This is a genomic window from Mycobacterium sp. WUMAC-067 (assembly GCF_020217485.1).
In the GTDB taxonomy this organism is placed as follows: Bacteria; Actinomycetota; Actinomycetes; order Mycobacteriales; family Mycobacteriaceae; genus Mycobacterium.
Genome location: NZ_JAEKMI010000034.1, coordinates 1 through 51,673 on the forward strand (window position 1 = coordinate 1; position 51,673 = coordinate 51,673).

A 51,673-nucleotide genomic window follows, 5' to 3' on the forward strand; every position below is an offset into this window, starting at 1 on the left:
GAAATGCGTCGTGGAATACAGTTTCGCGGCGCTGGCTCAGCCGGTCACCATGTCGACGAACATGTGGTGGATCCGCCGGTCGCCGGTCACCTCGGGGTGAAACGCCGTCGCCAGCTTGCGGCCCTGGCGCACCGCGACGACGTGCCCGGCGGCGCTGGCCAGCACCTCCACGCCGTCGCCCACGCGCTCGACCCACGGCGCGCGGATGAACACCGCCCGCACCGGATCGTCGAGGCCCGCGAAATCGATGTCCCCTTCGAACGAGTCGACCTGACGCCCAAAAGCGTTGCGCCGCACGGTCATATCGATCGCGTGCAGAGGCAGCGCCTCCCGCCCGCCCGTCCCGGCGTCCAGGATCTCGCTGGCCAGCAGGATCATGCCGGCGCACGCGCCGTAGGCGGGCAGCCCGTCGGCCAGCAGCCCGCGCAGGGGCTCCAGCAGGCCGAGATCGAGCAGCAGGTGGCTCATGGTCGTCGATTCGCCACCGGGGATGACCAGCCCGTCGACCGCCTCCAGCTCGCCGCGCCGGCGCACCGGCATCGCCTCGGCCCCGGCTTCGCGCAGGGCCGCCAGGTGCTCGCGGGTATCGCCCTGCAGCGCGAGGACCCCGATCCGGGGGCTGCTCACGGGTTGGTCGGCCCGTGGCCGCGCTTGAAGCGGGTCAGCCCCTCCTGCATGACCGCCGCGACCATCTCGCCGGATTGGGTGAAGATCTTGCCCTGGCACAGCGCGCGGCCGCCGTTGGCCGACGGCGAAGACTGGTCATACAGCAGCCACTCGTCGGCCCGGAACGCCCGCATGAACCACATGGCGTGGTCCAGCGACGCCACCTGCAGGTGCTCCCGCACGTCGAGGTGGGTGACCTGCGCCGATCCCAGCAGCGTCAGGTCGCTCATGTAGGCCAGCGCGCAGATGTGCAGCACCGGGTCGTCGGGCAGCGGGTCACGGTGGCGGAACCAAACCTGCTGCTGGGCGGCCTTGCCCGGCGAGAGCTGCAGGAGCTCGCGGGGCACGATGCAGACGTCCCACTCCTCGAACTGCTTGAACCCGGCGTCGTCGAAGACCTTGACCGAGTCCAGCCCGGGCAGCCCGTCGGGCGGCGGCGCGGGCGGCATGGGGTCCTGGTGGTGGATGCCTTCCTGGTCGGTCTGGAAGGACGCGCCCATGCTGAAGATGATCTCGCCGTGCTGGATGGCGTTGACGCGACGGGTCGCGAACGAGCCGCCGTCGCGGGTGCGCTCCACGATGAACACCGTGCGCTCCTTGGCATCCCCGGGCCGCAGGAAGTATCCGTGCAGCGAGTGGACCTGGTAGCGCGGGTCGACGGTGCGCACCGCCGACACCAGCGACTGGCCGGCCACATGACCGCCGAAGGTGCGCTGTAGGAATCCCGATTCCGGGCTGAAGATGCTGCCGCGGTAGATGTTGACCTCGAGCTGCTCGAGATCGAGGATCTCTTCGATCGCCACAGACTGTTCTTACCAGCCGCGTTCGGCCAGCCGATGGGGCTGCGCGATCTGCTCGACATTGATGCCGACCATCGCCTCGCCCAGCCCGCGCGACACCTTGGCCAGCACGTCGGGATCGTCGTAGAAGGTGGTGGCCTTCACGATCGCCGCGGCGCGCTGGGCGGGGTCGCCGGACTTGAAGATGCCCGAGCCCACGAAGACGCCCTCGGCGCCGAGCTGCATCATCATCGCCGCGTCGGCGGGGGTGGCGATACCGCCCGCCGTGAACATGGTGACCGGCAGCTTGCCCGCCCGGGCCACCTCGACGACGAGTTCGTAGGGCGCCTGCAATTCCTTTGCGGCGACGTACAATTCGTCTTCGGACAACGACGTCAGGCGGCGGATCTCGCCACCGATCGCCCGCATGTGCGTGGTCGCGTTGGAGACGTCTCCGGTGCCTGCTTCACCCTTGGAGCGGATCATGGCCGCGCCCTCGTTGATGCGGCGCAGCGCCTCACCGAGGTTGGTCGCCCCGCACACGAACGGCACGGTGAACTTCCACTTGTCGATGTGGTGGGTGTAGTCGGCGGGGGTGAGCACCTCGGACTCGTCGACGTAGTCGACGCCGAGGCTCTGCAAGATCTGCGCCTCGACGAAGTGGCCGATGCGGGCCTTGGCCATGACCGGGATGGTCACCGCGGCGATGATGCCCTCGATCATGTCCGGGTCGCTCATCCGCGACACCCCGCCCTGGGCGCGGATGTCGGCGGGCACCCGCTCCAGCGCCATCACGGCGACGGCGCCGGCGCCCTCGGCGATCTTGGCCTGCTCGGGCGTGACGACGTCCATGATGACGCCGCCCTTGAGCATCTCGGCCATGCCGCGCTTGACGCGCGCGGTTCCGGTTCGCCCGTTGCCGTCCGGGGGGTGGGCGGTAGTCACTGCTTGATCTCCTTCAACGTTGTCGACCCAGTCTAATGAGGCGCTTTGGCCCGCGTTGACCGGCGGAGTCAGCGGATGGACAGCAGCGGGCCGGGGGCGCGGCCGCCGGCGAGCGCGGCCGCGTCGGTGAGCAGTCCGGATAGTTGCATGGGGTACACCGTCTCCCCCGCGGCGACGAGTTGGGCGATGTCGGCAGCGTCACACCAGCGGTGGCCGTGGATGTAGCTGCGTTCCAGTTCGGTGTGGCCGGTGCGGGACGGCTCGAATCGGCGGGTGCGGTAGACGAAGTAGAACTCCTCGCTGTCGATCAGCGAGCCGTTGAACTCGAAGACCTGGTCGCGCCGCCAGACGGGCCCGACCATGTCGGCGGGCGCGACCCGCAGGCCGGTCTCCTCGGCGAGCTCCCGCGCGGCGGCCTCGGCCAGCCGCTCCCCCTGCTGCACTTCGCCGCCCACCGTGAACCACCACTTGGGCGCGGGCTGGCCGGCCAGCGCCGGATCCGACCCGCGCAGCAGCAGCACCGCCCCGGTCTCGTCGAGCAGCACGACGCGCGCCGAGGTGCGGTGGTTGAGCACGCCGTGATCGCCGTGGGCCAGCGCGTGCGGCCGCTCGACGATCTCGAAATAGCTGGGCAGCCCGGCGGTCCCGCCCAGGTGAAAGAGCCGCACCAGGGGCCGCTCGGCCAGCGCCAGCGTGTCGCGGACCGCGTCGTTGTGGAAGCGACGGGCCAACACCACCCGGGCCTCGGCGTCGGCCAGCTCGGCGATCAGCCCGGCCGGCAGCGACGCCGGGTCCACGGCGGCCAGCGCGGCCGACAGCTCGTTTTCGCACGTCTCCCGCGCGGGCCGGGGCGCCCCCTCGGCCGCGTCGGCCAGCGCCGCCAGCCGCCGCCCCTCGGACGCGCCGCCGTAGGCGTCGATGGCCACGGCGCGCGCCACCACCGCGCGCCGCGCCAGCGCACCGTCGAGCGCCTGCCACGACAGGTCGTAGCGGACGTGCAGGCGGTCCAGCCGGTTGGCCGTCCGGTACGCCCAGGCGCCGAAGACGGCCAGCACCGCGACCAACACCGCGACGGCGACGATCAGCCATGTCATCAACCGGCCACCTCAACCTTGGCGCCTGTCGCGGCGACCGTCTCGTAAACCCGCAGGATCTGGCTGGCCACCACCGACCAGTCGTAGCGCTGGACGGCGGCCGTGCCGGCCGCCACATAGCGCTCGGCGAGCACATCATCCTCCAGCACCGCGATCAACGCATCGGCGAGCGCGGCGCCGTCGCCCACGGGCACCAGGCGGCCCACGTCGCCGCCGGCCAGCACGCGCCGGAAGGCGTCCAGGTCGCTGGCCACCACCGGGGTGCCGGCGGCCATGGCCTCGACCAACACGATGCCGAAGCTTTCCCCGCCGAGGTTGGGTGCGCAGTAGACGTCGGCGCTGCGCATGGCCGACGCCTTCCCGGGATCGTCGACCTGACCGAGGAAGCGAATATGACTCACGAATTCGCCCGCCTGCGTGCGCAATTCGTCCTCGTCACCGCGCCCGACAACCAGCAGCTGCACGTCGGGGAACCGCGCCACCAGCCGCGGCAGCGCGTCGAGCAACACCCCGATGCCCTTGCGCGGCTCGTCGTAGCGCCCCAGGAACAGCACCGTCTTGCCCGGCCGCGGGTACCCGTCTAGGAGCGGCGCGCAGGCGAACGAGCCGACGTCGACGCCGTTGGGGATCTCCACCGCGTCGGTTCCCAGCGCCTCCATCTGCCAGCGCCGGGCCAGGTCGGAGACCGCGATCCGGCCGACGATCTTTTCGTGCATCGGGCGCAGGATGCCCTGAAAGACCGTCAGTGTCAGCGATTTGGTGGTTGACGTGTGAAACGTCGCCACGATGGGACCCTCGGCGATGTTGAGGGCCAGCATGGACAGGCTCGGCGCGTTGGGCTCGTGCAGGTGCAGCACGTCGAAATCGCCTTCGGCGAGCCACTTTTTGACCTTGCGGTGGGTGGCCGGGCCGAACCGCAGCCGGGCCACCGACCCGTTGTAGGGAATCGGGACGGCCTTGCCCGCCGAGACGACGTAGTCGGGCAACACGGCGTGCGGCGAGGCCGGTGCGAGCACGCTGACGTCATGCCCGCGGGCCCGCACCACCTCGGCGAGCTGCAGGACGTGCGACTGCACCCCGCCCGGAACGTCGAACGAGTAGGGACAGATCATCCCGATGCGCATCAGGCGTCCCTTAGCCGGGCCTGCTTGTTCTCGGAGAGGTCGGCCAGCCACTGCGGCTGCATCATGTGCCAATCCTCGGGGCGGGCGGCAATGTTCTTCTCGAAGTGATCGGCCAACAGCTGGGTGATCGCGCCGACGTCGCCGCCGGTGCAGTCCAGCGCCGGGTGGATGGCGACGCCCCAGCCCTGGCCCTCGAACCAGCAGTGGGCCGGTAGCAGGGCCGCCCCCGTCGCGATCGCGAGCTTCGCCGGCCCGGCCGGCATCCGGGTGGGTTCGCCGAAGAAGTCGACCTGGACACCGGTGCGGGTGAGGTCGCGCTCGGCCATCAGGCACACCACCCGGTTGTCCCGCAGCCGGTCGCACAACACGTCGAAGGGTGGCCGCTCGCCCCCGGACAAGGGCAGCACCTCGAAGCCGAGGCCTTCGCGGTAGGCGATGAACCGCCGGTAGAGTGACTCGGGTTTGAGTCGCTCCGCGACGGTGGTGAAGGTGCCGTGTGTCTGCGCCAGCCACACCCCTGCCATGTCCCAATTGCCGCTGTGCGGCAACGCGATCACTGCGCCGCGGCCGCCGGACAATGCCGCTTCGATATGGTCGCGGCCCTGAACCGAGTCGTGCAGCTGGCGGCCGACCGCGGCGAGGTCCATGCCCGGCAGGCGGAACGCCTCGCGCCAATAACGGGCGTAGGAGGCCACGGACGCCCGCATCAGTGAATCCGGAACGTCTGAGGGCGGCACCCGCAAGACGCGGGCCAGGTTCTTGCGCAACTGATCTGGGCCGCCGCCGCGGGCCGCGTAGCGCGCCGCGGCGCCAAATGCGTTGCGCGCGGCGAACTCCGGCATCGCCCGCACGGCCAACCAGCCTGACGCGTACGCCCAGTCGGCCCCGACGCCGCTCAACCGGCCCGCGACGCGGCTCGCCAGGCGGCTCGGTGCCGTGATCGCGTTCATGCCCGGCGGAGTGGGAATCACGGCGCGACCGATCCGCGGTCGGTCGCACCCGGCGAGGTGCGCACCGTGTGCAACCGCTGCGCGCAGGTGACCAGGCTGGCCGCCGCCAACAGCCACATCGCCACCGGCAACGCGGGCGGCCACGCGACGAACGGAAAGTCCGAGATGCCGGCGCCGACCAGCACGATGATCAGCCGCTCGGGCCGTTCGATGATGCCGCCGTCGCCGCGCAGGCCGCTGGCCTCGGCCCGGGCCTTGATGTAGGAGATCACCTGCGAGGTGACCAGGCAGATCAGGGTGGCCGCCGCCAGCAGCTTGTCGTGCAGTCCGAAGGCGATCCACCACAGCAGCCCGCAGAACACCGCACCGTCGCTGACGCGGTCACAGGTGGCGTCCAGCACCGCGCCGAACCGGGTGCCGCCGCCCCTTTCCCGGGCCATCGCCCCGTCGAGCATGTCGAAGAGGACGAAGAACCAGACCACCAGCGTGCCGATGAACAGCTTGCCCATCGGGAAGAAGACCAGCGCCCCCGCCACGGCCACGACGGTGCCCAGGATCGTGACGGCGTCGGGAGTCAATCCCAACCGCAGGCACGCTTTTGCGGTCGGGGTGGTCAGCCGCGCGAACGCCGCCCGCGACAGGAACGGCACCTTACTCATCGGCGCCGCTCTCCCCCGCAAGCGGGAGGTGCCCCCGCCTCATCGCCACGCTCTGCATCGCCGCCACCGCGACTCATCGCTGTTTCGTCCACTCCGTCGCCAGCAGCTGACGAGTTTCTCGCAGCAACTGCGGGATCACCTTCGCCCCGCCGATGATGGTGATGAAGTTGGCGTCGCCGCCCCAGCGCGGCACGACGTGCACGTGCAGGTGCTCGGCCAGCGACCCGCCGGCCGAGGTCCCCAGGTTGAGGCCGACGTTGAAGCCGTGCGGCCGCGACACGTTCTTGATGACGCGAATCGCCTTCTGGATGAAGGACATCAGCTCCGCGCTTTCCGGATCGGTCAGATCCTCCAGCTCGGAGATGCGGCGGTAGGGCACCACCATCAGGTGCCCGGGGTTGTACGGGTAGAGGTTGAGCACGGCGTAGACGAGTTCGCCGCGCGCGACCACCAGCCCCTCTTCGTCGGTCAGGTGCGGGATGTCGGTGAACGGCTGCTCGGTTTTGCCGTTGTCGCGCTTCATCGGCGCCTCGGCCAGGTAGGTCATCCGGTACGGCGTCCACAACCGTTGCAGATGATCTTCCTCGCCGACGCCCCGGTCCAGGATGGCGTCGTCGGTCTTCGGCTCGGCCCGTTCGCGATCACTCACCGGCCGCCACCTTCACGAGTTCTGCGGTGGGAGCGGCATTCTCGCGATCGGCGATCCACTTCACGATGGCGTCGACGGCGCCGTCGCGGGGCACGCCGTTGATCTGCGTGCGGTCACCGAAGCGGAAGCTCACCGCGCCCGCCGCAACGTCGCGGTCACCGGCCAGCAGCATGAACGGCACCCGCTGGTTGGTGTGGTTGACGATCTTCTTGGCCATCCGGTCGTCGCTGCCGTCGACCTCGACCCGCACCCCGTGCGAACGCAGTTGCGCCGCAACATCGTTCAGGTAGTCGAGGTGGTCGTCGGCCACCGGGATGCCGACCGCCTGCACCGGCGCCAGCCACGCCGGGAAGACGCCGGCATAGTGCTCGGTGAGGATGCCGAAGAACCGCTCGATGGACCCGAACAGCGCCCGGTGGATCATCACCGGCCGCTGCCGGCTGCCGTCGGCGGCGGTGTACTCCAGCTCGAACCGCTCCGGGAAGTTGAAGTCCACCTGGATGGTCGACATCTGCCAACTACGCCCCAGGGCGTCGCGGGCCTGCACGGAGATCTTGGGGCCGTAGAACGCCGCGCCGCCCGGGTCGGGCACCAACTGCAGGCCGGATTCGGCCGCCACCTCGGCCAGCGCGTTGGTGGATTCCTCCCACATGGCATCGGAGCCGACGAACTTCTCCGGGTCCTTGGTGGACAGCTCGAGATAGAAGTCCTCCAGCCCGTAATCGCCGAGCAGTTCGAGGATGAACCGCAGCAGCGACGCCAGCTCGGCGTGCAGCTGCTCGCGGGTGCAGAAGATGTGCGCGTCGTCCATGGTGAAACCGCGCGCCCGGGTCAACCCGTGCACCACGCCGGACTTCTCGTAGCGGTAGACGGTGCCGAATTCGAAGAGCCGCAACGGAAGTTCGCGATAGGAGCGCCCACGCGACCGGAAGATCAGCGTGTGCATCGGGCAGTTCATCGGCTTCAGGTAATAGTCCTGGCCCGGCTTGCGCACGGTCCCGTCGTCGTCATATTCGGCGTCGAGATGCATCGGCGGGTACATGCCTTCGGCGTACCAGTCCAGATGGCCGGAGGTGTGGAACAGGTCCGCCTTGGTGATGTGCGGGGTGTTGACGAACTCGTAGCCGGCCGCGATGTGCTTGCGCCGCGAGTACTCTTCCAGCTCGCGACGCACGATGCCGCCCTTGGGATGGAAAACGGCCAAGCCGGAACCGATTTCGTCGGGGAAGCTGAACAGGTCGAGCTCGGTGCCCAGCTTGCGGTGATCGCGGCGCTGGGCCTCCTCGATCAGCGTCAGGTGGCGCTCGAGGGCGTCCTGCGACTCCCAGGCGGTGCCGTAGATGCGTTGCAGGCTGGCGTTGTTCTGGTCGCCGCGCCAGTAGGCGGCCGAGCTGCGGGTCAGCTTGAACGCGGGGATGTGTCTGGTGGTCGGGATGTGCGGGCCCCGGCACAGGTCACCCCAAACCCGTTCCCGCGTCCGGGGATTGAGGTTGTCGTAGGCCGTCAGCTCGTCGCCGCCGACTTCCATGACCGCGGGATCACCGGACTTGTCGTCGACGAGTTCGAGCTTGTAGGGCTCCCCCGCCAGCTCCGCGCGCGCCTGGTCCTTGGACTCGTAGACGCGGCGCTCGAACAGCTGGCCCTCTTTGACGATCTGGCGCATCCGCTTTTCCAGCGCCGCCAGATCCTCGGGCGTGAACGGTTCCGGCACGTCGAAGTCGTAGTAGAAGCCGTCGGTGATGGGCGGGCCGATGCCCAGCTTGGCTTGCGGGAACAGCTCCTGGACGGCCTGGGCCAACACGTGGGCGGCCGAATGCCGGATCACGCTGCGGCCGTCGTCGGTGTTGGCCGCCACCGGGATCACCTCGGCGTCGGCGGCGGGCACCCAGCTCAGGTCGCGCAGCTTCCCGTCGGCGTCGCGCACCACCACGATGCCGTCGGGCGCCCCGCGGCCCGGCAGCCCGGCCTCCCGCACCGCGGCGGCCGCGGTGGTCCCGGCAGGCACCCGGATCGGGGCTTGCGGGTCGCCGCCAACGGCTCCCGAGGCGGGGTGTGCGGGGACGGTCATTGTGGCGGTCTCCAAGGCTCGATGGGTCGACGACCATGCTATCGGGGCCGTTCGACGCCGAGCAGGGCCGTCGAGGCGCCGCCCCCAAGTCCGGCAAGATGGGCTCGATGGGGGCGCAGACTGCTTTGACGTTGCTGCTCGGCGCCGTCGTGGTCATCGTGCTGGTCAACTGGATCAGCGAGCGCACCGGCCTGCCCAGTGCGCCGCTGCTGGTTCTCGTCGGCATCGGCTATGCGCTGGTCCCGGGGCCGAACATCAGCCTCGAGCCCGAGGTCGTGATGACCTGCATTCTGCCGCCGCTGCTCTTCAACGCCGCGCTGGAATCGTCGCTGGTCGGCATCCGCCGCAATCTGCGCACCGTCATCAGCCTCTCGGTGGTCCTCGTCCTGCTGACCGCGACGTCGGTCGGCGTCGCGTTCGGGCTGCTCGTCAGTGGTGCGACGCTCGCGGTCGGCATGGTGCTGGGCGCCGCGGTGGCGCCGACCGATCCGGTGGCCGCGCTCGCCGTGGCCCGCAAGGAAGGCCTCCCGCTCAACATCGTCACCCTGATCGAGGGCGAGGGGCTGCTCAACGACGCGACCGCGCTGACCACACTGTCGGTGGCCATCACGGTCGCGCGCGGCGCGGCGTTCTCCGCGCCGTCGGCGATCCGGGAGTTCGCGCTGGCGGCTCTGGGCGGCCTGGCGGTGGGGCTGGTGTTCGCGTACCTCCGGCGGCTGCTTCGCCGGTGGCGACACGACGTGCTGACGGCCAACGCGATCTCGCTCGCCACGCCGTTCGTGACCTATCTGGTGGCCGAGGAGCTTTCCGCCTCGGGCGTCTTGGCGGTCGTGGTGTGTGGATTGATCGTCGGTCACGACTCGCCGCGGCTGGAGTCGGGGGCGAGCCGGTTGCAGACCCGCGCCGTGTGGCGGCTGGTCAACTTCCTGCTCGAGGGCCTGGTGTTCTTGCTGATCGGGCATCAGCTGCCGGCCATCCTCGACGATCTGGGCGGCTACGAGCTGTCGACGATCGTCGTGGCGGTCGCCGTCACCGTCGCGGTGGTGCTCGTGGTGCGGCCGCTGTGGTTGCTGCTCACCCAGTCGCTGCCGCGGCCGCTGCACACCCGGCTCGGCAACGTCTCGGGCTCCGCCGAAGCCGACGAACCCGACGGACCCGACGAATCCGACGGCGGCGGACCCGACGAATCCGACGGACCCGGCACCGGCCGTCGGCCGAACCGCCACTCCGAGCGCCTCAGCGGCCGCGAAGTCCTGGTGCTGAGCTGGGCCGGCACCCGCGGCGTGGTCAGCCTCGCGGCGATTTTCGCGGTTCCGTTCGTGACCGACAGCCACGCACCGTTTCCCGACCGGGACCTGCTGCTGTTCTGCACGCTGGTCGTCGTGCTGGTGACGCTGATCGGACAGGGCATCACGTTCGGCCCGCTGGTGCGCGCGCTGGGCCTGCGGGCGAACGCCGCCGACGAACTGCGGCTGCGCAACCGGGCCCGGGCCGCGGCCGTGCGGGCCGCGCTGGACCGGCTCGACGCGCTGGGCCAACAGGACGATGCGGACGTGGATCCTCGGGTGATCGACGGTGTGCGCCAACAGTTGTCGGCACGGCTCGAGCGATATCAGCATCGGCTCGATCTGTTGTCGGACGCCGGCGAGACCCCCGCCGCGCCCCGCTACGAGGCCGCGGTCGCCATCCGCCGGGTCGCCATCGACGCCCAGCGCGACGAGCTCGTGCGCTGGCGCGACGCGGGCATGCTGCCCGACCAGAGCCTTCGCGCGATCGAACGCGAACTCGATCACGAAGAGAGCACGCTGCCGATCATGCCGCGGGCGCGGCGGCGCAACGAAAGACCTTGATTCCCAAGGTGCTAAGTTGACGCCAGCCAGGCCAGCGCGGCGACCGTCAACGCCTGTGTGCCGGTGTCGAGGGTCGGCTGGATGACCGGGGCGAACCGCGGGGAATGGTTGACGGGAATGTCCTCGGCGACGCGGCCCGCCGCATCGGCGTTGCGATAGACGTCGGGATCGATTCCGCCTATGCCCCAATAGCTGTAGGGGGCGTTGAGCGCATTGGGGATGTCGCTGAAGTCCTCGCTCGCGGTCTGCGCCGCAAGCTCGCACGCCCGGTCGCCGAAAAAGCCGTCGAACGCGGCACGCACCCGTTCGGTGACCGTGGGATCGTTGTCGGTGGTCGGAAAGTGGTCCACCAGTTGGAATTCGGGCTCCTTCGGGGATCCGGATGCCTGGCATTCGGCGGTGACGATGCGCCGGATCGCGTCGAGCATTCTGGTGCGGGTCCGGTCGCTGTAGGTGCGCAGGTTCAGTTCCAGCAGCGCGCGGTCGCCGATCACATTGCTCTTGGCGCCGGCCTCGATCCTGCCGATCGTCAACACCGCGGCGTCGGTGGGCGCGACCTCCCGCGAAACGACGGCCTGCAACCGGATCACTATCATGGCGGCGAGCACGACGGGGTCGACGGCCGCCTGCGGCATCGACCCGTGCCCACCACGTCCGTAGACGGTGATCCGCATGCTGTCGGCGGTCGTCAGGACGGGTCCGGATCGCGTCGCCACCTTTCCGGCCGGTACCGGCAGGACATGCTGGGCCAGGGCGACGTCGACATGACCGACCAACTTCGCCAACCCGTCGTCGACCATGCGCCGCGCGCCGTCGCCGACTTCCTCGGCGGGTTGGAACAGCGCGATCACCGTGCCGCGCCAGTGCGCACGCGCCCCGGCGAGCAGCGAGGCCGCGCCGAGCAGACAGGTCACATGAACGTCGTGCCCGCAGGCGTGCATCACCGGCCGTTCGTGGCCGTCCGCATCGGTGGCGGTGACGGCGCTCGCGTACGGGAGACCGGTGTCCTCGGCCACCGGCAGCGCGTCCATGTCGGCGCGCAGCAGCACGGCGGGTCCGTCGCCGTTGCGTAGGATCCCGACGACGCCCGTTCCGCCGATGCCCTCGTGGACCTCATAGCCGAAGTCGCGCAGCCGTTGCGCCGCCGCTGCCGCGGTCTCGTGTTCTCGGTGCGACAGCTCCGGATGCCGGTGCAGATCGCGATACAGGTCCTCCTGCCAGCCACGGACGTCGTCCAGACCGGCGAGCACCGCCGATTCGCTGTTCATCGTTTCGGTCCTCCCTGTGTGCGGCGACGCTTCATGAAAAGCCTTGCGGGCAAACGACTCTCAGGGCTGTCCGGGTTTGAGCCGCACAAACAGCGCGTCGGCTTCGGTCAGCAGGCGCTCGCCGTCGGTCAACCGGCCCGACACGAAGATCTTGCGCCCCTCCACGCGGTCGACCCCCGCTTCGAACTGCAGTTCCTTCTCCACCGGGACGATGTGACGGTAGTCGATCTTCAGATAGGCGGTGCGCTGCCGCGGGTTGCCGGTGAGCACCGCGGCGCTCAACCCCAGAATGGAATCGAACAGCATCCCCAGCGCGCCGCCGTGCACGGCGCCGTTGCGCCCGAGATGGAACCGGGCGAAGCGGGCCTCGCCATGGACGCGGCCGTCGTCGCCCTTGCGGGCCTGCATCGGGATCGTCAGGATGTTGCCGCGCATCGGCAGGTCCATCCGGCGGCCCGACGGGGAGGCCCACTCGTCGGCGTCGTACGGCGCCAACAATGCCGACACCTTCTCCAGCAGGTCGGCCGCCTCGGTGATCACCTCGTCGGGGGCGTCGGCGGCGCGGGCGTGATCCTGCAACGTGCGCACGGCGTCGATGAACCTGCCGTAGTCGGGCCCACCCTTGGTGGTGGGTTCGGGCGGGTTGAATCCCCCGCCGGGGTGTCGCAGATGTTCGGCCACCACCACACCGTATTGCCCGCCGGGCGCGCGCAGCCGCGTGGTGGCTAGCCGGTCTACTGGGCGCCGGCGGCCGACAAGGTTTCGAACTCGTCGTCGGACAACGTGATCTCGGCGGCGGCGACGTTCTCCTCCAGGTGCGCCACCTTCGACGTCCCCGGAATCGGCAGCATCACCGGTGACCGCTTCAGCAACCACGCCAGCGCCAACTGTGACGGCGTCGCGTCGTGCTCGGCGGCGATGCGCTGCAGCGGCCCGTCGGGGGCGGCCAGCGGCCCGGCGGCCAGCGGGAACCACGGGATGAAACCGATGCCCTGTTCGGTCACCGCGTCCAGCAGCGGCTCGGCGTCGCGGGCCGACAGGTTGTACATGTTCTGCACCGAGACGATTTCGGTGATTTTCTGAGCCGCACCGAGCTGGTCGACGTTGATCTCGGACAGGCCGATGTGGCGGATCTTGCCCTCGTTCTTCAGGGTCAGCAGCTCGCCGACCTGATCCTCGAGCGGGAAGTTCTTGTCGATGCGGTGCAGCTGGAACAGGTCGATGGTCTCCACGCCCAGCCGACGCAGGCTCAGCTCGCATTCCTGACGCAGATAACTGGGATTGCCCAACGGGATCCAGATGTCCGGGCCGGTGCGCAGCAGCCCCGCCTTGGTCGCGATCACCAGGCCGTCATAGGGATGCAGCGCCTCGTGGATGATCTCCTCGGAGAAGTACGGGCCGTAGGAGTCGGCGGTGTCGATGAAGTTCACCCCGAGCTCGACGGCGCGGCGCAGGACCCGGACGCATTCGTCGCGGTCGTCGGGCGGGCCCCACACGCCCTTCGCGGTCAGACGCATCGCCCCGAAGCCGAGTCGGTTGATGGTCAGATCGCCACCGAGGGTGAATGTTCCGGACGCCCCGGCAAGGGTTTTCGAGTTTTGTGCGGTCACTTCTACGACCGTACTCGCCGAACGCCGCCCCGCACCTCGGCATGGCAAGCTGAACATGTGGACCTACGAGCGCTCGAGGAACTCCCGCTGACCTATCCGGAAGTGGGTGCGACGGCGGGCGGCGAGCTGCCCGCGGGATACGACCATCAACACGCCGCGCGCCAAATCGGCACGGGCCGGCAGCGTTTCGAGCAGGCCGCCGACGCCGTCATGCGCTGGGGCATGCAGACCGGCTCGGGGCTGCGTGTGCAGGCCAGCTCCGAGGTCGCCGTCGTCGACGCGGTGGTGGTGGTGCGAATGGGTTTCCTGCCGGCGCCCTGCCGCGTCGTGTACGTCGTCGACGAACCCGACATTCGCGGCTTCGGCTACGGCACCCTGCCGGGTCACCCGGAGTCCGGCGAGGAACGTTTCGTGGTGCGCCACGACCCGATCACCTCCGCGGTGTACGCGGAGGTGTCGGCGTTCTCCCGCCCCGCGACCTGGTGGAGCAAGGCCGGCGGGCCCGTGGTGCGGGTGACCCAGCGCCTCATCGCCAAGCGCTACCTGCGGGCGGTGTGACGGCTACCGGGCCGTGATGCCGCCTCCGATGCTGCCGCTGTGCACGCCCTGCGCCAGGCGGGCCAGCGCGACGGCGCCGACGAACAACCCGAAGTCGCGCAGCGCGACGTCGTAGAAGCCGGGCCCGGTGACCAGGTCGATGATGATCCCGGCCAGCCAGGCCGCAACCACCCAGGCGCCCAAGCGTGGGGCCACCGCCACCACCACGCCGGCCACGATCTCGATGATCCCGACGAGGTACATGCACTGATCGGCCGTTCCGGGTACCAGGTCGTCGATCCAGCCGGCCAGATACATGCTCCAGTGATGCGGGTGGGTCAGCAGGTTGAAGAACTTGTCCAACCCGAACACGATCGGCGCGATCGTGAACACGGTGCGTAGCACGAGGTAGGCCGAATAGGCCGGATCCCGCAGCTGCTCGGCGAGGGTCGGGGTCGTCGCGCCGACTTGTTTGGTGCTCATGGTGCCTCCGTTTCTAACGAATAATATTTTGAACGGTAGAACCGGACAGACTGTACCGTCAAGAGTTTTGTCTGTTAGAAATGGCGAGGGAGCCGCTGATCAGCGGCGCGGGCACCGCACGGCCCGGACGCCCACCTCTGCCCGGGGCGGGACCGATGCGTCGTGCTGGCGGCGGGGCGTGGATAGCCCGCGGCTATGCCCGGTCTATGGCCCCCAGCCGGACAACAACTTCGCCGCGCCCGTGCACATCTCGGCGATGACCTCGGCCACCGAGGCGTCGTCGCGGATCATCCCGACGCCCTGACCGGCGTCCACGGGCGCGATCCGGCAGTCCCCGGCGGCGATCGCCGTGGCCAGCTCCTCACAGGCGCCCGGGCCCAGCGCTTCCTCGTGGCCCGTCCAGTGCTCGACGAAGTCGTTCGCCAGCACCCGCGACGGGAATCGCGCCGGCCAGGGCAACCCCTTGGCGACGTCGAAGACCCGGGTGACCGCGGTGTCGGTCTCGCTGGCGGCGACCAGGGCCCGTCGGCCGGCGTCGCCGATCAGCGCCTCCGGGCAGGCCGACAACCGAGTGCCCACCCACGCGCCGCTGGCGCCGGCGGCCAGCACGGCGGCCAGGCTGCGCGCCGAGGCGACACCGCCGGCGGCCAGCACCGGCACCGTGACGGCGTCGAGGACGGCGTCCAGCAGCGGCAGCAGGCCCAGCTTGACCTCGCCGTGCCCGCCGCCCTCGGAGCCGCGAGCGACCAGGACGTCGACGCCGGCGTCGACCGCCTTCCGCGCCCCGTCGCTGTCGTAAACCTGTGTGACGGTGGGGATTCCGGCGTCATGCGCCTTGGCGACCCAGGACCAGTCGGTTCCGAAACTGACCGACAACAGGGCGGGCCGCGCGGCGAGCGCATCCTCGAGCAGCCCGGCCTCGTTGCGCATCACCCAGTCGACCAGGCCGATGCCGAACCGGCCGTCGACGTGCTGTAACTGCTCGGCCAGCAGCTCGCGGGTCGCGACGCTGCCCATGCCGACCATGCCCAGACCACCGGCCGCGGTGACCGCCGCGGCCAGCCGGCCGCCGGCGACCCCGCCCATCGGGGCGTTGACGATGGGCGCCCGCAGACCGAAGCTCGTTGCCCAGGGCGTCGAGACCATCGGCGGCTAGTGTGCCGAGGGGATCGTCTTCAGCACGGTCAGCAGGACCACCGAGTCCTCGATCGCGTGCAGGGCATGGCGTTCGGGCGGAATCGCCAGGTATCCGCCGGCCTTGCCCTCCCAGGCGTCGCCGCCGGTGGTCAGGCGCACGTGTCCGTGCAGCACCTGCAGCGTGGCCTCGCCGGGGCTGTCGTGTTCGGAGAGATCGTGGTCGGCCAGCAGGGCGAGCACCGTTTGCCGAAGCTCGTGGTTGTGTCCGCCGTGGATGGTGTGCGCGGCGCGGCCGCTGTGCGACTGTTTGGCCTCGGCGAGCTTTTCGGACGCGAGGTCGGTCAACGAAATGGAATCCATCGTGAGTCCTTCGTAGTTGCAAGGCCTTTCACCAACGGCCTTGGGGGTTGGTGGTTAACCGCTCAGTAGCAGTATCCCCGCCGCGATCAGGGCGGCCACCTTGACCGCCTCCAGCGCGACGTAGCCGTAGTGGGCACGGGAGCGCGGTCCGTCCGATCCGGCCAGCACCCGGTCGGAACGGCGGGTCAATGCGGGCCGCACGACGACCAGCTGGACCGCCAACGCGGCGACGGCGACGGCGATCGCCGCGATGACGCCCCCCGGGGTGGGGCCCGCGATAACGATCGCCCCGATGACGAGCGCGAAGGCCACCTCGACGGTGTTGAGCGCGCGGAAGACCAGCCGGCCGATGCTGAGCCCGATCTGCAACGTCACGTTGGGCGCCCGGAACTTCAGCGGGGCTTCCAGGAACGAGATGGCCAGCACCATGCCGAGCCAGACGAAGGTGAGCGCGACGGCGATCGCCGTTCCGGTGCTCATTTGGCCGCCCCCTGCAGCGTCAGGTGAGCCAGGCACAGATCCGGCTCGACGAACGAGTCGAGCCGGTCCACCGAGACCGGCGCCCCCCACGTCTCCACCGCTCCCTGCATGAGGCCGAGGTGCACCGGACACACGACACTGGACCGGTTTTCGGCCAATTCCAGAAACGGGCAGTGCCGCAGTCCGACCTGTTGCTCTCCGTCGACCACCCGGCGCTCGGGCGCGAAGCCGAGTTCGTCGAGCACCTCGATCAGACGGGCGATGACCTCTTCGGTGGTGGCGGGGGCGTCGGCCGGCGCATGCAGCTCGGCGTCGACCTTCCGCCCCCAGGCACGGCCCGCGGCGAGGGCCTTGGGCCCGGGATCACGCTCGGTGGCGAAGGCCATGGTCAGGATCTCGGCCAGCAGCCGGTAATGCCGCGTGCCGCCGCGATCCATCTGCCGGACCGCGCGGAACATCAGCGGTGGGCGCCCCGGTCCTTTGCGGTCCAGCTCGACGTGTTCGACCTGCCCGTCGGTGACCAGGCTGTCGAGGTGGAAGCGCACGGTGTTGGGGTGCACCCCGAGTTCGTCGGCGATCCCGGCGATGCTCATCGGTTGCGGCGAGGCGCGGAGCAGCCGCATCACCGCGCGCCGCCGGCCGGCCGACTCGCCCGGGACCGAGCCCTGGAGCTCCGGGAGTTTCTCGACCTGCCGGGCCTTCTGGGGCTTCTGCGTCTTCTGGGTCTTCACCGGATCCCTCACACTGCTCGTCCTTCACGCCCCATCCGAATGAACGGTACTGGGCTGGCCCGCCACCAGCGGTGTGTCAACGCCGAGCGGACCGATCTTGGCCGCCCCGCCCGGGGACCCCAGGGGTTCGTCGCGGCCCGGCAGCGTCTCAGCGAAGAATGCGTCGTTATCGGCGAGGTGCGGCTTGAGGTCCTCAGGCAGGTCATCTTCGTAGTAAATCGCCTCCACCGGACAAACCGGCTCGCACGCACCGCAGTCGACACACTCGTCTGGATGAATGTAGAGCGCCCGGCCGCCCTCGTAAATGCAATCCACGGGACATTCGTCGACGCACGCGCGATCCATCACATCGATGCATGGCTTCCCGATCACGTAGGTCATGGGCTAGAGTTTACACAACATATCTTGTAATAATTAGCTTTGAGCTCGGAGAACGGTGAAAGCCAACGCTAAGCTCGTCGACACCCCACCCCCGGTGCGCCATGGACACCTCGAGCTGGTCCCGGAGTCACCGCAAAGCGCTGCCCCACAGGAGATCTGATGCCAGGACAACGAGCAGGTTCCGAACTCCCGCTGCCGGCATCGCGCCGTGATGACAGCGCGGTCGCCGGCCACTGGCTGCTGGCGCGGCTCGGCAAACGCGTGTTGCGCCCCGGCGGGGTCGAGCTGACCCGCACCCTGCTGTCCCGCGCGGAGCTGAGCGGCGCCGACGTCGTCGAGCTGGCGCCGGGCCTGGGCCGTACCGCCACCGAGATCGTCGCCCGCGGGCCACGGTCCTACGTCGGCGCCGAGGGCGACCCGGACGCGGCCAACATGGTCCGCGGCGTGCTTTCCGATCTCGGTGCACAAAATGCCGCCGTGCGGGTGGCGGACGCGGCCGAGACCGGATTGCCGGACGCCAGCAGCGATGTCGTCATCGGAGAGGCGATGCTGACCATGCAGGGCGACGCGGCCAAGCACGCCATCGTCGCCGAGGCCGCCCGCGTGCTGCGCCCGGGGGGCCGCTACGCGATCCACGAACTCGCCCTCACCCCGGACACGGTGTCGGAGGAGATCAGCACCGACATCCGGCAGGCGCTCGCGCGTTCGATCAAGGTGAACGCGCGCCCGTTGACGATTGCCGAGTGGTCGAAACTGCTCGCCGAGCACGGACTGGTGGTCGACAACGTCACCACCGCTCCGATGGCCCTGCTGCAGCCCCGCAGGCTGGTCTCCGACGAGGGTCTTGTCGGGGCGCTGCGCTTCGCCAGGAACGTGCTTTTGCACCCCGATGCCCGCAAGCGGGTGCTGGCGATGCGCCGCACGTTCCGCAAGCATCGCAAGCAACTGGCCGCCGTCGCGATCGTCGCCCACAAGCCGGCGGCATCGGCCACCGGCTAACCCCGCAGGGCTTGAGGACGGCCTCCCCCGTTCGCCGTTGCGCCGCTTCTGACAGCGGGTTCCGACTTTGGGCCCGTTCCGCAATCTCTGCGTGACGGTTTAGTGACGCCCCCTGACGTAACTTGGCTGCGGCAGTGTGGGGAGAACGAAGGAGCTTGCCGGCTATGGGTGCTAGCCCGCCGTCGCTGACGGATTCCGACCTCGACGCGTTGGCGTCGGATTTCCTGCAGTCGCATTACCTCGGCTCCATCTATGCCGATTGGTCGCCGGATCGGCGGCTCGACATATTCCTGAGGCGACGTGGCCTCGCCAGGGTGGCCAACGACGGCGACCTGTCCCACAACGTCTTGCAACGCATCATGTCCCGGGCGGGCCGTGCCTCATTGGCGCGGCATTGATCGGCCTGCTCTTCTGCTGCAGAACCAGGTAGGCGACGGCGATGAACAAAAACCGCGAAAAAGTTCGAGTTTTGACGGCCGAAATGACAACCCACGCATTGGTACAGACGTACTATTGCGGCCTAGAGCCAGACGTGCCGCCTGGGATGGATGAGTCGTTGAGGCTAGCGGGGAGGGGACGATGAATTCACCGAAATGGATGGTTCATTGGCCACAGCGCAGGCCGACGGCCACGATCTACCAGTTGACCGACCGGCTGCACCGCGGGCATGTCGCCCGGGTGCCCGCCCATCAGATCACGGCGACCGTGTCGGCGTGGCTGGCCGACCTGGGTGCCGACAGCCCCTTGGTCGACGAACTCGAGCGCGCCGTGTGCGGCGGCGACTGGGCCGCGGCGCACGCCCTGGGCGAGTGCCTGTCCATCGAGATCGCGGTGGCCGACTGAAAATCGCCGGTCAGCGCTGAGCGAGTACCCGCGCGGCGCGGCCCAGGCTGTCGTCGACCAGCCGGTCCACGGCGCCGAAGTAGGTCGGTGACGGCTCTCGACCCGCCAGCTCGGCGACCGCTTGCTGCTCGCCCAAAACATCTGCGGCATCAAGGTTTTCGGACATGCGCCGGGTATGGACGGCCAGTCCGCTCAGTAGCTCGGCGGTTTGGGATCCCGCGACGACGGTGCGCCGGGCCAGGGTGCGCAGGGTGTCCCATTCGGCGTGCCAGGCCCCGTCGGGCCGCTCGTCGTTGGCCAGCGCCGCGGCGGTGTGCAGGGTCGCGGCCAGCGGTGGCGCCGCCAGGGCGGCGCGGCGGATCAGGATGGACAGCACGGGGTTTCGCTTGTGCGGCATGGACGACGAGCCGCCCCGGCCGTCGGCTACCGGCTCGCCGAGTTCGCCGATCTCCGGGCGGGCCAGCGTGACGACGTCGGAGGCGATGCGGCCCCAGCAGTCGGTGCAGCCGACGAAAGCGTCGGCGGCCGCGGTGATCGGCGCGCGGGCCGTGTGCCAGGGCGGCCGCGGCTGCAGGCCCAACGCGGTTGCCGTGTCCGCGGCGAGGCCGGCCGACACCCCGGCCGGGTCCGGGGTGCCGGTGAGCGACGCCGCCAGTTCCGTGGTGGCGGCCAAGGTTCCTGCCGCGCCGCCGATCTGGACGGGCGTGGTCAGCGTGGCGACCCGTTCGACGGCGTCGACGACCCCGTTCAGCCAGCCGGCGGCCTTGGCGCCGAAGGTGGTGGGTGCGGCGTGCTGGGTGAGGGTGCGGGCCACCATCGGCGTGGCCCGGTGCCGGGTGACGAGTTCGGACAGCGCGGAGATCTGCTCTCTCAGCTGCGTGATCAGCTCGTCGGCGGCGGCGCGCGTGGCCAGCATCAGGCTGGTGTCCAGGACGTCCTGGCTGGTGAGTCCGCGGTGGATCCACGGCGCGACGACGGGCTCGGCGCGTTGGCGCAGCAGCGTCACCAGGGGAATGACCGGGTTGCCACCGTCCTCGGCGGTAACGGCGAGTGTCGCATAATCGTTGTGCGTGACCAAGTTCCACAGGTCCGCGGCGGCGCAGTCGGCGGGCGCCAGACCGGCGCCCGCGAGGGCGCTCAGCCACGCGGATTCCACGGCGACCATCGAGCCCAGCAGGGCCTCGTCGGTCATGTGCTCGCCGGCTCGATGGTCCCCGGGCCACAGCAGGTTGGTCATCGCGTGTCCGCCCGGTACTCCAGGAACACCGTCTCGGCCGGGCCCTGCAGGTGGATGTCGAAACGGTATGTGGCGCCGTCGTTTTCGGCGGCGCAGAGCAACGTGGCCAGGCGGTCGGCGGAGACGGCCGCGAGCAGCGGATCGGCGTCCGGGTCGGCGCCGGGTAGGTAGGCGCGGGTGAACAGCCGGTTCAGCAGCCCCCGCGCGAACACGGTGAGCGCAAAGAACGGCGGCCGCCCGTCGATCACCGAACCGGGGGTCAGGGTGGTGAACGCGTAACGACCGGCGCCGTCGGTCGCGCACCGGCCCCAGCCGGTGAACGACACCGGTCCCCCATGGTCGCGGTGCAGCGAACCGGACTGCCGCGCAATGCGTCCCGCGCTGTCGGGCTGCCAGAGTTCGACCAACGCGTCGGGGACCACGGCGCCGCCGCCGTCGTACACCGTGCCGTGCAGCCGGATGGCCTGCGGATGGGCGTGGTCGACCAGCTCGCTGTCACCGGGGTACGGCAATCCCAGGTCGAGGAACGGACCGACCGTTTGCCCTGGCGTGCACGCTGTTTCAGTCATGCGCACCCGCGGTGGGGGTGGGCGCGCCGCCGGCCAGGACGATGTCCCACCGGTACCCGGTCGCGTACTCGGGCTCGGTGAGGTCGTGGTCGTAGCGGGCGATCAGTCGTTGCCGTGCGGCCGGATCGAGGATCGACTGGAAGATCGGATCCAGCTCGAACATGGGGTCGCCGGGAAAGTACATCTGGGTGACCAGGCGCTGGGTGAAAGCGGTTCCGAAGACGGAGAAGTGGATGTGCGCCGGGCGCCAGGCGTTGTGGTGGTTGCGCCACGGGTACGGGCCGGGCTTGATGGTCAGGAACCGATACGAGCCGTCCGGCCCGGTCAGGCAGCGGCCCGCGCCGGTGAAGTTCGGGTCGAGCGGGGCCGGGTGCTGGTCACGCTGGTGGCGGTAGCGCCCGCCGGCATTGGCTTGCCAGATCTCGACCAGCTGACCCGCCACCGGCAGGCCGCCGTCGTCGAGGACGCGTCCGCTCACCACGACGCGCTCCCCGAGCGGCTCCCCCGGATGCCCGGCCGTCAGGTCCGCGTCGAGCGGGTCGACGTCCTGAGGGCCGAAGCACGGCGCCCAAAGCTCCACCCCTTCGGGATCGACGGCGACCAGGGGTTGCTTCGGATGGCGCAGCGTCGTGCTGCGGTACGGCGGGTAGTCGAGCCGCGGCTGCCCGTGCGACCCCCCGGCGGCGCCCGGGTATTGCGCTGCGATGCGGGCGATCTCCGCCGTGATGTCGGCCTGAGAAGCGACACACCCGGCGTCCATGAGCCGTGACGCTACTCTCGATGGTCCCCTACAGGGTGCGGATCAACGCCGCGCGGCCCTTGGTCCGCAGGCGGTGCACGGCGGAGCCGCGGTATTGCTCGATGGTGGCGGCCATCTTGTTGCCCAACTCCTTGAGTTCCGCATCGGTGATCTTCACCTGCGGAGGAGCCGGGATCATGTCCCGTTCCTCTTCGTCCGCGTGCGCCTCGAGGACCGTCTTGAACGAATTCCACTCGTCCTCATAGCCCGGGGCGTTCTGCGGCGTCCTGAGCAGCACGGAGAGCTGGTCGACCACCTGGCGGTGTTCGGCGTGCGCGACGGCGATCAGCTTGGTGGCCGCGCGCAGCGCCGGGTAGTACAGGTCGTCCTCGATCCGGAAGTGGATGTCGAGCTCGATCAGCATGTCGTCGAAAAGGGCATGGCGCTCTTCGGAATTCAGCGGCGCCTCGCTGACCTTGCGGCCGAGACCCTTGAGCACGATGTGGTGTTCCTTGAGAACCTCGTAGGCGTTCAATTGGCTCCTCCTTTAGCGATTCCGACCGCGCCGCCGGGAGCGGGCTGCTGCTCGCCGCGGACTTCGACCACTCCGTCGACCAACCTGGCCTCGTAGCACGGCAGCGGCGCTGCCGCCGGACCGCGCACCACGTCGCCCGACTCGGCCGCGAACCATGAGCCGTGCCAGGGGCATACCAACCGGCCACGGTCCATCCAGCCGTCGGCCATCGGGGCGGCCAGGTGGGGACAGAATTCTCCGTACGCCGCGACTTCACCGGGCTTGGTCTGACAGACCACCAGGCCCACCCCATCGACCTCGACGCGCACCGGCTTGCCGTTCAACGAGCTCGCGGGCAGGACCGGCGTCCAGGTGGAGGTGCGCAGCCGCGGACCAGACTGGTCGATGCCGATGCCGGAGTCGAAGACCAGCGCCCCGCCGAGGTAGCTGCCGGCGACGGTGATGCCGTAGCCCAGCGCGGTGAGCAGGATGCCTCGCCCGTGGCGCCCCTTGCGCCGGTCCCACCACGACTGCATGTACAGCGCGGTGGCGGCAACGTTCAACAGGCCGTGCACCGCGCCGACCCGGCGGTCCTCCTCGTGGGTGTGCTGCCAGTCGGTGACGCCGGTGACGGCCGAGCCCAGGCTCGCCAGGATGCCGACCCCGAGGGCGCGGGAGGCGAATCGCGAGGCGTCGACGACCTCGGAGGCGGGCTGGCCCGGCAGCACGCTGAGCGCGTCCAGCGCCACCGTCGTGCCGAGCGCGCCACTGGTCAGCGACGCCAGCGGCGGGTGCACCGGGTGCCCGAGCCACACTCCGTTCAGCGCGTTGGTGACGGTGTTGCGGGCGCCGCCCAGCCCGTTGTAGGCGAAGCTGAGCAGGTGTTCGAACCGATAGCTCGGTCGATCCATCCACTCCTGGCGCCCGATAACGGCCAGAACCTTCGATCCAACCCGCTGCAATCGACCCCCTCGTGGCCGACCCACCATGGCGCCCCGCCTTTCCTCAAATCAGTGAAAAACAACGGTTAATAACCGCAAAACCGAACGATTACCCGGAGTTTACTCCGCGCTCACATACGTCGAACGGCTGCCGTGACCCACCGTAGCCGGGGGTTTCCGGCTTGTAATTGTGTGCAACCTGTGAATCGGCCCCAAGGATTCTGGTGGCCACCCGCCGACCCGATCGCCCCGGCGATTGACCGGCGTCGAAGACTGCGGGATTCTACTGAGCGGAGAGTATTTCTTGAGAACAGAGGATCTTGATGAGGGACCACAGCGACGAATTGGTCGGGGTCTTCGACAACGTGCGCCGCGGGATGATCCCCGCGCACATCTACAACGACAAAGAACTGTTCGCGCTGGAGAAGGAACGGCTGTTCGGCCGGGCGTGGACGTTCGTGGGACACGAGTCCGAAATCCCGCACGACGGCGACTACGTGGTGCGCCGGGTCCTCGACGACTCGTTCATCATCACGCGCGATTCGGACGGCACCGTGCGGGCCCTGTTCAATATGTGCCTGCACCGCGGAATGCAGGTCTGTCGCGCGGAGATGGGAAACGCCTCCAACTTCCGCTGCCCCTACCACGGCTGGACCTACCGCAACAACGGCCGCCTCACCGGGCTGCCGTTCCACCGGGAGGCCTACGGTGGTGACGAGGGGTTCGCCAAGGACCAAACCCTGTTGCCCGCACCGAATTTCGCGAGCTACAACGGCCTGCTGTTCATCAGCCTCGACGCGTTCGCCGAACCGCTGGAAGACTTCCTGGGCGACTTCAGGTTCTACCTGGACTACTACACCAAACAAAGCGCCGGCGGCGTCGAGGTGCGGGGGCCACAGCGCTGGCGGATCAAGGCGAACTGGAAGATCGGCGCGGAGAACTTCGCCGGCGACATGTATCACACCCCGCACACCCACGCGTCGATCGTCGACATCGGCCTGTTCCGCGAGCCGAAAGCCCAGAAGCGCAAGGACGGCGCCACCTATTGGGCGCACCGCGGCGGAGGAACCACCTACAAATTGCCGCCCGGCAGCTTCGAGGAGCGGATGCGCTACGTCGGCTACCCCACCGAGATGATCGACCGGATCAAAGACGTGTGGACACCGCAACAGCAGCGGGTCGTCGGCGAGGACGGGTTCATGATCTCGGCCGCGACCTGCTTTCCGAACCTCAGCTTCGTACACAACTGGCCCAAGGTGCGCGATCGCGATGACGAGGTGCTGCCGTTCATCTCCATCCGGTTATGGCAGCCCATCAGCGAGAACGAGACCGAAGTGTGTTCGTGGTTCGCCGTGGACTCCGCCGCTCCCCCGCAGTACAAACAGGATTCGTACAAGGCGTACCTGATGTGCTTCGGGTCGACGGGCATGTTCGAGCAGGACGATGTGGAGAACTGGGTCTCGCTGACCACCACCGCGGGTGGCTCGATGGCGCGGCGGCTGCTGCTGAACAGCCGGATGGGCCTGCTCGCCGACGACCGCCCCGTCGTCGAGGCGTTGCCGCCCAGCGCCTTTCACGGCCCCGGACGCGCGCAGGTCGGCTACAACGAACACAACCAGCGCGCGTGGGTGACCATGTGGGCCGACTACCTGCAGAAGGCCGGCGCATGAGAAAACCGTTGCCCTTCAACGACCCTCGGCACCTCGAGGCGCACCAGTTCCTGGTGGACGAGGCGTACCTGCTCGACGCCCAGCGGTATGAGGCGTGGCTGGACACGCTGACCGACGACGTCCGCTACACCATGCCGGTGCGGGTCACGACCGCGCGCGGCGCCGGGTTCGACACCAGCCCCGGCATGGCGCACTTCGACGAGGACAAGTACTCGCTGAGCCAGCGGGTCGCGCGGATGGGCACCGAGCACGTGTGGGCCGAGGACCCGCCGTCACGGCTGCGGCACTTCATCACCAACGTGCGCACTTTCGCGTGCGACGACCCCGACGACCTCGTCGTCGAATCGGCCGAGTTGTTGTTTCGCAGCCGCGGCGACGTCAACGACGGCGCCCTGCTGTCCTGCGGGCGCGAGGACGTGCTGCGCCGGTGTGGCGATCGCTGGAAGCTGGCGCGCCGCACCATCCTCGCCGACGAGTCGGTACTACGGATGCAGAACCTGGCGGTGTTCCTATGAGCGACGAACCCATCACGATCGCCAACGAGTTCACCGAGGTCGTGGTGCGCCGGGTCGACACCCGCAACGGGTCACGCCTGCAGATCAGCGCCCCCAGATCCGGGCAGTCGATCACCCTCGACGCGCTCGAGGTGGAGGCCTTGACCTGGCAGAATCCCCGTACGCTGGCTGCCATGGTCGGCAATTCCTACGCGCCGTTGCTACCCGACGACCCCGAGGAGCGCGATGACGGGCTGGCTTGAGGGCAAGCGCGCCCTGGTCGTCGGCGCCGGTTCGGGGATCGGCCGCGCCGTGGTGGACGCGTTCCGCGACGAGGGCGCGAAAGTCGCCGCGCTGGAACGTGATCGGGAAAAGTGCGCGGCGCTGCGCGCGCAGCTGCCCGACGTGCCGGTGGTCGAGGGCGACGCCACCACGTACGAGGCCAACGAACGGGCTGTCACCGCCGCGGTGGATGCCTTCGGCGGCCTGGACACGCTGGTCAACTGCGTCGGAATCTTCGACTTCTACAAGGGCATCGGCGACATCGAGCCCGACGACCTGCCCGGCGCGTTCGACGAAATGTTTCGCACCAACGTGCTGAGCCATGCGCAGTCGGTCAAGGCGGCGATCCCGGCGCTGCAACGGGCCGGCGGTTCGGGCGGGTCCTCGATCGTGCTGACCGAGTCCGCCTCGTCGTTCTATCCGGGGCGCGGCGGCGCGCTCTACGTCTCCTCGAAATTCGCGGTGCGCGGGTTGGTCTCGGCGCTGGCCCACGAGCTGGCGCCGCGGATCCGGGTCAACGGGGTGGCGCCCGGCGGCACACTGAACACCGACCTGCGCGGCCTCGCCAGCCTGGGGCTGGGCGACACCCGCCTGGACGACAGCCCCGGCCGGGCCCGCGAGGTGGCGGCGCGCACTCCCCTGCACGTCGCGCTCACCGGCGAAGACCACGCGTCCAGCTTTGTGTTCCTGGCGTCCGACCGTTCCCGCGGGATCACCGGCGAAACCGTGCGCCCCGACGGCGGATTCGGGCTGGGCGCGCCGCGATGACGGACCTGGACCAGCAGCGCGCCGCGATAGCGCAGGCCTGCCGCGTCGCGGCCGCCCGCGGCCTGGTCGACGGCATCCTCGGCCACCTGAGCCTGCGGGTCGACGACGACCGCCTGCTGGTGCGCTGCCGCAGCGACACCGACACCGGCGTGGCGTTCACCCGGCCCGGCGACATCCGGCTCGTCCGATTCGACGGGACCGCTGGCGCCCCAGGCGAACTCGACGGGTACCGGGTGCCCAACGAACTGCCCATCCACGTCGAAACGATGCTGGCCCATCCGGAGCACGCGGCCGTCGCGCACCTGCACCCGCCGGCGGTGGTCGCCGCCGACCTGGCTGGTATCACGATCCGGCCGATCTACGGCGCCTTCGACATTCCCGGCGCCTGGCTGGCGCGCGGGGGTGTCCCCGTCTACGAACGCGCCGTGCTGATCCGGGATTCGCGCCTGGGCAAGGAAATGGTGGCGGCCATGCGCGGTGCGCCCGTGGTGATCTGCCGCGGGCACGGCATCACCAGCGCCGCCGCCACGGTGCCGCAGGCGGTGCTGCAGGCGATCAGCGTCGACGCGCTGGCCCGGATGTCGTTGCGGGTGCGCGCGGCCGGCGGCACGCTGCGCGACATCGACGACGCGGACTGGGACGACCTGCCGGATCTGGGGCCCGCGTTCACCGCCGAGGCGGCCTGGCGCCACGAAGTGGCGCGGCTCGCGGATCACTAGCCGAGCTGCTCGCCAATCTCCTTGGCGGCGTTGACAAGTGCGGCGGCCACCGCGGGGTATCGGGAGGCGTCCAGCCGGTTTTGTGGTGCGGCGGCGTTGAGCGCGAGCCGCAGGCCGGGCGCCCGCGTCGGGATGGGCACGGCGACCGACGCGACGCCCTCCTCGCTTTCTTCCCGGTTGGTGGCGTAGCCGCGTTCGCGGATACCGGACAGCTCGGCTTCCAGCTCGGCACGGCTGCCGATGGAATGGGGGGTGATGCGCTCGAGCCGCTCGCGCGGCAGCAGCGCACGCAATTCCGGTGCCGACAACTGCGCCAGCATCACCTTGCCCGTCGAGGTGCAGTGCGCGGGCATGGCGCGGCCCAGCCGCGACGCCACCCGCACCGCAGCCGGCCCCTCGACGGCGGCGACGAAGCGGACGCTGGCGCCGTCCAGCATTCCGACGTGCACCGTTTCGCGCAGCTGTTCGCTGAGGCCGCGCATGATGGGTGCGGCGGATCGCGCGATGTCGATGCGTCCGAAGATCGCGAACGCCACCCCGGTCAACGACGGCCCGGGCAGGTACGCCTTGGACACCGGGTCCTGCCGGACGAACCCGCGGTAGGCCAGCATCGCCAGCAGGCGGTGCGCCGTCGATGACGCCACGCCGAGATAGCGGGTGGCCTCGCTCAACCGGATCTGGGGTTGTTCGCCCAACAGCAAGAGCAGCTTGAGCGCGTTGTCGACCGACTCGATCGGATACTGCGGCGCAAGCGAATCGGCGGGCGCCGCCGCGGCGGCATCCCCCGCGGCGCGCTCACGCTTTTTCTGCATGGCATGACGGTACCCCCGGCGGGGTGAGGATTGCCGCACTCACAGCGGTCGCAACACCAAGCCCGGAGTCACGGCTGCCCGTCGGGCACACAGAAAGTCGGCCAATTGCCCCCGCCCATCAGCCCAGGGTCACCGAATCCCCCGCCGCCTGTCGGGAGACCCATCATTCAGCCCTGAGGGCGAGTTGCCCTGGTGTCCAACCAGATCCCGGCGGGAGCGCAGGGCAAGCCCACGTCATCCAGGGTCAGAATGCCGGCGGGCGCCGCCGCGACGTTGGGGGCCGCGTTGACCGCCGGCATCGCGGTCATGGTGTCCCATTCGTGGTTGCCCCAGTGCTCCGGTGGGACGAAGCGGATGCGGGTCCGCACCTCGGGCTCGCCGTCGATCACGACCTGGTAGTGGTCGTCGTCAAACTCCCAGTCTCCGTTGAGTTTTTTCGTCAGATACCAGGCGACGCGCGACTCGAAGACGGTCTTGCCCCTCACCTTGGCGTTCCAGCCACCACGGATTGCGGCGATGGTGTCCTTCTCCATGCAGAACCAGCCGAGATCGGTCTTCTCCGAGGCGGTCTGGTGTTCGATGACGAACTCCATGTCATCGACCTCGTATCCCAATGCGGCCGCCATGCGCTGAACGGAATCGGCGAAAGTGGTGAACCCGAACTTCGCCAGACCGACCACTTCGGGTGTCGCCTCGGGAAGCCCGAAACCCAACGCCTGCCACGTTTCCGCTGACTCGTAGACCGAGACGTCCGCCGATTCGATGATCGATACCTTCTGGACGTCGCGGCAGACGGCGGTCATCGCCGTCACCATCGTGTTGATCCAGCCCGGATTGACACCGGTGATGTAGAGCGAACTGTCCCCGCGCTCGCATGCCGCGGCCAGCTTGTCCTTTGTTTCGCCCTGGATCCCGCCGACGTTGAGGAACAGGTTCGTGCTGATGACGTCGAGCCCGCTTTCGAGCAGGCGGACGGCGTGGTCGAGGTCGGCCATGAACGGTGTGTAGAGGACGGTGTCGGCGCCCAAGGCGATCAGGGCGTCGATGTCGGTGGTGGCAAGGACGCCGCTCTCGGGTCTGCCGCATAACGATCCGGCGTCCATGCCCGCCTTGTCCTCCGAATACGCGTACACCCCAACCAGTTCGAGTCGAGGGTCGTCGAGAATCCCTCGCATGCTGAGCTTTCCGACCTTGCCGGTGGTCCACTGGATGACGCGCAGCTTGTTCATGGGTTCCTTCGGATAGCACGGACGCCCGTCGCCTGATCGGGCCTCCAAGTAGGGGTGTCCTCTCGACAACGGAGCGGGCGCGTCGTCGGGGGCGACGATCGCCCGAGAATGCATTCGCGCAGAGCGAGAATGTCATTCTCATTCGGGAGAGTAGGGCATCCACGGCTGGATTTCAAGGTTCGGCGCCATTGCTCTCGGCTTCGTGAGCGGCGCCGCTGACGCCGGCCCGCGATCGCAGGGTCTGCGCGCCCCAAGCGGATTGAAACGCACACCTTGTGGCGCGGATTGCGGGCCGGTCAGGCATCCTTGACGCATGAATGTGGAGCCCCTGCTGCACTCGATTCCGCCGCTCGCGGTCTACCTGGTGGTCGGCGGTGTGGTCGGGATCGAGAGCCTGGGCATTCCGCTGCCGGGCGAGATCATCTTGGTGACCGCGGCGCTGATGTCGTCGCATCATGAGCTGGCCGTCAATCCGATCGGGGTCGGCGTCGCCGCGGTGATCGGCGCGGTGGTCGGAGATTCGATCGGGTACGCGATCGGGCGCCGGTTCGGCATGCCACTGTTCGACCGGCTCGGCCGGCGGTTCCCGAAACATTTCGGCCCCGGACACGTCGCGTTTGCCGAGAGGCTGTTCAACCGGTGGGGCGTCCGGGCGGTCTTCTTGGGCCGGTTCATCGCGCTGTTGCGGATCTTGGCCGGGCCGCTGGCGGGCGCCCTGAAAATGCACTACCCGCGGTTCCTGGCGGCCAACGTCTCGGGCGCGATCTGCTGGGCGGGCGGCACGACCGCACTGGTGTACTTCGCCGGGATCGCGGCCGAACGCTGGCTGGAGCGGTTCTCGTGGATCGGGCTGGTGGTCGCCGTGGTGGCCGGGCTCACCGCGGCAATCCTGTTGCGCGAGCGCACATCACGGGCGATCGCGGAACTGGAGGCCGAGCATCACCACAAGGCCGGCGCCACGGAAACCACCACAGCGCCCGGCACGGTCTGACTAAACGGCCTCGCTGGTGTCCGCCACCAGAGGCGGCCGGTGTTCGTCGATCAGGGCGCGGGCCATCCTGCGGGCGCGTTTCGCCGCGTCGAGGTCCCCGACGGCGGCGAGGATGATGGCGCCCTTCATCAGGATGTGCCACGACGAGGCGAAGTCCTCGATGTCGGTCAACCCCGCCGCGATCGCGCGGCGGCGCACGATGTCGCGGACGTGGTCGATGTGGGTGATACAGGCCCGTCCGGCGGGATGGTCCGGTCCGACTTCGAGCAGCACGTTGATGAACGAGCAGCCTTCGTATCCGTCGCGGAGCTGGAACCAGTCGTGCATGACGTCGAAGATCGCCAGCAACTGTTCCTCGGGGGTGGTGCCCCGCTGCCGCGACTGCTCCTCGATCAAACCGTGCGTCCAGAGCTCCTCGCGGCGCTCCAGCACGGCCAACGCCAGGTCGGTCTTGGTGGCGAAATGGCGGTACAACGTCGCCTTGGCGACGCCGGCCCGCGCGATCACCTCGTCGGTGCCCACAGCACGGATGCCGCGGCGGCTGAACAGCTCATACGCCGCGGTCAGCACGCGTTCACGCGCCGACGGCGCGGGCGTCCCGACATCGGAAGTGGTCATACGGGCCTTACCGTACTCTTAGCCCCGGACCCGTAGACAGACCTCCCTGTCTCGTTATACAAATGAGATTCGCATCCGCGAACAGTCGGTCTTCAGACAATAGGACGGGCATCCTCGCGGCGTCTCGGACGCCGGTCGATTAGGGGGTCCACCATGAACTCAGCTATTGCGGAACAATTGCCCACCACTCACCTCATGCTGAGCACCAAGCTGGTCTATGAGCTGGGCGATCCCCACAGCACGCTGCGCGCAACCGCCGATCGCAGCGGGCCTGCGGTGCTGATCTACGCGGGCGGTGAGATCGACGCGTGCAACGAGCACACTTGGCGTCATCTGGTCGGCGAGGCGGCCGGCGTCGTCACCGCGCCGGGCCCGTTCGTCGTCGACGTCACCGGGCTCGAGTTCATGGGCTGCTGCGCGTTCTCGGTGCTCGCCGAAGAGGCGAAACGTTGCCAGCAGCGCGGCATCGACCTGCGGCTGGTGAGCTGCGAGCCGATCGTGGCTCGGATCATCGACGCGTGCGGGCTCAGCGGCGTGCTGCCCATCTACCCCACCGTCGACTCCGCGTTGTCCGCGGCCGCACGCTGGTAACCACACGGCGCTGCTCGGCCGTAATCGGCTGAATGAGCGGCCATCCCACCGTCGGTGCCGAGGAAGAATTCCTCCTTGTCGACCCGCGAACCGGTGAGCCGTCCCCGCGCAACGCCGCCGTGGCGGCGGAGGCTGAGCGGCGCGGCGTCACGCTGCAGCTGGAACTGAGCAGCTGCCAGGTGGAAACCACCTCCGACGTGGCGGCGACCGCTGCCGAACTCGGTGAGCAGCTGCGCCGACTGCGGCGCACCGCGGCGCAGGCCGCGCAGGCCGTCGGCCTTCAACTGCTCGCCTGCGGGCTTCCGCCGGCCACCCCGCACGAGTTTCCGGTCACCGACACCCCGCGCTACCGCCGCATCGGCGACGAGTTCGGGATGGTCGCCCACGAGCAGGGCATCTGCGGATGCCACGTGCACGTGCAGGTGCCCGACCGTGCCGCGGCCATCCATGTCAGCAATTGGTTGCGGCCGTGGCTTCCGTCATTGCTTGCGCTGTCGGCCAATTCGCGCGTGTACCGCAGCGCCGACAGCGGTTACGCGAGCTGGCGCAGCGTGCTGTGGCGGCGCTGGCCCGCCGCCGGAGCGCCGCCGTTTTTCACCTCGCCCGACGAATACGACGACGCGGTGCGCATGCTGGTCGACACCGGGGTGATCCTCGACAAGGACATGATCTATTGGGACGTGCGCCCTTCGGCGGAGTTCCCGACGGTGGAGGTGCGCGTGGCCGACGTGCCCGCCACGGTCGATGAGACCGTGCTACTTGCAACCCTGATCAGGGCCGCCGTGATGACGGCGCTCGACTCGCCCGACGACGCCCGGCGGCTGCCGCCCGGCGCGCTGCGTGCGGCGTATTGGAAGGCCGCCCACGACGGATTGTCCGGGCACGCACTCGATCTGATCCACGGCCGCGGGGCGGTGCCGGCGCGTGAGCAGCTGGGAGTGCTGGTGCAACGGGTGCGCCCGGCGCTCGAGTCGCTGGGCGAATACGAGCACGTCGTCCACGAACTCGACCGCGTCGCGACACGGGGCAACGGGGCGATGCGGCAACTGCGGGCATGGCGCCGACGCGGCGAGGTGAGCGACGTCATCGCCGAGGCGGCCGCGGCCACGCTGAGTTGAATAACGTTGCCGCACAACCGCTCTCGTCAAGCCACCGCCAGCAGGCGATACAACCCGATCAGGCCCACGACCACGATGATGGCGCGCAGCGCGTTGCCCGAGAGCCGGCGCCCGTAGCGCGCCCCGAGCAGGCCACCGACCAGCGAGCCCGCCGCGATCAGCCCGGCGGCCGGCCAGCTGATCCGGTCGAATGCCACCGTCGTATAGGCAACCGCCGCAACCACATTCACCACCAGGGCCAGGAGGTTTTTGGCGGCGTTCATCCGCTGCACCGATTCCGGCAGCAACGCCCCCATCAGCCCGACCAGCAAAATGCCCTGGGCGGCGGTGAAATAGCCGCCGTAGACGCCGACGGCGAAGGTGCCCAACACGAGCGTCGCCATCCGCCCCGGCGGGACATGGTCGGGTGAACGCCCCGCCTCCGCGGCGCGCCGGGCGGTCCACGCCTGGATCCGCGGCCCGATCACCACCAGCGCCAGCGCCAGCACCAGCAGCACCGGGACGATCTCGGCGAACACCTTCTCGGGCAGATGCAACAGCAGATAGGCGCCCAGCGTCGCGCCGGCCAGCGAGGCCGGGAGCTGCCAGCGCAACCGATCCGCTTGCCCGCGCAACTCGGCGCGATAGCCCCAGGTGGCCGATACGCTGCCGGCGACCAGGCCCGTCGCGTTCGACATGGTGGCCGTCACCGGCGGGAAGCCGAGCGCGACCAGCGTGGGGAAAGTGATCAGGGTGCCGGAGCCGACCAGCGCGTTGATCGCCCCGGCCGCCAGCCCGGCCAGGCATATGAGGATCATCTGAAATGGCGACACCGAAGAAAAACCTTAGCGTGCCGCCGATTTCGTCCCGACGGCGACCACTCGACCCGGTCAGGCGGGTGGAGCCTCGTCGCCGCGCTCGACCCCGGTGCGCAGCTTGACCGACGCCGAATACGCCAGCGTCCGAAAGTGCAGGACCGGATCGTCGGAGGGTTCGATGCCGTCGGTCACGCGCATCGGGTCGAACACCACGATGTCGTCGCCGTGCTCGCGCTCGGTGTCCGGACCGGTGATCTCCAGCGAGCCGACGGTGACGATCTGGGTGCTCTGCCAGGCCGACGACGGGTCCACCGTGGAGTCGGTGGGCCCGGCGATCTGCACCCGGAAATCGAACCGCACCGGCCCGCCCTCCAACCGCGTCGCCAGCTCGTCGGTGAGGAAGTCCGGATCCTTGCCCTGGGCGTCCGAGGCCGACAGGTACTCCTCGGACGCCGTCGGAACCAGGTGGTAGCGAACGAATCTGGCGCTGCCGTCGCCGGCGACCCAGCGAAACGCGTGCAGGCCGTGGTATTCGGTGGTGGCGTAGCTGGCGGGGATCCGGTTGGCCTCCCGCAGTATCGGCAACGCGCCGAGGAGGCCCGGATGGGTGAGCAGGTGTTTGGCCATGCGCAGCGGCGTCGTCAGGCCGGGCCGCATCGCCTTGAGCAGATCGATGAAGCCCTCCGGCGTGCTGGAGACGAAGAGCCGGGCGGTCTGCGTCGAGACGTCGGTGGTGGAGCCGTCGGGCAGGGTGAACTTCACCGCCATCCCACGCACGCCGGGCCGGCCGTCGCGCTGCTTGGGGTTGCCCGATCCGTTGGAGAAGCGGACCAGCGCCGGGACCGGTGAGCCATCGAGATGCCTTGCGCGCGAGAGCATCACCGCATCGTGGGCCGCGGTGAACGTGCCGCGATACAGGGTTCCCTTCGCGTGCAGCGCGCGGCAGCCGGGCCGAGCGCCGCCGGCACCCCGGATCGCCTCGATCGCTTGGTCAGGGGTTAATCCACCGCTCATGTACGAATCTTAGTGGCATTTGAATCGCAGTGGTATCAGGTGGGAAAGCCGAAGAGTTCGACGACACCGTGATCGCGACCGGCCGTGTAGCCGCCGTCGACGGCGATCGCCTGTCCGCTGACGAACGAGGCGTCGGGAGACAGCAGGAAGGCGGCCATGGCCGCGATCTCTTTGGGCTGCCCCAGCCGCTGCAGCGCGTGCTCCTTGGTGATCGAGGCGAGCGGGCCCTCCATCCCGGGAATGCTGAAAACGCTGTGCGCCATCGGTGTTTCGATGAAGCCGGGACAGATGACGTTCGCCCGGATGCCGCTCGGACCGTAGTCGAGGGCGATGTTCTTGGTGAGTAGCACGACGCCGCCCTTGGCCGCGTTGTAGGAGCTGCCGCCCGCGGTGCCTTCCAGGCCCTCGACGCTGGCGACGGTCACGATCGAGCCCCGCTCACCGTCGGCGCGGGGTTGCTCGATCATCCTGGCCAGGGCCGCCTTGGCGACGAGGAAGGTGCCGGTGAGGTTGATCCCGATCACCCGCTCCCATTCGGCGCGGTCCAGCAGGTGCACCGGGCCGCCCCCGGCGACGCCCGCGGCGTGGAAGAGGCCGTCGAGGCGGCCCGGCACGGCGGCCAGCGTCGCGGCGATCGCAGCTTCGTCGGTCACGTCGGCGGGCACGAACGTGAACCGCGGGCCCAGGTCGTCCGGCGGTGCGGCCAGGTCGGCGCCGACGACGGTGCCGCCCTCGGCCAATAACCGTCGCGCGGTGGCCAGCCCGATTCCGGAGGCGGCGCCGGTCACGACGAAGGTGCGGGAGCGGGCGCGTTCGGGGTTCACCATGTCGGATCTCCTCGGGTGGCGGGTCGGGCGGCCCCGTCATGGTGACACACCGGCCCGGGATCAGTTCGCGGATACCGGATTTGCGATAGCCGCGCTGGATCGACTCATAGCGAACCCATCTTGGACATCGGCCCTGGCGGCGGAGGACGATAGGACCGAGCTCGAATCCCGCGCCGCCCACAGAGTGAGGAACGACGATGTCATCGACTCCGCCGCAGTCGTCCCCCGCTGTCCCCGCCTCGACACCCCCGGCCGGTCGGCGGTTCGGGGCGCTGAGCGCGGCCGTGGCCGCGGTGGTCATCGTGGCCGGCACCCACGCGACGACCGGGGTAGCGCTGACTTCCGGCGACGCGATCGCCATCGCGCAGGGCGTCGCGGTCACCCCCGCGCCCGGCTGGACGCTGGGAAACCGCGGCCCGAACTGGGTGGCGCTGAACAACGCCGACACCAGCGCGCAGATGCGGATCACCGTCAAGCAAGCCGGCGGCGCCGACGCCGCCGCGGTTCTGCAATCCGACATCGACCAGTACGTGCGCGGCGCGTCGGCCATCTTGACCGGTGTGAATCGCTTGACCGCGCCCGACGTCAAGCCGCTGCAGGGACCCAACTTTCAGCAGCAAGCGTCCGTCAACTACACGGCCAGCGTGGTGAACCCGCAGGGCACGATTCCGGTGATCGGCACCTTCACCGAGCTGCTCAACCCGTCGAATGGCCGCTCGGCATTCGTCGACTTCCGGCAAGGCAGCAGCGCCACCACCCAAGACGCGGGCGACGGCGGAACGATGATCGACTCCATGGAATGAGGCCCCGCCGTCGGGTACGGCGCACCGATCCCGTATTACCGAGTGGAACAAACCGAACGCGGAGGGGTTCATGCCACAAGCGGACACGGCGGAGACGCTCGCCGGGATCGTCGAAGGACACGCGCAGCGGCGGCCCGAGGCGATCGCGATTCGCTTCGGTGAACGCCAGTGGTCCTGGGCCGACTGGAGCGAGCGGATCCGTCGCGCGGCGGGGGCCCTGCGCGCCGCCGGGATCGAGCGGGGCCAGCGCGTGGCGTTCCTGGACAAGAACCATCCCGCCTGCCTCGAGGTGCTGATCGCCGGCGCCTCCATCGGCGTGGTCACCACCGTCGTCAACTGGCGGGTGATCGGCGACGAGCTCGTCCACGTCCTCGCCGACAGCGGGGCCCGCGTGCTGCTGGTCGGCGCCGAGCTGCGGGCCGCCGCCGAGGCGGCCGCCGAGCGGGTACCCGGGCTGGAACGCATCATCGAGGTCGGCGACGAATACGAATCGTTGCTCGCCGCGGCGTCACCGGCCGAGCCCGATGCGGGCCTCGACCCGAACGAGACCGCGTTGGTGATCTACAGCTCGGGCACCACCGGAAGGCCGAAAGGCGTGCTGCTCAGCCAGCGCGCCCTGGTCAATCACGCGGCCAACCTGGCACCGGCGTTTCCGTTCGCCGACGGGGACGCGAACCTGGTCGCCATGCCGTTGTTCCACGTGGGCGGGATCGGCTACGCCCTGTTCGGGATCCGTTCGGGGGCACCGACTTTCCTGACCCGCGAGCCCGACGCCGCGACACTGATCGGTGCGGTGCGCGCCGGCGCCACCCACGCGTTCTTCGTCCCGCCGGTGATCGCCCGGTTCCTGCACGCGGGTGAGGCGGCGACCGCCCCCATCGCCGGCCTGCGCTACATCGTCTACGGGGCGGCGCCGATGCCGCTGCCGTTGCTGCACCGGGCGCTGTCGACATGGCCGGACACGAAATTCGTGCAGGTGTACGGGCAGACCGAGCTGTGCGGCGCGGTGACCGCCCTGTCGGACGCCGACCACCGCGATTCGACGCGACCCGAATTGCAGCTCTCGGCCGGAAAGGCGGTGCTGGGCTGCGAGATTCGCATCGTCGATCCCGAGACGGGCGCGTCGTTGCCACCCGGAGAGCCCGGCGAGGTATGGGTGCGCAGCAACCAGAACATGACCGGGTACCTCAACCGCCCGGAGGCGACGGCCGAGACGATCACCGCCGACGACTGGGTGCGTACCGGCGACGTCGGGCGCCTCGACGCCGACGACTACGTCTACATCGAAGACCGGTTGAAGGACATGATCATCACCGGTGGCGAGAACGTGTACGGCCCCGAGGTGGAAAGCGTGCTCATCGAGCATCCCGCCGTGGCCGACGCGGCGGTGATCGGGGTGCCCGACGACTTCTGGGGAGAATCGGTCAAGGCGATCGTGGTGGCCGACGGCGAGATCGATCCCGCCGGCATCATTGAATTCTGTCGACAGCATCTGGCGGGCTTCAAATGCCCACGCACCGTGGATTTGGTGTCGGAGCTCCCCCGCAACGCGAGCGGGAAAATCCTCAAAACGCAGCTGCGGGAACCGTTTTGGCGAGACCGGTCCCGCGGAATATGAGCGTGGGCGGCTACAGGCGTCCCTCGACACGCAGTTCCGGATGCACCCAGTCGGGCGAGCGGCGTTCCTTGAACGAACGGAAGCCTTCGATGGCCTCGGCGTCGGACAGGCTGGAGCTCATGCCGATGCGGTCATACAGCCCCAGGTAGCTGTCGATGCTGGACTTGATGACCCCGCGGGCGCGCGGTGCGGTCCGACAGCATTGCGCCAGCACATCTTTCGCCGCGTCCAGCAGGCCCTCGTGCGGCACCACCCGGGTGACCAGGCCCCAGTCGAGGGCTTCGACCGCGGTCAGCACCCGTCCGGTGAACATGAGGTCGCGGGTGCGCACCGGCCCGATGACGCGGGTGAGCATCTGGCTGTAGTAGGTGTCGGCGTAGCCGCGGAACAACTCGGGCACCCGGAAGGTCGCCCGATCGCTCACCACCGACAAGTCGCTGCATAGCGCGATCTGGAATCCGCCGCCCTGGCACAGGCCGTTGACGGCGGAGACGATGGGCTTGGCGGAGGTGCGCACCGCGTCGAACGGGGTCACGTCCATGCCCAGCGCGGAGCCGAAGGTGATCCAGTTGTCCTCGCCTCCGCCGCCGCCCATGTCCCCGCCGGGCGCGAAGACGTCGCCGGTTCCGGTGAGCACCAGCCCGGCCAGATCCGGGTCCTCGTTGAGACGTCCCACGGCATAACGGATTCCGAAGTACATCGCGGGGCTCAGGGCGTTGCGCGCGTCGGGACGGTCGATGGTGCACACCGCGATCGGCCCCTGACGCTCGAAGCGCAGATAGGGCGTGCCCAGCCAGTCTCCCTCGGGGGGACGGGGGGTGCTCGGCGGTGTCGAAGGATTCTGCGCCACGGGGCTCCTCTCGGGTCGACGCCGCTACTGTAGCTCTTACAGTATCCGCGGGGTCGCGCGCCACCCCGATGACGGGTTCAGGGCCGGCCGCGGCTCCCCGCCGGCGAGTGATTGCTCGCGTGCTGGCGTTCGAGCTCGCGCAGGCGGCGCGCTTCCCTGGTCAGCCAGGCCAGCCCCGCCCCGGCCGCCAGCAACGACACCACGGCCGCAACGATTCCCGCGTCAACCCGACCGTCAGCGAAGCACGCCAGACAGATTGCGAACGCCACAACTCCGGCCCCCACGAGAAGCAAACCCGGGGCTTTGGCGGGATTTTCAGGGCTTGGCCAACCCGTGGACGGCTGGACCGTTGATGATCGAGCGGATCTCGAGCCGTGTCTCCCATGATCCCTTCCTCTGTGGCTGTGTGGGCAGTCATCTACAGCAGTACCCGTTGCACGGGCGGGTAATAGTCGCGCAGCGGTTCGGATCGGGCGCGCTATTGGTTTATGGACGCGGGCTTTTCGCGAAGCCGTTCTCGTTATCGCATGATCTGCGCGAGCTTTCGCCATCGCCGATGCCGGTGGCGAAACATGAGCCGGATGAAGGCGCGGGTCAGCAGCCCATGCAGGCCGTCGTCGGTTTCGATCTCGTCGGTGTAGCGGCAGCTGTGCTCGTCGATGGGTTCGAACGTCAGGCGGTGGTTCCACGTGCGGACCGGTCCCCCGTGTTCGTTGGTGTAGATCTCGGTCGGGTCGAGGCGCTTGATGGTGAGGTGGTGGGTCCAGGCCGGGATCACTCCGAACCACCAGAACCGCGCCGATCCCTGGGTGCCGACCTCGATGCGCTCGGGGACATCGAGGCGGTAGATCCGCAGCACCGGGCTCAGCACATGGCGCATCAGCTCGGGCTTGCGCGCCAACGCGGACGCGGTCTCAGCCGGGATCGGCAGCTCAGTAGTTAGGGTTACCTTACTCACGCGGTTCATGGTGGCCCACTGGGCGTGATCCGGCAAGGGCAGCGGGGTCTCGGGGCGTCTGGACGCGACTTCATCTCGCCGAGCGGTTAACCCGACACGGCGCACGAAGTGCGCCGCCATTAGCCCCGGGAAACGCCGGATGAGGCCAGGGCGCTACAGCGCGAAAAGGCGAGGGAGATGGGGGTGGGTCAGCAGCCCAACTGGTCATTGACCTGTATCGATGTGTGGTCCCGGCTGGGATCGAACCAGCGACCTTCCGCGTGTGAAGCGGACGCTCTCCCACTGAGCCACGGGACCGGCGCCGAGATGGCGAACGACGTCGAAGACTAGCACGTGCAGACCCTGACACTACGGCCGCATCGGCATGCCAGGAGCGACGCGATAGCCTAGACACGGCTCGTACCAAGAAATTTGTATGTGCCCGCTCACGTGGACTATCGTCGTGCTTCGCACCGGGCGACGATCTCGTCCGAGGCGCGCGGATGTAGCGCAGTTGGTAGCGCATCACCTTGCCAAGGTGAGGGTCGCGGGTTCGAATCCCGTCATCCGCTCGAAGGTGCAAGTGGCGTGGACCCCAACGGTGGAGTGGCCGAGTGGTGAGGCAACGGCCTGCAAAGCCGTGCACACGGGTTCGATTCCCGTCTCCACCTCCAGATTTTGGTTCCCCGGCGCGATTAGCTCAGCGGGAGAGCGCTTCCCTGACACGGAAGAGGTCACTGGTTCAATCCCAGTATCGCGCACCAGAGTTTTTGCAGTTTAGAGCCGGTATCTAGGCAAACTTACCAGTGGTCATGCAATAGTCATGCAATAGGATCTCTTCGGGTAGCTCATTAGCCGAGGAGGTGACGGTGTGTAAACCCGCGCTGTCCTGGGACGCCGAGCACGTAGCCAGGTTGATGCTACTGCAGGAAAAGCTCCGCCCGTCTAGCGCTGGTCAACCCGCTGCGCCGAAATTCCCGAAGTCGCTGCGGTGGTCAGCGCGGCGAAGCGATGATCAAGGCGTGTTCAACACGCATCCAACACGGCTCAGTGAGGCAACGCGTCACAAACTCGCCAACGTACTCGCTGCCATACTGATCGCGATCATTGTCGTCTGCGTAATCGTCGTCGTGTGGACGCTGATCCAAAACGACGCGATCAGCTCCCGACCCGGTTCCCGGAGTACGTCGGCCCCCACCGCAACCATGCCGAACCGACCCTCGGTGTACTACCGGACCTGCGCCGAGGCCCACGCCGCTGGCCGCTGGGACATTCCTGAAGGCGACCCCGCCTACCGGCCCGGTCTAGATAAAGACCACAACGGAATCGCATGCGAATCGCGAAAGACCTCGCGACTCGCTGACCGATAACCATACCGATCTGGTATGCAACAGATTTCAGGCTAAGCGTACCTACCCGGTGCGGTATGAAAGATATTGTGGCGCAACGCTTTTGATTACTGCGGCGGTTGACCAGGCCTGGCTGAGTGGGCTACTGTCTGCCGGATGACTGGAGCTGACGAAGCCACATACGCGGACCTGTGGAGAGACGCAATCAAAGAGACGTACACGGATGCACGGGACGATTACCCCATCCTCTCAACGCCGCCGTACTCCGCATTCTTTGCAAGGCCGCTGATTGCCTGCGCGGAGGTGCTACCCACTCCTTCAACGGAGCAGAGCTCGACGTAGTTAGGCACCTCATGCCCGCTCATGAAGTGCATCAGTCCGGCGCCGTGGCGTGGGTGGGTCGAAACTTTACGGCGGAGGGGGCACGGCGAAGGCGCGGTACGCCCAGCTACGGGAACAGTTGGACGACCTCGCGGAGATGCGCCGGCAGGTTGACGATTCGGAAATGCCCGAGGACCTGCGACAGATCATCCTCAATCTGCGCCAGATACTGCGTGAGGAGGGATTCTCAGAAGAGATGATTGATGAGACCCGCGGCCTGGAGGCGCCATGACAAGCCTTCGGCGCCGAGTACGCGTACTGTACGCGTACAAATACGTTGTGGTGCAACGTGTTTGGGGGTACATTCCATGTAATGGACTGGTACACACCCTCTTCGACGCACAACCTGCCCGAGGGAGCACGCATCGAGCCGCCGTACCCCTACGGCGAGCTTCTGATCGCCAACTCGCACAAGATGGCCGTCGCGGTGTGGAGATACACGCCGGAAAGACTCACCTACTACCGGGTGCAGGTATATGACGAACCCATCCCCGCAGAAGATGGCCTACCCGGCCTGTTTCGTTGCCTTGCGGCGAAGGTGATCGGGCGGGTCCATGACGGGTCTGGATACATTTATGAAGAGGGATACCCAAGGGGGCCTCGGTGGTCCGACGAAGAATTGTGGCCCTTCGTGAAGATGGCACAATGGCCCAACGGCGAGCCGATGTACGACGAGCAAGCCCACATCACTGACCCCCCAGGTGTGCCCTCCCATGAATTTGCTCAGCGACTGGTGCGAGACCTCAGAAAGCAGCAGTACAGCCTTCCCGGCTTCGTCAAACACCACCTAGATGCGATTCGCAACGGCCCGTTCGGAAACGGCTGGCCGCCCCTCCCATGGACGCCGCCGGGTGATGGTTGATTGTTCGAGGCCGGATTCGTGGCGGGCTGTTGCCTCGGATGGACACGCCTGACGCGGTGCTGGACGGGCAACTCCCGGCTGGGCGGTCGCTTCCTGTTGCGATGCCTATTTCCCATCTAGGGTTACGACGTGGCCAGCATCCGAAAAACTTGGCGCGACTCTGGCGCGGGCCTGCAGGGACTGATTATCGTGTCGTGGTATTTAGGTGTCACCGTCTTCGGTGTCGGCATAATCGGCGATTGGCTCCGATGGTGGCAATCGCTCAACTTTATCCCTAATGTGCTGACGGCAATCTCTGGCTTTTTCATTGGGGCGCCCGTAGCTTTAGTGTTCTTAAGCGCCCTAGAAGCGCAGCGAGAAGAAAGGAAGCAAAAGGATCTCTCCAACGCTGCCTGGAGAGAGTTTGCCAGTCGTGTAACTTCCTTTTGCACCGAAGATCGGATTAACGCCTTACAAACACTTTGTCAATGCATTGCCGATAAATGGCAAGAAATTTATGTCGGATTAACTTATCTCGAGGCCATGAAGTTTATATCGGTTCATGACGACGAGATACTGAATGCACATTATAAAGCGATGGCCGCACACTACGAAGAGGTACACACGCTATTGCGCACATGGGCGTCCGAATTAGAGGAAATGCTGATTGCCCTGGCTAAAATCATGCCTCGCGGAGACGAACTTGCTATTGAGTGGGCGGGAATCCAGGCTAGCTGGGCGATGCTAGAAACCTACGTTAAAACCCAGCGTTTCGAGTTGCAGTTGGATCCCTTGTGGCTATCTAGCGGTGTGGACTCCCGCATTCGTCAGAAGATAGTCCTGCAAAAGAATCCGCTCGATACATTTTCAGCACAGAATGATCCAAGGACCGACTACCCTGAATCGGGCGGGATGCGCAACGTGCCCGCATTCCTGAGAAAGTGTGCTGATAATTTCGAGGCGTCCCAATTGCGACATACGCTGGTGATGCAAAGCAATTCAGCTCTTTATTGTATGCAGACTGGAAATTATTCTGAACTGGCCTGGTCAGCTTCTCATGCTCTGGAGGAACTCAAGAATGACATTCGCAGTGCTGAGGTCGAAAACGGCTGGCCGCCACTTGCGCCATAGCCAAACATCCCTCATAGCTGGCCGGGTTTGCGATGGGCCGGGGAATGCAGTGGAATCGTCAAGCCAACTTTCCCCGGCCCATGGCTGTGGGACGACCCGAATCCATGGGCAGGGTACAAGACCTCTAATGTCTACAGCCGACCGCAATGGGAAAAGGAGAAGAAAACCCATTATAGTTGTCGGTCACGCGGTGAGAAGTCGCTACCGACATTCCCTGCCCGCCTAAGCACGGCACGAGCTATTAGGCAGGGAACCATTTTTTACTTGCGTGGACGACGCCCCGGTCGGGGGACATCCTCGTTGCCGACGATTACGACGAGGGATTCGTCGTCAGGTGCGGGATACGCCGCAGGCCACAGGGGTTATGATCCGAGTGGAAACCCGCCTCTGAACTGCGCAAATGAGGTTTCTCACCAAATCCATTGTGTCGCAATATATGCCATTGCAGCTGCACGGCCCGATGGGGCGGGGAGTGGCTGCCGGCGCAGGGATCCTCACCCACCCCTCCCTACGAGATAGGCAGGCGGGCAATCACTTGCGTCAGACGAATCGCGCCAAGGTTTTGGGCGCAAGTGTTGGCCCTGCCCCCAACTCACATCGTCATGCCGACTCGTGTGACACTTCGTGGATGACCGAGAGCAGTCATCCCGACAGCCTTCTTGATGTATACGACGTTGACTTTCTTGCCTATGTGCTAAACGAAAACCGTGATCAAGTGCATCAACGATTGACTGATGGCGGCCCACTCCTTGCTGGTGAGAGAGAGGCAGTGCTCAATAGCCTTTTTGCCATGGAAAACTCGGTGAGACCGCAGTCCCCCAACCAAATCCTTCAGCGCGAGATTCAACTTGCAACATATCAGGCTAACCTGGGCGGCAGTTTGATCGCGCTTTATCGACGAGCATGTGGAGGCGGCGGCGTAGACATATCCGCAGCGACCGATGAGGTAGAGCGCTTACTTTTAGACTTTGCCGCATCGACGTACCCGTTGCACCTGCAACTTGATTTCAACAGCGCTCGCTCCCCAAAACAACATTATCCAACTCTGGCCTTTGCCTTCATTAACCACCCGAACAATCAATTGCTGCAGGATGCAGTTATGGCTGATGGTGTATTGTCAAAACTTTACTCAGATCCGTCACGCGGTGCCCTTCGTAGCACAGGTCAGGTGGGTGTTATTCCGATGCTTATGTTGTTTGGCGACCAAATCGTCAACGCAGCGTGGCATTGGGCTCATTTTGATAGCGCAAGGCCAAGCTTTGATGAGTATTCGCGTCGCATTCTTGCTGTGATTCGCGTGTTAAAAGCAGGACTCCGAGGCGATGAGGCCCTGGTCCCGATGCGAATAGGTCTAGCTGGCGTCCTTTTGCCCGTGGGGATGGATTCGGTCGGTTTCGGCGGGGCTCGGGTGAGACGCGCTGACGAGCGCGACGAGTATCTCACCCGAAGTATCCCCATTACGGGGCAGCTCGGTACCACCAACGCTCAAGGCGAAGCCGTCAAAATCGATTATGTCGGCAACTTGACACTAGAGCTCGACATACCATTCAAGATTGTCTTGAGAAAGCTTGACAAGGCGAACACGTGGAGTGATCAATTGCGTGACCTAAGCCCCTCGGGAGAACCGGTCGAGCACTTACGACTCGCCTTGATTCTTGCCGGAGGTGGGGAAACTTCAACCGTATTTCGAACGTGGACGTCAGTCGTGGACCCATTTACGACCGCTGCATCGATTGGATGGAATGATCCGACACAAGGTCTGAACATACTTCCAGCCCAACTCATCGAGGACCAGGTCGCATCTTGGACGGAATGGACAAGTCTAATTGATAAGCAACAGACAGCGCAGACCAATGTATCAATCCGCCGTATTTTACGCGCCGTGTCGGAGAGAAAAGAGCCCGAAGATACGCTGATCGATGCTGTCATCGTTTGGGAAAACTTATTCGGTTCTGCTCAAGAGACCACGCTGCGGGTAACAACGTCTGTTGCGTGGATGCTGGGTGCTGACGTTGAAAAACGCAAGGCGCTGGCTGATGAGCTAAGAAAGATCTATAACCACCGAAGCTACATCGTGCACGGGAATGCTGGCCTTAAAACCAGTCAGACAGGGCCTTACGCGAGGCGGGCAATCGAGATATCAATCGAGCTGTTGCGCACCGTGTTCAAGGATCACCCCGAACTCCTCAAGCTGAAGGACGGCGCTGCCCGAAGTACGTTAGTGTTACTAGACGCCTTGGAGTCGTCCGGGGCGGCCGATGGCCCGGAAACTCGATGATGGGGCCTCGACAACGCAACGACAGCTGGTGCTTTAGCCTCCCGTTCGCGCTACGCGTAGCGCACCTCGCCCGAGCCCTAGCCTCGCTAATGTCGATCTCCGATCGAGTTGCGGGGCTTTTTCTGCCAAGGTGTCGGTGCCTGTGATTAGGGTTGACCCCAAGGTGGAGGCAGTGCAGTGGACGAGGCAACAACAGACGAACACCCTTGCTGCGATTGAGATCGTGGGGGAACTTCTAGCGGGCGGCGACAAGCATGGCCCAATCGATGCGATGTTGGGAGTATCAAACGTGTATCCACGCCCGATGAGCTAATCGACTACGGCCGGCCTTCTCAACGTGGCCGCGATGGTGGTTGAACACTTCTCCGCCGCGACGGGTAGGGATCAGTCCCAGATCCTGCGGGACGCCGAGAACCTTGTTAACGACATCGAGGTCATGGACTGATCGGGTACCGCTGCAGCACGCCGACATCATTGGCGAAGGCGCATAGGCGATCCAGCTCCGCCTTGGACAAGATGAGTACGGAGCAACCCCGCGGCTGAGCTGCGGGACAAGCTGGGCCTACGCGACGACGACGGGGCTATCGGCTGATTCGGCACCGGCTGGCTTCCTACCCGATGAGGGCTACGGCGCAGGTGATGAGCTGGTCAAGTAGGGCCACCCGCGCACTAGGTTTGGCGGCGTAGATGCGGCCGGCCAGGGCGAGCAGCTCGAGCGCCGGTCAGGGTCGCCGGTCCTGGTTGCGGCCGTCGGCGCTGGGGCTGCCGGCGGCAGGGACGGGTTGGCCAGCACCGGCGGCAACGTGAACGACGCACCTAAAACGTGGTACATGCGGGCACCGTCGTCGCCGATGCTGGCCTCGAGCTCCCGATTTCCGTAATGCGAAACCTCTCGATCCAGAAGGGTTTTCACGTACTCACCCATAGGTGTGGCGGCCCACAACCCGCGCACTCGCGGGTTGCCGCTGCGGTCGATGGACGCTCGCCCCCACCCGACCACATGCGACTCGCCGTCACGCTCCACGCTGACCGGCACTCGACGCGGGCAACTCAACGGCCCGGGCCCGATCCTCACGCCGATTCGGTCGCGATCGCCGTTGATGTTGACGCTGAGGTCAAAAGCGCCGCTTGGGAGCCGCCGCACCTCACCCTTGCGGCGCAGACTCTGCGCCGGCGCCGACACCGCTACTGCCCGTGGCCAGCGTGGCTCCTCGGCCCGGGCCTCATTAGGCGAGGTCAGACACAGGCAGGCCCTAGCTGCACAGCATGTGTCCGCCGGCACCTCCGAGTGCGCCGATAGCGATCCTCGACAAGGTGTCGCCCAACCACAATGTGGCTTGCTTGGCCTTGCTTCGCTCAGGGTCATCGCGCGTCTCGTCTGCAGCCACTGCCTCCAGCGCCGCGATCAACCGTTCCAGTCGAGTTTCAGGCGTTGGCCATGCACCGGCCAACTGGTAGGCGTTACCCATCGGCGGTCCCACGGCGATGATCACGCCGCCCATCGCAGTGGAGCCCTTCTCAAAAAGGGAACTGTCTGCAGTGCTCGAAGTGCTCGCTGCACGGTGTCTTTATCGAATCCGGTTCTGCGTTCAACATCGGTGCGCGGGTGAGGTGCCTGCGCGTTTCGTCGTACGCCTGCACGCAGAACGGGAAGGTCGCGGAGCGTTCGATCCGGTGACTGGATTAAAGTTGCCAGATGGGATCGGACGGACTGCAGGTTGCTCTCGACCAGCTAGCCGCTACGGCCGGCCAGTGGCAGGGACTGGGCGCCCAGCTCACTGCGACCACGCCGCCGTCACCGGGACAGCCGTTCCAACCGACAACCGCGGCGGTCAGCAGTATCAACGCGATGGTCAGCGCTGATGCGGCAGCATTTGCGACTCGGACTCAGGAGACCGCCGGGCAGGTGACGAATGCCGCCGCGCACTACGGCAGTCAAGAGGCGACCAACGCCACCGATATGTCGAACGTGCCCAAGGTGACTGTGGTTTAGATGGCTGCAACGCTTTCCCAGATCCGGTCGTGGTCCACCCAGCATCTGACTGATGCGGCGAGCTACTGGACGCAGACCGCCGACCGATGGGAAGACGCATTTTTGACCATGCGCAACCAGTCCCAGTCGATCGCATGGAACGGTGCCGGTGGTGAGGCGCTGCGGCAGCGCACTGGGGCCGATTACACGCTCGTCAGTGGCAAAGCCGACCAGCTCCGCCAGGCGGCCGGGATAGCACGCAGCGGAGCCAGCGATATCAGCGCAGCGCAGCGCAGCGTGTTGAACGCGGTTGCGGACGCCGAAAGTGCGGGATTCACTGTCGGAGAGGACCTTTCGGTGTCTTACACCGATCATGGCGGCACAGCAGCCCAGCAGGCGGCGCGCCAAGCGCAAGCCGAACAGATGGCTAGTGGTATCTGGTCGCGCGCCAAGCAACTCGGTGGGACAGAAGTTAAGGTTGCGGGTCAACTCACCACCGCGACGACCGGCCTGGGCAACGCCACCTTTACGCGCGACGGCAAAGGCAGCGGTATCCAACTCGTCGACAACACCCAAGGTGGCGACAACTCGAACGGTGGAATTCCGCAGTTGCCGCGGCACGATCCGCCGGCCGGCAGATGGGACGGACCGCCGCCGCCCGGCTGGCATCCCGGCACCGGCTACTGGGCGCTGGACCCCAACCACCCGGCAGACAGTCCGAACGGGTTGCCCGATCCCTCGCTGTACCAATCGGACCCGCCCTGCGTGCGGCCCGATCTGCTGACCGGCGGATCGACGGGCGTGACTTCAATCGGTGGCGGATCTGACAATCCGCAGAAGGCGAAGGCCTGGGGAGTTGACCTCCAGGGCACATCAAGGGTGCGGATTAGTGGTACTGAATTCAACGGAATCACTAAGGCGGTACAGATCAACGGCCGCTGGTATCAGGCCCAATGGCAGGAATACCAGTACGAACTCAACACCATTCCGGTCTGGCAAGGTGTTGGAGGACCGTTCGGCGATTTGACCCTTCCAGATATGAGTGAAGCCCACACATGGAAGCCGGTCACCCTGGGACAACTCATGCAAGCGTCTACGGTCTATCCAGAAGCGACCATTCACCTACCCGACCTCAACGGCGGCAAAATTGACATCAAAAACGGTTGGTGGGCCGGCGGCCTACCGTCGACCGGCATCCCCAGCCCACCAGTGATGACCCGTGGCAACTAGACGCACCGTCATCACCGTCACCGCCACAGCCGTGCTGGTCCTGGTGATAGCCGGGGTTTCAGCGTGGCTGTATCTCAGGCCATCGCCACGGTCAGATTGCACGACTGTCAACGACATGCTCAAGTACTCAAGATCCGAGAACGCACGAATGCGCGATCTCATCCCAGCCAGCATCGACGACCCGCAGAAACTAGTGGATGCATATCAGGCTCGCGAAACCCGCCTGCGACAGTACGCTGACCAGATCCACGATCCTGGTTTGCGTGAAAAGGCCTACGCTTTAGTCAATCTCGATGACAAGATGCTCGCCGTGTGGCGCCAGACGATTCCGGGACAGTCGCAGCAAGGATCGGACAGCAGTTCAGCCAGTCAGAACTTCCAGCGCGCCTACACCGACTACGCCGCGCAAACCCGGCAAGCCGGGCAGGCGTTGCAGGCGGCGTGCCCAGCATGATGACCGCAATTCTCGGATTGGTTGCGATGGTGGCCTTGATGGCTCTTTTCACCATCTTCTTCTACTGGTATTGCCGCTGGATCCGGGACCGCCGAATCGACGTGTATACGGACCCGGAATGGACGTCGGTCACCGGGCCGGCGTCACCACACTCCCTCCTTGATCCCGATACCAGTCTGGGAAAACCCCCGAAATATTACGATGATCACGTCTATTACCGACCGGACGAGTGAATGAGTGCGGTCCATGAAGGGCCGGCGACCGCCCTCCCAGTCGGCCAAACTCTCCCGCGCGTGTTCGGGGTTAGGGTAGTTTCACCGGGGGCCCTGCGACGTTAAGGGAGCCGCCATGACGACGCCAGTCGAGTATTTTGCCGGGTGGGTGCTCACCCAGGCTTGCAAAGCGATCGGCGGCAAGCTCCGCGACCGATTCGCCACACGAGTCTCCGACGCCGTCATCGACAAGCTCCCGGCGCCCGTTTCGAGAGCGCTATTCGGCCCGCCGACAAAAGGAAACAAGCCCGGCACCGCTAACGGGGCCGACGACCCCGTCACTGAACCTCCGACGGACGAGGAACTCGTCGACGTGCTCGACACGGATGTGTCGGCCGATACCCGGGCGGCCCTAGGTGAAGACCTGGAACAGATCCTCGGCGTGAAGCTTGGCACCGACGAAGTCCCGAGGGGCACCGACGGATGGTACGTTTCCGCCTACGCGGCGATCTTGTGGCGGGTCGCGATGATGGCAGTTTGGGAAGAACACCCGATCGCGATTCAGGGAGCGCTCCAAGGCCAGCAATGGGTGACCGTGTGCATCCCCCGAGTACGCACGCCGATCGAACCATCCAAAATGTGGTGGAAGTATCCACCTAACGAGAGCCGCCTACTCCGCGATCCCAACGGTCATGGGCCCGTCGATTTCTACGTTCGACACATCGAGGATAAGGACGCACGCGAGCGCGAAATCGAAGCACTGAACACGGATTTCATAATGGATCCCGGCAGACCGTTTAAGCCCGAAGTGGATGGGCCCATCGCGGAACTGTGGCATCGCATCGATGGCGTCAACCGCCGTTGGGTCATCCTCAAGCCGGATGCCGGTCTGGAAACAGCACTGACGACTCGGCCGTCGGCACTAGGAGGCGGCAGACGCACGTACCGCACTCTGAAAGGTGCCCCACCCGCCTGGCGCGAATACCCGGACGAGTGGCACCCACTGCTCAAAATCGAAAATGAGAGCGACGCGATCGCAGCTCTCAGCGCCGGCGCCGACGACTTCGCACGCAAAAGCGAAAGTTCCGCTGCAGCCGTCGAAGCAGCCCTCGACAGTACAGATCAACGGTGACCAGGCGGCTCGAGCACGGGGATAGCGAGCGACCCATCCTCGCCGTCGCGCCGACGGGACGACGTTGTGTGAGTGCCAGGGCATTGCTCAAGCATTCTGCGCTTCCGGGGCACAAAAGCCGATCACGACAAGGCTATTCGGTGCGGGTAGAATCATCGCCCCCGTCAGAGTTCCTAGCCGATTGGAAGGGCGCCCTTCTTGCGTTGTTGCACAACAGATTCGGCTGTTGAACTTAGTCGGCCCAAGGATCGCGGGCGCCCCTAACCCTCAGCACCGTCGCCCTAAGGAGTCATTCGCGAAGACAACTAATGACCGGCTAACTGGTCGTTGATGTTGACCCACTTGCCTTCGCCCTTGTGGTTACCTATGTTCCGGCACTGGCCATCTAGAATGATCTGCCCGTAACTATGGTCGGACGGCATGTAGCTGATACTGGCGGCCACGCCATCTTTATTGAGCGATGCACCGTGGTAGTGCTGTGCTAAGGGCGCCCCATCGTTCCAGCCGTGCGCGATCATCGCTGCCCGTACGCGTTGTAAATATGCGTCGGGGTCGCCGTGGATAAGGAAGCTCAGCGTGACAGTGCCTTGATAGGGCGTATCTCCTTGGTCGTTGCAGGAGGCGAACGAGAATGCCCCGCTGACTCCGTCCAAGTTTGCGGCGGCGACGATCTGTTTGGCCGGCTCGATCACCTGAGCTTTGGTCTGATCGTCGCTCATGGGGTGGCCTGAATCTTCGTATGGGTTAGGAGCTCCATCGGCGTGTGGTTTGTGCAGCGCCTGCGCGCATCCTCCTAACAGCAACGCGAAGACCATTGCCGACGCAGACAGCGATTGGCGCACCGGCATGTGTTGTCTCTTTGTGGCGGCGTCGAGCATTGAAATAGCCAGCGCCCCAGACGGTTTGCGTATGGTAGCTCAGCCCAACTGGTCGGCAGGTTGA

At 67.0% G+C, this 51,673-nt stretch carries 59 protein-coding genes and 4 tRNA genes; 28 read left to right on the plus strand and 35 right to left on the minus strand.

Annotated elements, in window-relative coordinates; all coding sequences use genetic code 11:
• Positions 1–36: 36 nt before the first annotated feature.
• From pdxT to thrS, 9 genes are all read right to left on the minus strand, one after another.
• The gene (gene pdxT / locus JF781_RS20380; protein ID WP_225330642.1) at positions 37–627 is read right to left on the minus strand and encodes a pyridoxal 5'-phosphate synthase glutaminase subunit PdxT; all 591 of its coding nucleotides are present in this window, start codon (positions 625–627) and stop codon (positions 37–39) included.
• Entirely contained in the window at positions 624–1,469 is an 846-nt protein-coding gene (gene tesB, locus JF781_RS20385) for an acyl-CoA thioesterase II (RefSeq protein ID WP_225330641.1), read from the minus strand. Before tesB ends, pdxT begins: the two co-directional genes overlap by 4 nt.
• 9 nt (positions 1,470–1,478) lie before the next feature.
• Positions 1,479–2,390 carry a pyridoxal 5'-phosphate synthase lyase subunit PdxS gene (pdxS, locus tag JF781_RS20390; RefSeq protein WP_225325424.1) on the minus strand — a complete coding sequence of 304 codons (912 nt, stop codon included), beginning with the start codon at positions 2,388–2,390 and terminating at the stop codon, positions 1,479–1,481.
• Positions 2,391–2,458: 68 nt separating this feature from the next.
• Complete coding sequence (locus JF781_RS20395; RefSeq protein WP_225341296.1) at positions 2,459–3,484, minus strand: NUDIX hydrolase; 1,026 nt, start codon at positions 3,482–3,484, stop codon at positions 2,459–2,461.
• Positions 3,484–4,608: a glycosyltransferase family 4 protein gene (locus tag JF781_RS20400; RefSeq protein ID WP_225329499.1), complete on the minus strand. Its 1,125-nt coding sequence runs from the start codon at positions 4,606–4,608 to the stop codon at positions 3,484–3,486. Before JF781_RS20400 ends, JF781_RS20395 begins: the two co-directional genes overlap by 1 nt.
• A complete protein-coding gene (locus JF781_RS20405) occupies positions 4,608–5,558 on the minus strand; it encodes a phosphatidylinositol mannoside acyltransferase (protein ID WP_014942512.1) in 951 nt (316 codons plus the stop codon). The genes JF781_RS20400 and JF781_RS20405 overlap by 1 nt, the downstream gene beginning before the upstream one ends.
• Before the next feature lie 17 nt (positions 5,559–5,575).
• A complete protein-coding gene (gene pgsA / locus JF781_RS20410) occupies positions 5,576–6,217 on the minus strand; it encodes a phosphatidylinositol phosphate synthase (protein ID WP_225329498.1) in 642 nt (213 codons plus the stop codon).
• A 73-nt stretch (positions 6,218–6,290) separates the two neighbouring features.
• Positions 6,291–6,866 (minus strand): HIT domain-containing protein, encoded by a 576-nt coding sequence (locus JF781_RS20415; protein WP_225329497.1) that lies wholly within the window; start codon positions 6,864–6,866, stop codon positions 6,291–6,293.
• The gene (gene thrS, locus JF781_RS20420; RefSeq protein ID WP_225329496.1) at positions 6,859–8,934 is read right to left on the minus strand and encodes a threonine--tRNA ligase; all 2,076 of its coding nucleotides are present in this window, start codon (positions 8,932–8,934) and stop codon (positions 6,859–6,861) included. Before thrS ends, JF781_RS20415 begins: the two co-directional genes overlap by 8 nt.
• A gap of 98 nt (positions 8,935–9,032) precedes the next feature.
• On the opposite strand from thrS, the gene JF781_RS20425 reads away from it, so the two are divergent.
• The gene (locus JF781_RS20425) at positions 9,033–10,784 is read left to right on the plus strand and encodes a sodium:proton antiporter (protein ID WP_225329503.1); all 1,752 of its coding nucleotides are present in this window, start codon (positions 9,033–9,035) and stop codon (positions 10,782–10,784) included.
• A gap of 11 nt (positions 10,785–10,795) precedes the next feature.
• Here the strand turns inward: JF781_RS20425 and JF781_RS20430 are convergent, their stop codons facing one another.
• From JF781_RS20430 to JF781_RS20440, 3 genes are read right to left on the minus strand one after another with little or no spacing between them, the layout of a single operon-like run.
• Complete coding sequence (locus JF781_RS20430; RefSeq protein WP_225329495.1) at positions 10,796–12,052, minus strand: amidohydrolase; 1,257 nt, start codon at positions 12,050–12,052, stop codon at positions 10,796–10,798.
• 60 nt (positions 12,053–12,112) lie between these two features.
• The gene (locus JF781_RS20435; protein WP_225329494.1) at positions 12,113–12,739 is read right to left on the minus strand and encodes a PaaI family thioesterase; all 627 of its coding nucleotides are present in this window, start codon (positions 12,737–12,739) and stop codon (positions 12,113–12,115) included.
• Positions 12,740–12,786: 47 nt separating this feature from the next.
• The gene (locus JF781_RS20440; protein WP_225329493.1) at positions 12,787–13,662 is read right to left on the minus strand and encodes an aldo/keto reductase; all 876 of its coding nucleotides are present in this window, start codon (positions 13,660–13,662) and stop codon (positions 12,787–12,789) included.
• Between the two features lie 57 nt (positions 13,663–13,719).
• Between JF781_RS20440 and JF781_RS20445 the strand changes: the two genes are divergently transcribed.
• The gene (locus JF781_RS20445) at positions 13,720–14,220 is read left to right on the plus strand and encodes a DUF1990 family protein (protein ID WP_225329492.1); all 501 of its coding nucleotides are present in this window, start codon (positions 13,720–13,722) and stop codon (positions 14,218–14,220) included.
• Between the two features lie 3 nt (positions 14,221–14,223).
• Here the strand turns inward: JF781_RS20445 and JF781_RS20450 are convergent, their stop codons facing one another.
• The 6 genes from JF781_RS20450 to fdxA all read right to left on the minus strand — a co-directional run bounded on the left by JF781_RS20450 (position 14,224) and on the right by fdxA (position 17,771).
• Positions 14,224–14,682, minus strand: a complete 459-nt coding sequence (locus JF781_RS20450) for a DoxX family membrane protein (protein WP_225329491.1) — start codon at positions 14,680–14,682, stop codon at positions 14,224–14,226.
• Positions 14,683–14,886: 204 nt separating this feature from the next.
• On the minus strand, positions 14,887–15,828 hold the full coding sequence (locus JF781_RS20455) for a nitronate monooxygenase family protein (RefSeq protein WP_225329490.1): 942 nt from the start codon (positions 15,826–15,828) through the stop codon (positions 14,887–14,889).
• Between the two features lie 6 nt (positions 15,829–15,834).
• Positions 15,835–16,179 carry a cupin domain-containing protein gene (locus tag JF781_RS20460; RefSeq protein ID WP_225329489.1) on the minus strand — a complete coding sequence of 115 codons (345 nt, stop codon included), beginning with the start codon at positions 16,177–16,179 and terminating at the stop codon, positions 15,835–15,837.
• A 54-nt stretch (positions 16,180–16,233) separates the two neighbouring features.
• Positions 16,234–16,659, minus strand: a complete 426-nt coding sequence (locus tag JF781_RS20465; protein WP_225329488.1) for a hypothetical protein — start codon at positions 16,657–16,659, stop codon at positions 16,234–16,236.
• Positions 16,656–17,282 carry a metalloregulator ArsR/SmtB family transcription factor gene (locus tag JF781_RS20470; protein ID WP_225329502.1) on the minus strand — a complete coding sequence of 209 codons (627 nt, stop codon included), beginning with the start codon at positions 17,280–17,282 and terminating at the stop codon, positions 16,656–16,658. The genes JF781_RS20465 and JF781_RS20470 overlap by 4 nt, the downstream gene beginning before the upstream one ends.
• A 132-nt stretch (positions 17,283–17,414) precedes the next feature.
• Positions 17,415–17,771: a ferredoxin gene (gene fdxA / locus JF781_RS20475; protein ID WP_225329487.1), complete on the minus strand. Its 357-nt coding sequence runs from the start codon at positions 17,769–17,771 to the stop codon at positions 17,415–17,417.
• A gap of 159 nt (positions 17,772–17,930) precedes the next feature.
• Here fdxA and JF781_RS20480 point away from each other — a divergent pair, with 159 nt between their 5' ends.
• From JF781_RS20480 to JF781_RS20490, 3 genes are all read left to right on the plus strand, one after another.
• Positions 17,931–18,770 carry a class I SAM-dependent methyltransferase gene (locus JF781_RS20480; RefSeq protein ID WP_225329486.1) on the plus strand — a complete coding sequence of 280 codons (840 nt, stop codon included), beginning with the start codon at positions 17,931–17,933 and terminating at the stop codon, positions 18,768–18,770.
• A gap of 185 nt (positions 18,771–18,955) precedes the next feature.
• Positions 18,956–19,168 carry a hypothetical protein gene (locus JF781_RS20485; RefSeq protein ID WP_225329501.1) on the plus strand — a complete coding sequence of 71 codons (213 nt, stop codon included), beginning with the start codon at positions 18,956–18,958 and terminating at the stop codon, positions 19,166–19,168.
• 181 nt (positions 19,169–19,349) lie between these two features.
• Positions 19,350–19,613, plus strand: a complete 264-nt coding sequence (locus tag JF781_RS20490) for a hypothetical protein (RefSeq protein ID WP_225329485.1) — start codon at positions 19,350–19,352, stop codon at positions 19,611–19,613.
• 10 nt (positions 19,614–19,623) lie between these two features.
• Here the strand turns inward: JF781_RS20490 and JF781_RS20495 are convergent, their stop codons facing one another.
• From JF781_RS20495 to JF781_RS20515, 5 genes are read right to left on the minus strand one after another with little or no spacing between them, the layout of a single operon-like run.
• Entirely contained in the window at positions 19,624–20,850 is a 1,227-nt protein-coding gene (locus tag JF781_RS20495; RefSeq protein ID WP_225329484.1) for a lyase family protein, read from the minus strand.
• A complete protein-coding gene (gene pcaG, locus JF781_RS20500; RefSeq protein ID WP_225329483.1) occupies positions 20,847–21,419 on the minus strand; it encodes a protocatechuate 3,4-dioxygenase subunit alpha in 573 nt (190 codons plus the stop codon). The genes JF781_RS20495 and pcaG overlap by 4 nt, the downstream gene beginning before the upstream one ends.
• The gene (pcaH, locus tag JF781_RS20505; protein ID WP_225329482.1) at positions 21,412–22,179 is read right to left on the minus strand and encodes a protocatechuate 3,4-dioxygenase subunit beta; all 768 of its coding nucleotides are present in this window, start codon (positions 22,177–22,179) and stop codon (positions 21,412–21,414) included. The genes pcaG and pcaH overlap by 8 nt, the downstream gene beginning before the upstream one ends.
• A gap of 28 nt (positions 22,180–22,207) precedes the next feature.
• Entirely contained in the window at positions 22,208–22,693 is a 486-nt protein-coding gene (locus JF781_RS20510; RefSeq protein ID WP_225329481.1) for a hemerythrin domain-containing protein, read from the minus strand.
• Complete coding sequence (locus JF781_RS20515) at positions 22,690–23,661, minus strand: Rieske 2Fe-2S domain-containing protein (protein ID WP_225329480.1); 972 nt, start codon at positions 23,659–23,661, stop codon at positions 22,690–22,692. The genes JF781_RS20510 and JF781_RS20515 overlap by 4 nt, the downstream gene beginning before the upstream one ends.
• Before the next feature lie 275 nt (positions 23,662–23,936).
• On the opposite strand from JF781_RS20515, the gene JF781_RS20520 reads away from it, so the two are divergent.
• Genes JF781_RS20520 through JF781_RS20540 form a run of 5 tightly spaced genes read left to right on the plus strand, consistent with a single transcriptional unit; the run spans position 23,937 to position 27,546 of the window.
• Positions 23,937–25,283 carry a Rieske 2Fe-2S domain-containing protein gene (locus tag JF781_RS20520; RefSeq protein ID WP_225329479.1) on the plus strand — a complete coding sequence of 449 codons (1,347 nt, stop codon included), beginning with the start codon at positions 23,937–23,939 and terminating at the stop codon, positions 25,281–25,283.
• A complete protein-coding gene (locus tag JF781_RS20525; RefSeq protein ID WP_225329478.1) occupies positions 25,280–25,798 on the plus strand; it encodes a 3-phenylpropionate/cinnamic acid dioxygenase subunit beta in 519 nt (172 codons plus the stop codon). The genes JF781_RS20520 and JF781_RS20525 overlap by 4 nt, the downstream gene beginning before the upstream one ends.
• Entirely contained in the window at positions 25,795–26,040 is a 246-nt protein-coding gene (locus JF781_RS20530; protein WP_225329477.1) for a dihydrodiol dehydrogenase, read from the plus strand. The genes JF781_RS20525 and JF781_RS20530 overlap by 4 nt, the downstream gene beginning before the upstream one ends.
• The gene (gene hcaB / locus JF781_RS20535; protein ID WP_225329476.1) at positions 26,024–26,827 is read left to right on the plus strand and encodes a 3-(cis-5,6-dihydroxycyclohexa-1,3-dien-1-yl)propanoate dehydrogenase; all 804 of its coding nucleotides are present in this window, start codon (positions 26,024–26,026) and stop codon (positions 26,825–26,827) included. The genes JF781_RS20530 and hcaB overlap by 17 nt, the downstream gene beginning before the upstream one ends.
• Positions 26,824–27,546, plus strand: a complete 723-nt coding sequence (locus JF781_RS20540) for a class II aldolase/adducin family protein (protein ID WP_225329475.1) — start codon at positions 26,824–26,826, stop codon at positions 27,544–27,546. Before hcaB ends, JF781_RS20540 begins: the two co-directional genes overlap by 4 nt.
• On the opposite strand, the gene JF781_RS20545 is transcribed toward JF781_RS20540, so the two are convergent.
• Entirely contained in the window at positions 27,543–28,358 is an 816-nt protein-coding gene (locus JF781_RS20545) for an IclR family transcriptional regulator (RefSeq protein ID WP_225329474.1), read from the minus strand. The genes JF781_RS20540 and JF781_RS20545 overlap by 4 nt on opposite strands.
• 167 nt (positions 28,359–28,525) lie before the next feature.
• Positions 28,526–29,587, minus strand: coding sequence for a hypothetical protein (locus JF781_RS20550; protein WP_225329473.1), 1,062 nt, complete (start codon positions 29,585–29,587; stop codon positions 28,526–28,528).
• A 313-nt stretch (positions 29,588–29,900) separates the two neighbouring features.
• Between JF781_RS20550 and JF781_RS20555 the strand changes: the two genes are divergently transcribed.
• Positions 29,901–30,578: a DedA family protein gene (locus tag JF781_RS20555; RefSeq protein ID WP_225329472.1), complete on the plus strand. Its 678-nt coding sequence runs from the start codon at positions 29,901–29,903 to the stop codon at positions 30,576–30,578.
• Here JF781_RS20555 and JF781_RS20560 read toward each other — a convergent pair whose 3' ends face one another.
• A complete protein-coding gene (locus JF781_RS20560) occupies positions 30,579–31,196 on the minus strand; it encodes a TetR/AcrR family transcriptional regulator (protein WP_225329471.1) in 618 nt (205 codons plus the stop codon).
• A 153-nt stretch (positions 31,197–31,349) separates the two neighbouring features.
• Between JF781_RS20560 and JF781_RS20565 the strand changes: the two genes are divergently transcribed.
• Positions 31,350–31,787 (plus strand): anti-sigma factor antagonist, encoded by a 438-nt coding sequence (locus JF781_RS20565; RefSeq protein ID WP_225329470.1) that lies wholly within the window; start codon positions 31,350–31,352, stop codon positions 31,785–31,787.
• 32 nt (positions 31,788–31,819) lie between these two features.
• The gene (locus JF781_RS20570) at positions 31,820–32,905 is read left to right on the plus strand and encodes a glutamate--cysteine ligase (protein ID WP_225329469.1); all 1,086 of its coding nucleotides are present in this window, start codon (positions 31,820–31,822) and stop codon (positions 32,903–32,905) included.
• A gap of 26 nt (positions 32,906–32,931) precedes the next feature.
• Here the strand turns inward: JF781_RS20570 and JF781_RS20575 are convergent, their stop codons facing one another.
• The 3 genes from JF781_RS20575 to JF781_RS20585 form a co-directional block, all read right to left on the minus strand.
• Entirely contained in the window at positions 32,932–33,702 is a 771-nt protein-coding gene (locus JF781_RS20575; protein ID WP_255642145.1) for a sulfite exporter TauE/SafE family protein, read from the minus strand.
• A gap of 72 nt (positions 33,703–33,774) precedes the next feature.
• Entirely contained in the window at positions 33,775–34,716 is a 942-nt protein-coding gene (locus JF781_RS20580) for a catalase family peroxidase (RefSeq protein ID WP_225329467.1), read from the minus strand.
• Between the two features lie 35 nt (positions 34,717–34,751).
• Positions 34,752–35,543: an SDR family NAD(P)-dependent oxidoreductase gene (locus tag JF781_RS20585; protein WP_225329466.1), complete on the minus strand. Its 792-nt coding sequence runs from the start codon at positions 35,541–35,543 to the stop codon at positions 34,752–34,754.
• A gap of 197 nt (positions 35,544–35,740) precedes the next feature.
• On the opposite strand from JF781_RS20585, the gene JF781_RS20590 reads away from it, so the two are divergent.
• Both JF781_RS20590 and JF781_RS20595 read left to right on the plus strand, forming a co-directional pair.
• Entirely contained in the window at positions 35,741–36,346 is a 606-nt protein-coding gene (locus JF781_RS20590; protein WP_225329465.1) for a hypothetical protein, read from the plus strand.
• 70 nt (positions 36,347–36,416) lie between these two features.
• Complete coding sequence (locus JF781_RS20595) at positions 36,417–37,964, plus strand: long-chain-fatty-acid--CoA ligase (protein ID WP_225329464.1); 1,548 nt, start codon at positions 36,417–36,419, stop codon at positions 37,962–37,964.
• 10 nt (positions 37,965–37,974) lie between these two features.
• On the opposite strand, the gene JF781_RS20600 is transcribed toward JF781_RS20595, so the two are convergent.
• The 4 genes from JF781_RS20600 to JF781_RS20615 all read right to left on the minus strand — a co-directional run bounded on the left by JF781_RS20600 (position 37,975) and on the right by JF781_RS20615 (position 40,069).
• Positions 37,975–38,814, minus strand: a complete 840-nt coding sequence (locus JF781_RS20600; RefSeq protein ID WP_225329463.1) for an enoyl-CoA hydratase/isomerase family protein — start codon at positions 38,812–38,814, stop codon at positions 37,975–37,977.
• Positions 38,815–38,891: 77 nt separating this feature from the next.
• Positions 38,892–39,083: a LapA family protein gene (locus tag JF781_RS20605; protein WP_225329462.1), complete on the minus strand. Its 192-nt coding sequence runs from the start codon at positions 39,081–39,083 to the stop codon at positions 38,892–38,894.
• A 251-nt stretch (positions 39,084–39,334) separates the two neighbouring features.
• The gene (locus JF781_RS20610; RefSeq protein WP_225329461.1) at positions 39,335–39,781 is read right to left on the minus strand and encodes a hypothetical protein; all 447 of its coding nucleotides are present in this window, start codon (positions 39,779–39,781) and stop codon (positions 39,335–39,337) included.
• 216 nt (positions 39,782–39,997) lie between these two features.
• Positions 39,998–40,069 (minus strand) — tRNA-Val (locus JF781_RS20615).
• Positions 40,070–40,250: 181 nt separating this feature from the next.
• Here JF781_RS20615 and JF781_RS20620 point away from each other — a divergent pair.
• From JF781_RS20620 to JF781_RS20655, 8 genes are all read left to right on the plus strand, one after another.
• Positions 40,251–40,323, plus strand: a tRNA-Gly gene (locus tag JF781_RS20620).
• A 28-nt stretch (positions 40,324–40,351) separates the two neighbouring features.
• Positions 40,352–40,425: transfer RNA gene (locus tag JF781_RS20625), tRNA-Cys, on the plus strand.
• Positions 40,426–40,440: 15 nt separating this feature from the next.
• Positions 40,441–40,515, plus strand: a tRNA-Val gene (locus JF781_RS20630).
• A 441-nt stretch (positions 40,516–40,956) separates the two neighbouring features.
• The gene (locus tag JF781_RS20635; RefSeq protein WP_225329500.1) at positions 40,957–41,121 is read left to right on the plus strand and encodes an excalibur calcium-binding domain-containing protein; all 165 of its coding nucleotides are present in this window, start codon (positions 40,957–40,959) and stop codon (positions 41,119–41,121) included.
• 439 nt (positions 41,122–41,560) lie between these two features.
• Complete coding sequence (locus tag JF781_RS20640; protein WP_225329460.1) at positions 41,561–41,713, plus strand: hypothetical protein; 153 nt, start codon at positions 41,561–41,563, stop codon at positions 41,711–41,713.
• A gap of 81 nt (positions 41,714–41,794) precedes the next feature.
• Positions 41,795–42,343, plus strand: a complete 549-nt coding sequence (locus tag JF781_RS20645; protein WP_225329459.1) for a hypothetical protein — start codon at positions 41,795–41,797, stop codon at positions 42,341–42,343.
• 129 nt (positions 42,344–42,472) lie between these two features.
• Positions 42,473–43,453, plus strand: coding sequence for a hypothetical protein (locus JF781_RS20650; RefSeq protein WP_225329458.1), 981 nt, complete (start codon positions 42,473–42,475; stop codon positions 43,451–43,453).
• 628 nt (positions 43,454–44,081) lie between these two features.
• Complete coding sequence (locus JF781_RS20655; RefSeq protein WP_225329457.1) at positions 44,082–45,731, plus strand: HEPN domain-containing protein; 1,650 nt, start codon at positions 44,082–44,084, stop codon at positions 45,729–45,731.
• Positions 45,732–46,984: 1,253 nt separating this feature from the next.
• Here the strand turns inward: JF781_RS20655 and JF781_RS20660 are convergent.
• The gene (locus JF781_RS20660; RefSeq protein WP_225329456.1) at positions 46,985–47,224 is read right to left on the minus strand and encodes a hypothetical protein; all 240 of its coding nucleotides are present in this window, start codon (positions 47,222–47,224) and stop codon (positions 46,985–46,987) included.
• Between the two features lie 203 nt (positions 47,225–47,427).
• Here JF781_RS20660 and JF781_RS20665 point away from each other — a divergent pair, with 203 nt between their 5' ends.
• The 5 genes from JF781_RS20665 to JF781_RS20685 all read left to right on the plus strand — a co-directional run bounded on the left by JF781_RS20665 (position 47,428) and on the right by JF781_RS20685 (position 50,731).
• Entirely contained in the window at positions 47,428–47,724 is a 297-nt protein-coding gene (locus JF781_RS20665; RefSeq protein WP_225329455.1) for a hypothetical protein, read from the plus strand.
• Positions 47,725–48,933: a hypothetical protein gene (locus JF781_RS20670; RefSeq protein WP_225329454.1), complete on the plus strand. Its 1,209-nt coding sequence runs from the start codon at positions 47,725–47,727 to the stop codon at positions 48,931–48,933.
• A 31-nt stretch (positions 48,934–48,964) separates the two neighbouring features.
• Positions 48,965–49,387 (plus strand): hypothetical protein, encoded by a 423-nt coding sequence (locus JF781_RS20675; protein ID WP_308011587.1) that lies wholly within the window; start codon positions 48,965–48,967, stop codon positions 49,385–49,387.
• A complete protein-coding gene (locus JF781_RS20680; RefSeq protein ID WP_225341297.1) occupies positions 49,384–49,620 on the plus strand; it encodes a hypothetical protein in 237 nt (78 codons plus the stop codon). The genes JF781_RS20675 and JF781_RS20680 overlap by 4 nt, the downstream gene beginning before the upstream one ends.
• A gap of 115 nt (positions 49,621–49,735) precedes the next feature.
• Positions 49,736–50,731, plus strand: coding sequence for a hypothetical protein (locus JF781_RS20685; RefSeq protein ID WP_225329451.1), 996 nt, complete (start codon positions 49,736–49,738; stop codon positions 50,729–50,731).
• Positions 50,732–51,036: 305 nt separating this feature from the next.
• Here the strand turns inward: JF781_RS20685 and JF781_RS20690 are convergent, their stop codons facing one another.
• Entirely contained in the window at positions 51,037–51,609 is a 573-nt protein-coding gene (locus JF781_RS20690) for a hypothetical protein (protein ID WP_225341298.1), read from the minus strand.
• Positions 51,610–51,673 lie beyond the last annotated feature (64 nt).

What these genes read in the sequence shown, in the direction of transcription:
- JF781_RS20560 (WP_225329471.1), bottom strand. Translation starts at nt 31,196, where the DNA reads ATGACCACTTCCGATGTCGGGACGCCCGCGCCGTCGGCGCGTGAACGC.
- hcaB (WP_225329476.1), top strand. Translation starts at nt 26,024, where the DNA reads ATGACGGGCTGGCTTGAGGGCAAGCGCGCCCTGGTCGTCGGCGCCGGT.
- JF781_RS20565 (WP_225329470.1), top strand. Translation starts at nt 31,350, where the DNA reads ATGAACTCAGCTATTGCGGAACAATTGCCCACCACTCACCTCATGCTG.
- pcaG (WP_225329483.1), bottom strand. Translation starts at nt 21,419, where the DNA reads ATGACTGAAACAGCGTGCACGCCAGGGCAAACGGTCGGTCCGTTCCTC.
- JF781_RS20470 (WP_225329502.1), bottom strand. Translation starts at nt 17,282, where the DNA reads ATGCGGCTGCTCCGCGCCTCGCCGCAACCGATGAGCATCGCCGGGATC.
- JF781_RS20685 (WP_225329451.1), top strand. Translation starts at nt 49,736, where the DNA reads ATGACGACGCCAGTCGAGTATTTTGCCGGGTGGGTGCTCACCCAGGCT.
- JF781_RS20570 (WP_225329469.1), top strand. Translation starts at nt 31,820, where the DNA reads ATGAGCGGCCATCCCACCGTCGGTGCCGAGGAAGAATTCCTCCTTGTC.
- JF781_RS20490 (WP_225329485.1), top strand. Translation starts at nt 19,350, where the DNA reads ATGAATTCACCGAAATGGATGGTTCATTGGCCACAGCGCAGGCCGACG.
- JF781_RS20585 (WP_225329466.1), bottom strand. Translation starts at nt 35,543, where the DNA reads ATGGTGAACCCCGAACGCGCCCGCTCCCGCACCTTCGTCGTGACCGGC.
- thrS (WP_225329496.1), bottom strand. Translation starts at nt 8,934, where the DNA reads ATGACCGTCCCCGCACACCCCGCCTCGGGAGCCGTTGGCGGCGACCCG.
- JF781_RS20425 (WP_225329503.1), top strand. Translation starts at nt 9,033, where the DNA reads ATGGGCTCGATGGGGGCGCAGACTGCTTTGACGTTGCTGCTCGGCGCC.
- JF781_RS20555 (WP_225329472.1), top strand. Translation starts at nt 29,901, where the DNA reads ATGAATGTGGAGCCCCTGCTGCACTCGATTCCGCCGCTCGCGGTCTAC.
- JF781_RS20550 (WP_225329473.1), bottom strand. Translation starts at nt 29,587, where the DNA reads ATGAACAAGCTGCGCGTCATCCAGTGGACCACCGGCAAGGTCGGAAAG.
- JF781_RS20430 (WP_225329495.1), bottom strand. Translation starts at nt 12,052, where the DNA reads ATGAACAGCGAATCGGCGGTGCTCGCCGGTCTGGACGACGTCCGTGGC.
- pcaH (WP_225329482.1), bottom strand. Translation starts at nt 22,179, where the DNA reads ATGGACGCCGGGTGTGTCGCTTCTCAGGCCGACATCACGGCGGAGATC.
- JF781_RS20540 (WP_225329475.1), top strand. Translation starts at nt 26,824, where the DNA reads ATGACGGACCTGGACCAGCAGCGCGCCGCGATAGCGCAGGCCTGCCGC.
- JF781_RS20495 (WP_225329484.1), bottom strand. Translation starts at nt 20,850, where the DNA reads ATGACCAACCTGCTGTGGCCCGGGGACCATCGAGCCGGCGAGCACATG.
- JF781_RS20515 (WP_225329480.1), bottom strand. Translation starts at nt 23,661, where the DNA reads ATGGTGGGTCGGCCACGAGGGGGTCGATTGCAGCGGGTTGGATCGAAG.
- JF781_RS20670 (WP_225329454.1), top strand. Translation starts at nt 47,725, where the DNA reads ATGGCTGCAACGCTTTCCCAGATCCGGTCGTGGTCCACCCAGCATCTG.
- JF781_RS20655 (WP_225329457.1), top strand. Translation starts at nt 44,082, where the DNA reads ATGACCGAGAGCAGTCATCCCGACAGCCTTCTTGATGTATACGACGTT.
- JF781_RS20480 (WP_225329486.1), top strand. Translation starts at nt 17,931, where the DNA reads ATGCCAGGACAACGAGCAGGTTCCGAACTCCCGCTGCCGGCATCGCGC.
- JF781_RS20580 (WP_225329467.1), bottom strand. Translation starts at nt 34,716, where the DNA reads ATGAGCGGTGGATTAACCCCTGACCAAGCGATCGAGGCGATCCGGGGT.
- JF781_RS20680 (WP_225341297.1), top strand. Translation starts at nt 49,384, where the DNA reads ATGATGACCGCAATTCTCGGATTGGTTGCGATGGTGGCCTTGATGGCT.
- JF781_RS20520 (WP_225329479.1), top strand. Translation starts at nt 23,937, where the DNA reads ATGAGGGACCACAGCGACGAATTGGTCGGGGTCTTCGACAACGTGCGC.
- JF781_RS20450 (WP_225329491.1), bottom strand. Translation starts at nt 14,682, where the DNA reads ATGAGCACCAAACAAGTCGGCGCGACGACCCCGACCCTCGCCGAGCAG.
- JF781_RS20690 (WP_225341298.1), bottom strand. Translation starts at nt 51,609, where the DNA reads ATGCTCGACGCCGCCACAAAGAGACAACACATGCCGGTGCGCCAATCG.
- pgsA (WP_225329498.1), bottom strand. Translation starts at nt 6,217, where the DNA reads ATGAGTAAGGTGCCGTTCCTGTCGCGGGCGGCGTTCGCGCGGCTGACC.
- JF781_RS20590 (WP_225329465.1), top strand. Translation starts at nt 35,741, where the DNA reads ATGTCATCGACTCCGCCGCAGTCGTCCCCCGCTGTCCCCGCCTCGACA.
- JF781_RS20455 (WP_225329490.1), bottom strand. Translation starts at nt 15,828, where the DNA reads ATGGTCTCGACGCCCTGGGCAACGAGCTTCGGTCTGCGGGCGCCCATC.
- JF781_RS20465 (WP_225329488.1), bottom strand. Translation starts at nt 16,659, where the DNA reads ATGAGCACCGGAACGGCGATCGCCGTCGCGCTCACCTTCGTCTGGCTC.
- JF781_RS20575 (WP_255642145.1), bottom strand. Translation starts at nt 33,702, where the DNA reads ATGATCCTCATATGCCTGGCCGGGCTGGCGGCCGGGGCGATCAACGCG.
- JF781_RS20635 (WP_225329500.1), top strand. Translation starts at nt 40,957, where the DNA reads ATGCCGAACCGACCCTCGGTGTACTACCGGACCTGCGCCGAGGCCCAC.
- JF781_RS20400 (WP_225329499.1), bottom strand. Translation starts at nt 4,608, where the DNA reads ATGCGCATCGGGATGATCTGTCCCTACTCGTTCGACGTTCCGGGCGGG.
- JF781_RS20530 (WP_225329477.1), top strand. Translation starts at nt 25,795, where the DNA reads ATGAGCGACGAACCCATCACGATCGCCAACGAGTTCACCGAGGTCGTG.
- JF781_RS20595 (WP_225329464.1), top strand. Translation starts at nt 36,417, where the DNA reads ATGCCACAAGCGGACACGGCGGAGACGCTCGCCGGGATCGTCGAAGGA.
- JF781_RS20525 (WP_225329478.1), top strand. Translation starts at nt 25,280, where the DNA reads ATGAGAAAACCGTTGCCCTTCAACGACCCTCGGCACCTCGAGGCGCAC.
- JF781_RS20665 (WP_225329455.1), top strand. Translation starts at nt 47,428, where the DNA reads ATGGGATCGGACGGACTGCAGGTTGCTCTCGACCAGCTAGCCGCTACG.
- JF781_RS20610 (WP_225329461.1), bottom strand. Translation starts at nt 39,781, where the DNA reads ATGAACCGCGTGAGTAAGGTAACCCTAACTACTGAGCTGCCGATCCCG.
- fdxA (WP_225329487.1), bottom strand. Translation starts at nt 17,771, where the DNA reads ATGACCTACGTGATCGGGAAGCCATGCATCGATGTGATGGATCGCGCG.
- JF781_RS20460 (WP_225329489.1), bottom strand. Translation starts at nt 16,179, where the DNA reads ATGGATTCCATTTCGTTGACCGACCTCGCGTCCGAAAAGCTCGCCGAG.
- JF781_RS20405 (WP_014942512.1), bottom strand. Translation starts at nt 5,558, where the DNA reads ATGAACGCGATCACGGCACCGAGCCGCCTGGCGAGCCGCGTCGCGGGC.
- JF781_RS20545 (WP_225329474.1), bottom strand. Translation starts at nt 28,358, where the DNA reads ATGCAGAAAAAGCGTGAGCGCGCCGCGGGGGATGCCGCCGCGGCGGCG.
- JF781_RS20395 (WP_225341296.1), bottom strand. Translation starts at nt 3,484, where the DNA reads ATGACATGGCTGATCGTCGCCGTCGCGGTGTTGGTCGCGGTGCTGGCC.
- JF781_RS20645 (WP_225329459.1), top strand. Translation starts at nt 41,795, where the DNA reads ATGGACTGGTACACACCCTCTTCGACGCACAACCTGCCCGAGGGAGCA.